We start from the raw sequence: 52,296 nt of genomic DNA, 5'->3' as shown, positions 1-52,296 counted from the left end.
TCGTTCTGGGACTCGATGGTCCACCCCTCGCCGTTGAATCGAGGGTCCCAGAAAGTGCCTTCAATCGTGGCCCCGGCAAACGAGACGTAAGCAAGCAGCATCGCGGCGATGAGTAATCTCATAGTGACACCTCCATCAGCTTCTTTGATTTTAGAAGATTATGGGCCGGGTACCACCTCCTCAGCTTCTTTGCCACAGAACACAAGGGTCGGATCTGCTGGAAGCCAGGGCCGAAAGCCAGGGGCCAGGAGCAAGTGCCAGGTTGAAAAACTCTGAGGAACACATCCACCTACCAAGGCCCTAATGTGTTAGCGATGTACTCGGAATGAGGTGTAACCATGTCTGTGGAATACACCAACGACCCCCGTCGACCGACCTGGCATCTGGTACTGACCCCAAAGATTCCAAACCGGATTCAGTAACTGCGCGTCAGTGCACTGATACGAAACAGCAGGTTGTCGTCATCTAAGAGCGTTCGGGGCCGTGAGTTGGGTTGCTGATTTGCCGAGTCACGCTGACTCGTTTGACGCGAGTCATTCGTGAAGAAATCCTTTGCAATCGCGCTCCGAAGCTCGGAAAAATCTGTGCACAATGCAGAGAATATCTGGCGTTCGAGCCTTGAAAGTTGACCCCAATAGCTTCCAGATATGGTGCAGGAGAAGTCGACCACGCACCGATAAGGTGCAATTTCAGAAAACAGCCATTCGAACGGAGCTACAAAAATGAAAATTCAACAACGTCTAACCGCTGCCGCAGCGATTCTGACATTCGCCATGCCAGCACTGGCGTCAGCCGAACAGGCCTCGTTGGATGGCACGAAAACCGAAGCCAGTGAGCGGCAGATACAAGTGGAGCTGGGCGGCAAGCCACCTCACAAAAGACGATTCGTGGACAGTGCTGACGGCGGCGAACCGATTCTGATTGTCGGCGATGACTCAGGAACACTTGGCCGAATCGGGCCGCCTTCCAGACCTGGCCGATCTACCCAACCACTGCGCTCTCTCGACCCAACGGAAACAGAAGCAGGCGAATTTGCGCGATTTGAGGAAGTGGGCAACACCGATCAGAAGAAGAGCCAGGCCGGCAACCCGGCCAGGCGCTACAAGGGGGCCCCTGGAAAGCATGCCAGAATCAGCGTTAGAGAACGCTGAGTACCGTGTAAAGTCCCGTGCCGAAAGCTATTGACAGCCTCGTGTCGTCAAAATCGGCGGCTGAATCGCAACGGTAAACGGCTGCAGTCGCGCCAGTCCGCTCATGCCCAGAATGTTGCGGCTGGCGCCCATGATCATGGCCACCTCCACGTCAGCCAGCTCGCATTCCGGCGACACCAACAGACGCTTGACCCGGTAGATGGGAACGCCGGCCTGGCGGCCATCAGCAAAGGCACCTCGAATGTGGCGCAGGTAGGTTACCTGCGTCGATTCGCGGATTTCTTTGAACATCGCCGCAGTGACAACAACGTAACTTGAGCCGGTATCCACCAGGAATCCTGATGAGTCGGACTGACTGGCACCGATATAAAGGGCCCCACCGCTGGTCGCTGTCAGCGGCAGGTCAATGGACCACGCATTGGCGGAAACTCCTGCGGCCAACAGAACGCCAACCAAACACCGCATGCGTTGCCTCCCTCAGGCGTACCTCAACTGCGCTGCTTGTTCGAAGCAAAAGTTGTGCCGGAAGCATGAGTATCGGGTGGTTCGCGATGTCGTTTGGCAGTTTCGCGAACGAGCCAGCCAATGAACCTGCCATTCAACAATGAGGGTAAAGGGGTCAGGTTAACTTTCTGGCAGAGTGCAGCGAGAAAAGGGGTCCCATCTGACTGAGTGCAGGATTACGGCCTGGGAAAAACCTGCCCCCTCATTTCGCACCGGGTTCCGTCCCGCAATATTTGTACCGTTGGCCAACATCCTCTTTTTATACGAAGTAGGGGGTAGAACCTCCGGTACAACCCCTACCCGTTCGACGTGGCACTTGGTCCTGCCCCCTAAGACTTCAGCCGAGCCGCCCATTTCAACGCCTTCGGGGCGGTCGGCGCCATCGCGAAGTGCGATTTCGCGCGCAGCGGCATTAGTGTAATCAGGTCCCACAGAATAACGTCAATGCGCCGCTTCAAACTGTTCCTGCTCTCCTGCTGCCTCGCCACGATTACGGCCCGTGCTGATGTTTACACGGCGCTGGCCTTCGACAATCAGGTCCGGGTGTTCGCGGACGATGCCGCCGAAAACGATCCGCCACTGCGCGTCATCGAGGGTCCGGCAACCCTGCTCAATGCCCCCGCGGGCGTGGCCATAGATCTCGCGGCTGACGAACTCTTCGTCAGCAACGTCGGCGACGATTCCGTGCTCGTATACCCGCTGGATGCCGATGGAGACACCGCGCCCTTGCGCGTCCTCGCAGGCTCGGAGACGGGGTTTCGATCACCGATTGGAATGATCGTCGACTCGATCAACGACGAGCTGTATGTGTTCGACCGACTGGGTCGGGACGTCAAGGTCTTTCCCCGTGACGCTTCGGGGAATGTGGGGCCGCTCAGGTCGATCGGCGGACCGAATCTCAACCTGATCTTTCCGCGCTTCGGCTTTCTCGATCTGACGGCGGATGAGCTCTATGTGCTGGATCAGGGCAGCGGCGTCGAGACGGTCTATGTCTTTCACCGTACGGCTTCTGGGGACGCTCGCCCGCTGCGTTCGATCACCGGGGACAACACGGAGATGAGCGAGCCAGCCGATTTATTCCTCAATCGAAACGCCGAGGAACTCTACGTATTGCAGAACGACAGCAGAGCCGTGACCGTCTACGAGGCCCGGGCCGAGGGCAACGTCGCGCCGCTCCGCACGATCGTCGGACCCGCAACGGGCCTGCTCAATCCCGCATCACTCCTCGTGACCGAGGACGACCAGCTGATCGTCACCAATCGAGACTTCGGCTACCGGATCTTTCCGGCCGGCGCCAGCGGCGACGTGTCGCCGATAGTCACCATCAACCAGGGAAAGGGATCGGCGATCGCCTCGACGCGAGCGCTCGAAGGCTCGGCGGGGTTTGCCGTCATCGAACAGCTGCTTTTCACCAGCAGCTTCGAGACGCTCGGCGATCGCTGATCCATGGAGAGTGGCGCGAGCTTGACGTGCGACCGCGGGGCCTGCGCTGCAGGAATCTCCCGGAATCTCCGGCCTGGAAAGGCGGGGACAGGTCTGGAGGAAGGCGCGGACAGGCAGGTAACGCAGGCCCGCCCTACAGGTTTGAGCTAGCATGATTGCCGACATATACTCGAACATCTGTTATCGCCCCTGCCTTTACCTGATGAATCAGTCCCTTGAGTCGACGGCAGCTCTGCTGCAGCGAGTGGCTGATGACGACGAAGCCGCACGCGAACAGCTGTATCGTCACTTTCTTCCCATCATCACGCGCTGGGCTCACGGCCGTTTGCCCCAGTATGCGCGTGACCTGTCGGATACCCACGATCTGGTTCAGGTGGCACTGATGCGCACGCTGGATCGCATCGACCAATTCGAGGCGCTGCGCGAAGGGGCTTTCCTGGCCTATCTTCGCAAGATCATGCTGAACAACATCCGGATGGAAATCCGCCGGGTGACGCGGCGAAACAAGCATGGCATCAACGATGCCGAGTATGAAGTGCAGGATCCTGAAGCTTCCATCATGGGCAAGATCATCGGTCAGGAGGTGCTTGAGCAATACGAGGCGGCGCTGATGACGTTGAGCAAGAAAGCCCGCGAAGCGGTGATTCTGCGCGTCGAGTTCGGCTACTCCTTCGAAGAGATCGCCCTAGCCACCGATTCACCTTCTGCCAACAGCGCCCGCATGATGGTCTCGCGCTCGTTGGTGCGGCTGGCGGAGGCCATGGATGAGTGATAGCGGTCTGAAGGCCGATGAACGGGCGCGCAGGATACTGCAGCGACTGACGGGGTCCTCTGACTCGCTGGAGGCATCAGAGAGTGCCGACACCAGCAACCGAGTGGCCGAGCGGCTGCACCAGATCGAGCAGTTGTTTCTGCTTCACGGCGGTCAGCGGAGCGACCTCGCGGCGGATGATGCCCTGTTCGAATGGGGACACCTTCAGGTGCTTGAATCCATCGGGCAAGGCAGCTTTGGCGAGGTTTATCGAGCCTACGATCGAGCGCTGGACAGACAGGTTGCGCTCAAGCTGCTAAAGACCGATGACCACCACCCTTTCAAGTCTCAGCTCTTTCTACATGAGGGTCGCCAGCTGGCCATGGTGCGGCACCGAAATGTGCTAGCCGTGCACGGGGCCGCGGTGCACGACGGGCGGCCGGGCCTCTGGACCGATCTGATCGATGGACAGACAGCGCAGCATGATGAGTATCAAGAACGTCTGTCCCGGCTAGAGCCCAGGCTAGAGTTCATCGAGTCGATCGCGCAAGCGCTTCAGGCCGTGCATGCATCGGGTCTGGTGCACGGCGATATCAAGCCCGGCAACGTGATGCGAGACGCCGCAGGCGAATGGATCCTGATGGACTTCGGTGCCAGCCTGGATTACCGAAGCACGGAACAGGCGCCACCGATCGCCTCTGGCACGCCTCTCTACATGGCCCCCGAGGTCGTGCTGGGCGCCGCGCCTAATACCAAGACCGACATCTACTCGATGGGCGCGTTTTTCTACCGGGTACTGGTCGGCGAACCGCCATTCGATGTCCAGCAATGGAGCGAACTCGAGGTGCTGCACGAGAGCGGTCAGGAGGCAACGCGTGCTCGCCTTGCAGAAGACCCACAGGGCCGCGTCGGTGCTTTGATCGACCGGATGCTCTCGATTGATCCCGATCAGCGCCCGGATCCCGCTCAGATCCTGGCCGAGATTCAGGGCATTCGCGAGGCCCCGCATCGTCGCTTCCGGCGCCTTGCCCTGGGCGCCATTGGCGGTGTGCTGATCGCAGGATTCGTCGCCTCGAGTCTTGGCTTCCTCCGGGCCGAGCATGCGCTCGAGCAGGCCAATGCTGAGCAGGCCAATGCTCAGGCGGTCAATCGGTTCCTGCAGCGCGTAATGCAAACGCCTTCATCCACCGGGCGAGTTCGCGACTTCACCGTCGAAGACATGCTCCGCTTCGCTGCCGTCGACGCTCAGGATGCACTGGCTGACCAGCCGCAGGCGCGGGTTCTGATGCGTCGGGTCCTTGCCGATTCCTTCAACGTCCTTGACCTGCCCGCGCTCGCGCTCGAGCAGATCGAGACAGCGCGCTCGACGCTGGCTAAAAATGGTCTGTCGATGCCGGTCGAATCACGCTTCCTGGACCTGATGGAAATCCGCGCCTTGGAGATTGAAGAGCGCCATGAGGATAGCCTTGCGCTGGCAGTCGCCTTCGTCGATCGACACCTGGAGAATCTCGGCGATGACGATCCGCAAATTCGATGGGCCCGGATCTATCAGGTCACGAACCTGTTGGGTCTGACCCGCTACGAGCAGGCGCTGCCTATCCTGGAAGCCTATTTCACTGACATCCCGACGCCAGACTCGGCGGAACGGGATTTTGGCTATGGGATCCTGCAGTCATGGGTGAACGTTCACAAGGGGCTGGGGCAGTTTGACGAAGCACTAGCGCGCGCCGAGGAAGCCGTGGAATGGCTGGATCGTCACCCTAGGGCGCGTCCCTTCCACACGGCCAGCGCCCTGGGCAATCTTGCGCTGGCGCTCAGCGACGTGAATCAGCAAGACCGCGCTCTCGATGTCTACAATGAAATGCTACCGCTGTACGAACGTGTTTTCGGTACAGGGTCGAGCGATCATATTGGTCTCTTAATCAACCGGGCCTCGGCTGAACGAGAGGCCGGTCGTCTACGTGAAGCCCAGGAGTCGATGGAACAGGCTCTGGGGCTGATGCGTCGCTTTCCCGAGTCGTCCAAGACGGAGATGGAGCTGATTGTTCAGATGAATCTCGCGAATCTCCTCAATGGCAATGGTAATGCCGATCAGGCAGAAGCGATGATGCGTCAGTCTCTGGTTCAGATGCGCGGGCATTGGGGGGAGACGCATCGCACGACGCTCGTTCAGGAGTACAACCTGGCCGAGCTGCTCAACCAGCAGCGTCGCTTCGATGAGGCGCGCGAGCTGGCCGAGCAAACGTTGGCGACCAAGCGGGAGATCCTTGACGATCTGCATCCGCTGACGCTGTTGAGCATGGACAACCTGGCCGTTGCGCTGAACGGTCTGGGACGGGGCGAGGAAGCCCTTGCCTTGCATGACCGAGCGCTGGCTGCGGCAACCGAGGGACTCGGCAGCGAGCATCCGTATACGTTGCTCATCGAGCGAAATCGCGTGCCAACCCTCCAGACTTTCGCACCTGAGCGCATCGGGGCGGGCGAGATCGAAGCACTGATTCACCGGCATGAAACAGCGCTGGGTGCCGATCACTTCGACACCGAGAAGGCGCGCGCGCTGCTGGATTGACCCCCCAGAAGTGCCCGAGGGTAAAAGAGGTCAGGTTAGCTTTCCGACCTCGCGTAGGAAATTGCCATAAGAAAATTAACCTGACCCCTTTCCTGCTCTTGATTATACCTCTGGAGGTCTATGAGATAACTCAATCCCCCAGCAAATTCCACGCTTAGTACCACGCTCGCTACCACGGTTCAGTGTCATATTACGAACCGTTTTGGTTCTGGAAACTAACCCATGAAAGGTACAGCCCAGCTCTCCTCTTTTGTCATGTTCGGTGCGATCCTCGCTGGTCTAAACCCTGCACACGCCTTGGTCATCGAGGACACCCTCGTCATCAATGCAACCACTGGCGACGATGTGATCGTTGTTGAGGATGCAGGGGCCGGCGCGACCACAATCACCGTGAACGGCACTGCCAGCACGATGGCCAACCCGCCAGAACTGCTGACGATCAATGGGCTTGCCGGGAACGACTCCATCACCATTGTCAGTCTCGCCGGCGACTTGCCGGGTTCTGGCTTCGGGGCCTCTTTTATCTTTGATGGCGGACCTGACGCGGATTCGGTGATTATCGGTGGGGATCTGATGATTTCCGACGACGATGAAAATACTGATGAGCTCTTTCGCCTGGAAGGCACGGAAACGGTGGACATCGGGCATGCCATCCTCGCTGGCTCGCAGATCGAGCTGGATGGTGACGTCACCGTTACCGGTGCTTCCGCGGTTCTTTCGGCCGAATTTGTAACGATCAACGGCTTGCTGGACGGGTCCACAGCGGCGGATTTTGAGGTCATCGGCAACCTGTCGTTAATAGGGAACGTGGGGTCGACCTCCCCCTTTAACTCTCTAACGGTCTCAGGAGAAACCGTCGCCGGCCAGGGCGTCGACCTCATCCGAACCCGGGGCAACCAGACCTTCGAGGATTCTATCCAACTGGCCACAAGCGCAGCACTTGTTAGCGCCGATGCTGCCGGCGCGTTACGCAACGGCCGCCTCCAGTTCAACGGTATTACGGCCACCGGCCACGACCTAGTGATGAGTTCCCGAGGCAGGATTCAGTTTATTGGAGGGACGCCAACGGTATCGATACTTTACGACATAGGATTCATAAGCGTAGATGCCGGTGAATTGATACTGAGCACCAACTTGTTGTTACGTCTGAACTCTACGGAAGACATCGAGATAAATGCGCCAACACGAATCGGGGCGCGTGCACGAACACGTATTGAACAACAGGGCAGCGGCGATATTGTGTTCCTCGACACGTTGGGAAGGACCAGCGGCGGTCCTCACAATATGGCGCTCCTTAACCAAAGCGGCGACGTGGTGTTTAACGGCGACGTTAGCACCGGCGAGCTGATAATCGAAGCAGGCGACGCTGACAATCAGGTAAGAATCAACGCATCGAGTATTCGAACCACCGGCGGAAATGGCAACAGCGGGCAGATGCTTATCGACACACCCATTACCTTGCTCAACAACACTACTCTGACGGCTACCAATGGCGAAATACAGATCAACGGCGATATCGACTCCGCTGGCTTTTTTACGGTTTTTGAAACGACCGATACGCGCAGCGCACTTAACGGACAGATCACCGGGGCGTTTTCCAAGGAGGGGCCAGGGGATCTTCGCGTTACCAGTAGCGGCAACCGCGTCGCTGGACTCAATTTTGTGGTCGACGGACGACTGTTGGTTGACGGCGAATTCTTGGCTGAACTGAACCCTTTACCGAATTTTGCCAAAAGCGTTCCAATTGAGCGAGGCTTCGAAGTTGGAAGTGGCGGGATTCTGGGCGGAGATGGTTTGCTGGACGTTTTAGTCGCCGTAATCGGCACCATCAACCCTGGCGACACCACCGGTACTTTGACCATATCGGCGGTGGAGTTTCTGGGGGGTACGCTGGCCATCGACATTAACGATTTCGGAGCGGGTACTGGCTTCGACCAGCTCGTCATTACCGAGAGCATTAGTCTTAGCGACACCACGCTGGCTATCCAGGGCGGTTTTCTCGCCAAGGGTCTGGGCCTGGAACTCATCATCGTTGATAACCGTTCAGGTAATCCTGTCAGCGGCACCTTCGTTGACCTGCCCGAGGGTACATTTATCGACGATGATCAGACGCTACGAATCACTTACGTTGGTGGCGACGGCAATGACATCGCCATTATCGACGACCGACCATCTTCCCAGGTGATTTTTGTCGACGGGTTTGAGGCATTCGACAACGTTAACGATGACTAGCCAGTCGCAACTCAGACGACGTAAGCAGCTGAAAAAATGGGAATTTTGGCGGCTATGGGTGGACTTGAACCACCGCCCCCCGCATTATGAGGCCGCTTTGAATTCTCGATAGAGCATAGCAATCAATAGATTAGCGGCGATCGCTCTACGATTCGCAACCTCGGAATACGGCTCGAATCTGGCTGAGTGGCCCAAAAGTGGACCAACTTATATCGAGGATCGAAAGGCCATAGTGCAGGTAACAACCATTTGGTGCCAATCGCACTACGTGCGGTGAGGCGCAAAGTGCTTCCAGGCGCTCTTAGACTCGCCCCAGGATCGGAGGACTTTCGCCGCTGTCGAGAACAAGACCAGGCGGCGCGTCCAGAGATCCCCGCCGCGACAACAACTCAGCAATTGACTGCCGAACAAAGCCTCGTACTTTCAGATCCGCAGACTGAAACTCCTCGACGATATTCGGTCGGCCATTCACCAATGCGACAATATCTTCCAGATCCTGATTTGCCAAGTAACGCGTGTACTGACCCACAAAGGACTGCGGCATAGGGCACGGCGGTTGGTTTTTTAATGCCGGGACATCCCGGGCCTTGCAGGCGCTCACTTCTGGCCATTGGCGGCGGGCAGTCGCAGCACCCTATGACCGGACTCATCGGCCCCAATGGATATCTGACCTCCGGACTGTTCCAGAAAATCCCGCACCATCGGTAGGCCCATCCCGGGCTGATCGGATCATTGAGGACTGCTGCAAAACGGCACGAATACCCGTTCAGCCAGTTCGGGTTCGATGCCGCGCTATCAGTGCTCTCGAAGGGCCACAAGCCAGGCAACGTTAGCGGTTTGGTTCACAAACGGCCGATCAAGCTGCCGGTATTGAACCGCTTCGCTGAGATGCATGCCGAGATGTCACGCCGGACACTGCGTCAGACTACTTGTACTTGTCGTTTAGGAGCAAGCCCGTCGGAATCATGCCTTTTTGGCCCATGATGGTACGTGCCGCATTCGGGTGTCAGACCCTTTGGTCTGACACGGCTTTTTGCGTCGGGCTACGTAGCAGCTTTCCGTTAAATCGCCAAGGTCATTGCTTCGAGGTCATCCGGTAGGGGTGTTAGGCTTACGGCGCCGCTATCGGTAATCAGGACGGTATCGGAGTGGCGAAATCCGCCTACGCCTTCGATATAAATGCCTGGTTCGATAGTAAACACCATGCCCGGCTCAATTTCGCGCTTGTAGCCCTCGGCAAAGAACGGCGCCTCGTGGCCCGTAACCCCGATCCCATGCCCTGTTCGGTGAAGAAGATGGTCGGCGTGTCCGGCCTTCCTGAAATGTGCATTACACGCTTCGTCTACCTCGTTCATCAACGTCCCTGGTTTGGCCATTTCGAACGCCAGCTCTCGCACTTGCATCATCGTATGGAAGGGCTGCCGGCATGAGTCCGGAACGTCTCCCAGGAAGAATGTTCGTTCAACTTCTGTTCCGTAGCCATTGAACGTTCCATTGATAATCGAAACATTGGGACCGTCGGTTTCCATGACCATGCTGACGTCAGTGAAATTGTGCGGATCGTGAGAAACGCTGGGCGGTTGGAACACGGATGTCGCGTTGGTTGCAAGCACGTTGGCGCTGGGATTGTCGGCCAGAGTCTTCATTAGCATGAACCCGCGACACTTGGTCTGGATTTCCATCATGCCCACCCCCGGCCTCGCCGATGCGATCAGCAGATTCATGGCCTCAGATGCGATGTTGCTGGAGTAGGCAATCCTGCCGATTTCATAGTCTGTTTTAACCATGCGCACATCTTCGACGATGTCGGATCGGACGCGCTCGCCCGGAACCGCTTCGTAGATTTGTAGTGGGCAGATGGACTCAACACCGACCCGTGCGTTCGCCGTGAACATCGTATGGAACTTGGAGTCCCAGGTTTCGCGTTCGGGGGCTGGGAACTCGAAATACTGCACGAGCTCGACTTTACCAACCGAGCGGGTCAGGACATGCGGAACCTCCAGTTTAGGAACCAGAAAGAGCAGTGGGCCGTCTAATCCGACAACCAACACAAACGGGCGCTCATGCACATAGTTGGCGAAGTTGGTGAGATAGAAGACGTTATTCGGGCAAGAGGCCACGTAGTGGGTCAGATTTTCGGCATCCATCATCGCTCGCACACGATCAATGCGAAGCGACATCTCGGCGCCATCGGGCACATCAAAACGAGGTTCAATCACCATCAACATGGTCCTTTGGTAGGGTGTTTGGCACGGTCACGACTTGTTGAACAAACCGCCGGGAGCCCAAGTACACATGCACCGCTGACCACGCGAACGCGGCCGTGGACACCGACAAGGCCGTGGCCAGCGCCAGGTCACCCAAGCTTCCGGCGAGCGTATCGCTGAGCACGCCGACCAAAACGGGGCCAAGCCCTTGTCCCAAAATGGCAGATATGAGAAGCACGAATGCGGCAGCCGTCGCCCGCATGCTTGGTTCGGCGAGCGACTGAACGGCAGAGAATGCGGGGCCGAGCCCCATCGCGACTGCGGCGCTGCCCACGGCCGTAAAAACAAGCGCCCAATCGGCGTTGCCGATCCAATAGATCAGCAGAAAACTCGGCATGGCGATTAGCGAGCCAATCCCAGGGAAAACGTACTCCCAACGAGGATTACGCTTGATGAGTGATGGCGCAACCAGAGCCCCGAACATCACGCCGACGATCAGCCCACCGCCGAAGGCCAGCCCATACCAAAAGCCGATTGCCGAAGCGTCCATGCCAAATGTGCGGGCGAAGAAATGGGGCAGCCACGCCAGTGCGGAATAGAAGGCGAGAATCGACAATGTGTAGGCAATGGTCAGGTGGACGAATGCCGAGCGGCGGCGCATCAAGCCGATAGCATCGCGAAGGCCCAGCGGCGTCGCCGCAGGCGACGGCGAAGCGCCTCTCAGTGGCTCGCGAACCGTCGCGAAGAAAAGCCCGGCGAACGCTACGCCCGGCAATCCTAGAATGAAAAACGCGGCGCGCCAGCCGACCGCGTCGGCCAGTAAGCCCGCTGCCATCAGCCCGACAAGAAACCCGACATTGCCTCCGGCATGAAACATGCCGATGGCAAAGGCGCGACGGTTAGCGGGGTAATAGTCTGAGATAATGGAATAGCTTGGCGGAAAACACCCCGCTTCTCCCGCGCCCACGCCAATTCTGGACAGCAGGAGCGTCAGAAAGCCAGTTGCCAACCCGCAAGCAGCCGTCGCCGCGCTCCACAACGCAAGACAGATCGATACCAGCCTGACCCTGTTGCTGCGGTCCGCGAGGCGAGCGAGGGGAACGCCTAAGCAGGCATAGAACAGCGCAAAGGCAAATCCCCCGAGCAACCCGATCTCAGTGTCCGACAGCGAGAGATCTTCCTTGATGGATACAGCGAGGACCGAGAAGACCGAACGATCAACGAAGTTAAAGAATGCGACGATGCCGAGCGATGTCAGGACATAAGATCGGTACGCCCGCGTCGGTCCTGCGCTATGAGCTGCTACCTCTGCGCTCACTCTCGGTCGACTCCATCAACAGCAATGTGCGTGATCTGGAGCGGCTCGGCCAACAGTTGGTCAGCAAAGGGGCCATCCTTGGATAAGCGCGGCCTTCTTATCAGAACACGCAGCAACGCCAACCCAGACGTGATGCGCCCGAAGACGGCGTATCCAAGGCCGTCGGGATGACCGGCCCCACCGACATCGAGAAGCGGATTGTCTTCGAGCGAAATAAAGAACTCCGACGTCGCCGTGCCGGGTCTTGTGCGTCCGAAAGCCAGTGCACCTTGAATATTGAAAAGGCCGGTTTCACTGGTCGGCTCATGAGGAACGGGCGGCAAAGGCGAGTCAGCAACGGCCTGTTGAATGTCCGACAGCGATCCGGTCATCTCCTGGCCCAGGCGACCGCCCTGAACAATCGTGATGCAGCACGCCCCATGCGATGTCGCCTGACGATCCGTCGCGCGATAGAAAGACCCTCCGTCGTAGAGGCCATTGCTGGCATAGCGGATGAAGTTGGCGACGCTTCGCGGCGCGGCGTCCGCATACAGCTCAAACGTCAACGCACCTGCGCTGGTTTCTATCCTACCAGTCGTCGGCAATTCGAGCGCTGGCATCGTGCGAAACGATCCGCATCCAACTGAGAAAACGGCTCCGACAGTGACGGTAACCGCAGCCAGGGATCGCCATATGGATCTCATGGTTGGGTCGTACGTGGTCACGAAATTCCGACGTCTAAACTCGATCAGTACTCGTACTTCAACTCCAAACCCCAGGTACGCGATGGTTCGAGGTAGGTAAAGAAGACAAAGCCGGGAATATCCGCGCCGGTCACACCATAGATTTCGTCGGTGAGGTTCTTTCCGAACAACGTCAAAGTTGTGCGGTCATTTGCAAATGCGTAACTCACGCTGGCGTTGAGCAATCCAAAGTCCGGGAGGAACGATGTATTGACCGTGTTGATTGGCGTTTCGTCCGTATACGAGTAGCTTGTGCGGAGCGTGAACAGGCCGCCATAACTCATTGGAATATCGTACAGAGCGCCAATCGTGTAGGTGAGCTCAGGCGCTCGCTCTAGTTGAAGACCCAACGCCAGATCAGGATCTGGAATACCGTCACCTGTCACATCCAGACCATTGAATTCGTCGAACTCCCCGTCGAGTACGCCGATCGCGCCCGTCAAGACCAGGTTGTCGAATGGGTTTAATGTGAGGTCCAGCTCCAATCCCTGGATCGTCGCACTCGCGGCGTTGGTGACGTTCTGCTCCGTACCGCTGACGAGGACCGTGCGCTGGATGTCTTCATATTCATTGCTGAACACCGCAAGATTGGCACGAACGCGGCCATCGGCGAACTCAGTTTTGAGGCCAAATTCGTACGCGGAGACGCTTTCATCATCATAGGGTCCCGGCGTTGCCGGCACTGTGTTACGAAAATTAAAGCCGCCACTTCGAAAGCCACGCGTGTAGCTTAAGTAGGCGGTGACGTCTTCCGTCGCTTCCCAACGCAGCCCCAATTTTGGCGAAAAGTCTTCGAACGTTTCGTCGTCCTGGAATCCGATCGCGCAATCGAACACCGCACTGCATTCGCCGAAGCTCGCGATGACCACCCGCTTCTCATCCGACGAGTAGCGCCCGCCAGCTAACAAGAACAGGTCGGGGAACAGTTCATACTCGAGTTGCCCGAACAGACCGAAGCTGTCCTGGTCCAATACGCTGCTCGTGGCGATCGGCGAAGCACCTAATGCCCCCAGGACCAGACGACTTTCCTGAAAGTCGAGATCCTGGCCGAGGTAGAAGCCGCCGACAACGAAATTGAGCCGATCATCTAACGCAGAGGCCGCATACCGAATTTCCTGGGAGAACTGGGACTGCTCGATCTTGTTCTGAAGGTTGAAGAGGTTCAGCGTGGTACCATCGTTGTCGCTCGCGATCGGGCCGTTAATGGATGGCTCTCCGATCGACAGTTCTGAGTCCCGATAACCGGTGATCGAAGTCAGTGTGCCCAAGCCGAGTTTCACGTTGATCTCAGAGGTGAGCTGCAGCCAGTTGGTGTTATTGTCGCCCTCTGGGTCGGAGAACAGCACATCGTCCGCACCGGGATCGAAACCGAAAACGTTGGGTAGGTCGCCCACGCGGTCGGTAAGCTGGACGATTGAGCCATCGCCGTCGATATCGGCGTACTCGGCGATCAGCGTAAGATTGAAATCGTCGCTCGGTTCCCAAAGCAATGTTGGTCGAACGAAAACGCTGCTTCGCTCACCGATCTCATCGCCTTCAATCGCGCCGTTTTCGAAAAACCCATCGCGATCCTCAACCATCACGGCGACTTTGCCGAACAACGTGTCTGCTGCCAAGGGACCTTCTACGGAGCCGGCCAGTGAGACGCGGTCTTGTGAGCCGATCGTGACTCGACCACGAAGGCCGAAGGTATCGCCGGGGCGGCGAGACCGAAGGTTGATGACGCCACCGGTCGCGTTACGACCGAAAAGCGTACCCTGCGGACCACGCAATACTTCGACGCTCTCTACATCAAAAGTGTCGAGGTAAGCACCATAGGTCGCCGCGAGCGGCACGCCATCGACGACCACGCCAACAGTCGGCTCATCGGATGGCACACTGGAGTTGAGACCGATTCCGCGGATTGAGAAATTCGCAACGCCGGGAACCGTGCCGACACTCTGCAGCCGGACATTAGGCTGGGTGTTGCCGATGTCGATAACACTGTCGAGCTGAAGCGCTTCGATGGCGTCTCCGGAAAGGACGTTGACCGCGATAGGCGCGTCTTGGGCACTACGTGCAACATCGCGCTTTTCGGCAGTTACAACGATCTCATCCAAGAAGGCTTGGGCAGCACTCGCGGGTTCTCGGGCAACGTCTTCCTGTTCCTGGGCCAGAGTCGGCATGGCCAATAGAATCGCTGCGAAGGCTGTTGTAGCGCGCCTCGCGATGCCTGCGTGTTGCTTGAACATTGAGCTACTCCTCCCAGTTTGTTTGATGCCGGGAAAGAGTCTTGCAGTCGCAAAAGTTTACTTCAATTGCGCAAGAACGCCATTACTTGCTGAGAACGCCAACACCACAAATGAGAAGCCGAAAGAATGCGATGGTCCGAACGAGAACTGACGGATCTCGTTTGGCAGGCGCAAGACTGAGGTGGTCAGTTCAGATGCGTACTGCGATACTGGTTTGGCGTCATACCGTGGTGTTCGCGAAAGGCGCGGAAGAATGCGGTAACGGCCTTGTAGCCGACGTTCGCCGCGATTTGTGTGGTCGACTTAGGCGTCATCGCGAGCAACCTCGCGGCCAGTTCCATACGTCGCTCCCGCTGGTAGGCCGAGAAAGTCTTTCCCGTCTGCGCTCTGAATAGTCGTGACAACGTGCGCTCTGACATATCCAGATAACGTGCGAAGTCACCGAGGACCAGCTCCTCCTCCGGCGTGCGTTTCAATTCCCGGCATACGAAGCTCACCGGCGATTTCTTCGACTTGGCACGCCGGATCACTTCCGCCTGTTGTACCGAATGCGTGGAGAGACTCAGGAGCTCAAGAGACTTGCCAACGAGATAGGCATCGAGTGCCTCGCCCTCAAAGGGATTCCTCAGCATCTGCAATATTATGTTGAGGGCTTCCTGCTCAACCGGAGTCGCTTTGGCGGCTACGCCCGATTCGCTCGGCGCGCTTTCGCGGGCAAATGCCGAGAGGGTCTTGATGACCGAGAATTCATCTTTGAGCGCTTCTTCAAAGCCGAAAACGCCGAAGAAGTAGGCTGGCGCACGACTTGAGATGGTTAGATGCGCTTCGCTACCGGCCGACAGTTTGGCCGATAACAAATGCGGGTGGTTTGGATCATCGCTCAATTCCTGGGCGACTTTAGATGACTGTATTCCGCTATTCGTGCCGATAAATGCGCCCGCGAGATCACTGGAGGCCCGAACCGGAAAGGACAGCGCCGTATTGGGCCTCGCTTCTCCATAAAACATGATGAGATGCGGTCTGACTTCGCGCCAGGACGACACGATACGACCAAGGCTTGGATCGTAAATGCTCCGATAGGCGCTAGGCCCCGTCGATATAAGCCACCGGTCATTCTGAAAGCTGCGAACTTTCTTTCCCCCGGCACCGGCTGCGAAGCGGTTTATCGCTCGAAAGTTGTCGACCGACACCTCATTCTTAACTTCCACTGGTCGTCCCCATAAACAGGCAAATTGATTGGCATGCGAGCTCCCTGATTACTATGCCAGGCTCTAGGCATGGTAGCGCAAATGACGGCGTTGGTTGGAGCATAGGAAGAATAAGGCCCGTGTCCAAATGGCAGCGACTGTGCCGCTATATCACCCGCCTGCCCATTGCGGACCAGCGGATTGCGCTGACGCCCGACGGTGACATTTGGAAACAGAAATTGTAGAGCGTAAGCGCTCAGAGACAAATTTTTGTGACCGGAACCAAGTGCCAAAACAGCCGAGCGCGACACTCTATCCGTCCCGGACTCTGAGATTCCAGCGCTTACATCGCCAGCGTAGCAACATATTGTTACCCGCAGACTCGTTCATTGTGTTTTTCTCTTACGACTGCGACTTGGGTTTCGAATCAGAGGCCCGCTTCGGTGCTCTAGACAAATAGCAGGAACTTTGAAATGGCCAAAATCCTAATGATCACCGGGGACTTCGTCGAAGACTACGAGAACATGGTCCCCTATCAAGCCTTGCTGGCCATGGGCCATCAGGTCGATGCCGTCAGTCCAGGGAAGAGCACCGGTGACCTAATTGCCACATCGATCCATGATTTCGAAGGCGAGCAAACATACAGCGAGAAGCGTGGTCACAATTTCGAGCTCAACGCGACCTTTGACCAGATCGAACCAGAGAACTACGACGCGTGCTACGTGCCGGGTGGTCGGGCTCCCGAGTTTTTGCGCCTGAATGGGCGCGTGGTTGAAATCGTCAGCCATTTCTTTGCAGCCGATAAACCGGTCGCGTCGATCTGCCATGGCGCTCAACTCTTTACCGGCGCAGGCGTCTTGAAAGGCCGGAAGGTCTCTGCGTACCCGGCTTGCGAACCTGAAGTCCGTGCCGCGGGCGCCGAATACGTGACGCTGGAAATGACAGAGGCCATCACGGATGGAAACCTGGTATCAGCCCCGGCTTGGCCCGCGCATCCCGAAATGCTTCGCCAGTTTCATGCACTATTAAGTTAGTTCATCGTGGCGCGTTGGGCGTTTCATCCATGCATCCGCAGGCCAGCCGGCGGCGGTTTCTGAACAACAGGTATCTAAGCATGTGCAAGCTCTTCATCCAGGCCGATGCCAAACTGTGGCGGTCGTCTACACGCTCGATTCGGATCGATGGGGTAGTGACGTCGATTCGCCTGGAAGCCTTCTTCTGGATGACGCTCGAAGAAATAGCCGACCGTGACAATCTATCCGTTGCTCAGCTCATCACAAGGCTCTACTTGGAGGCAATCGATGCTGAGCACGATCTTGGCAATTTTACCTCTTTTCTCCGAGTCTGTTGCTCGCGTTATCTGTCGCTCGTCGCGGACGGCCGATTGCAGCGCGATGTGCATGCACCATTGTCCGAGATCGATGCTGGCCAGGTGCTTGAAGTCGAAGCAAAGGACTCCGCGAAGCGCTTCGGAGTGATCGCCCTGCGCCGACAGTCCAGCGACACGGTCAACTAAGAGAGACCGACACCGCACTCATGCCGCAACGTGATTCGTCTGTCATCTCTGCCTTGCGGGCCGTCGTTGGCAGGAAACATGTTCTGGTAGGAAATCGAAAGACGTTTGCGTATCGCCGCGCTTACAGAGGCGGCGGTGGGCCGGCGATTGGCGTCGTGCGGCCTGGGTCACTCCTCGAGCTTTGGCGGATTCTGAAGGTGTGCATCGGTGCCGACTGTGTGCTGGTCATGCAGGCGGCCAATACTGGCCTGACCGGCGGATCGACTCCCATTGAGCTGCCCAATCGGCGTTCGGTCATCATCAATACCCGACGCTTGAATCAGATCCGATACCTCAGAGCTGCTCAACAGGTGCTGGCCTTGCCCGGCGCAACTTTGTTTGACGTTGAGCGTGATCTGCAGAAGCTGGGCCGATCGCCGCATTCCGTGATCGGGTCATCGTGTTTCGGGGCATCGGTCATTGGCGGAATCTGCAATAACTCCGGCGGGGCGCTTGTGCATCGGGGGCCGGCCTACACCGAGTTATCGCTTTTTGCTCGTCTCAACGAGGCAGGCGAGTTAGAACTTGTTAACCATCTCGACATCGACCTCGGCAAGACCCCGGAAGAGATTCTGAGCAAACTGGATTCTGGAGACTTCGATTTCGATCGAGTCACCGCCAGCGACCGCAATGGATCGGCGAGCGATTATGAGACCATAGTCAGGCGGATCGATCAGGACACCCCGGCCAGGCATAACGCGGACCCCAGCCGGTTGTACGAAGCGAGTGGCAGCGCGGGAAAAATCGCCGTGTTCGCGGTTCGGGTCGACACCTTCCCGGAACTTGCACGACAAACCGTTTATGTCGTTGGCACCACGAGCCCGGCCGCTTTTGCCAGCTGGCGGCGTGACGTTCTTACCAGTCCGTCTCCCTTACCCATTAGCGCTGAGTACATGCATAGGGATACTCTGAAGCTTGGCGTTAACTATGGGCGCGATACCGTTCGACTGATCCAGTGGCTTGGCACCGCGCGTCTGCCGGCCTTCTTCGACCTGAAACGCAAAGCCGACGCTATCTGTGAAAGCCTTGGCCTGCGGGCTGGCGCGGTCACCGACCGTTTGTTGCAAACACTAGGACAATTTACGCCGAACCCTGTTCCGAAAAAACTGCGGCGCTGGCTGGAGCAGTACGAGCATTTTCTGATCGTCACGGAGTCCACTGACGAGGCCATGCGGCAACCCCAGTTGGGGGTACACGCCGAAGCCAGCAAGTTGGGTGTCTATCATTGTAATGACGGCGAAGCTAAGCGTATGGCTTTGGTCAGATACGCGGCGGCCGCTGCGGCCGTTCGCTATGCGACCTTAAACGCTCGTGATGTCGAAGGCGTTATTGCACTCGACATCGCCTTGAAGAGAAACGACAAACGCTGGTTTGAACAGCTTCCCGACAGCATCGGTCGAGATTTGATCGGGGCCTATTACTACGGGCATTTTCTATGCCACGTCTTTCATCAAGACTATTTGGTGCGCAAAGGCGTGAATCTGGAAGATTTAAAATGCCGTTTACTTGATTTCATCAACGCACGTGGCGCGATTTACCCAGCCGAGCACAATGTTGGCCATGACTACGAGGCCGCTGGGCCTTTGCAGGCGCACTATCGCGAACTCGATCCGCTAAATGTGTTCAATGCGGGAATCGGTAAGATGTCGACCGGTAAGCGATACGAAGACGTTTGTTGCGATGATGACTAACGGCCTCGCCGGCGGGTCGCCCACCGTTGTGGCGCGTCTCGCTGGATTAGGATTCAAACCGAGCGGCGCTAGGCTTTGGCTCCCGATCCAGCGACCCGCACTCACCACAGCGAACGACCAGCCAGCCCAAATCTCGCGCATCAATTGCGGCGTCACGGTTTATTTTAAAGAGGTCGAAATGGTTCATACAAAGTGACGCGATATTGTCGGTTTGATTGCGGTTAGACGCCACCTGCTTCTGGTCCAACACTATCTCGCTTAGCCGTAACGCTCCGCGTACTTTTCCGCCATCGCTACCACCAGAGGATTGGTAGGGCATGAGGGGATGGTTGGAATCACCGACGCGTCGATTACGTCCAGTCCGACCACCCCGCGAACGTTGAGGTTCAGATTCACCGGGGCGTCACGGTCCAGCCCCATGCGGCAGGTACCGCAGTAGTGTCCGAACGGAGTTGCACCGTCGCTGAAGAACTGACGCAGCCCAGGAGCGGGGTTGTGACGGTCGCGGAAGTATCGCTGGTTAAGCTCCCGTCCACCCAAGCTGGCCAGCGCGGGGTCGGAAAGCAATGTGCGGCTGAGGGACAGCGCAGCCGTCATCCCGGCGAAATCGTCCGGATGGCCCAGGTAATTCACGTCGATCAGCGGCTGGGCCGCCGGGTCGGCGCTGGCCAGGGACAGTTGCCCCCGGCTTCGTGGTTTGGTGAAGCTGAAGGAGGTTTTGAAACCGTTGGTTGCCCCTTCCAGGGGAGGGATCACGTTGGCGCTCGTGGACACGTTCATCATCAGGTCCCGGTCAAAACGTGACTGTGCAGATCGGCCGTAAACCACCGCTACGGAGCCATGGACCTCCGATCGCTCAATGGGTGCCTCGGTGGCAAAACTGTTGCCGGACACCAACAGGTGGTCATGCAGGTTCGCGCCTACGGCCGGGCTATCGACCCTTACGCCAATACCCTGTCTGCGCAATATTTCCGCTGGTCCTATGCCGGACAACATCAACAGCTGAGGTGTTCTCAGCGCCCCGGCACAGAGCACCACCCTAGCGCTTTCCACGCGCTGTGGGGTCTCCTGATGATTGAATGCAACACCGCCACAACGGTCACCTTCCAGTAGCAGGGAGGTGACCTGGGCGCCCGTCACCACCGTCAGGTTGTTGCGCCCACGCGCCTTTTCCAGATAGGCGCGACCGGTGTGCTGCCGAAAACCATCAGCCCAGGCCAATTGATTGACGACGGCACCCACCTGCAACCTACCGTTGATATCTTCAGACGCGCCAAGGCCGTGGCGTTCGGCGGCCTCCATAACGGCATCGGCCAGCCGCGGCGGATCAGGCAGCGGCATCACGCCAATAGGGCCTGCTTTGCCACGCAACGCTGACGAGGGGCCAAGCCAGGTTTCTGAGCGGCGTAGCATGGGCTCAAGATTACGCCAGCCCCAGCCGTCCAGACCCCAGTCGTCAATGTCTTGCGGTGTGGGGCGGTGATGGATCATGGCGTTGATGGTGCTGGACCCGCCAATCACTTTGCCGTGCCCGGCAAACAACTCTTTGGCTCCAAGGCCCTGCTGTGGCAGGGTCATGTCCGGATAAACGAGCTCTGATCCCAGCATCCCAAACCACCGGAGCGGATTGTCCAGCAGCTCATGGGAGGCCTCGCCGCCGGCCTCCAACAGCAGCACTTTGCGATTGGGATCTTCGCTGAGCCGACTGGCCACCACCGAGCCGGCTGAGCCGCCCCCGACCACAATCACGTCATATGTCTTGCGGTGAGATGGCTTGCTCGTGGGTGAGGACGTACAGGCCGCAGTAGCCAATGCCGCTGCCGTCGTGATCGCTTTTCGCCGGGTCAATGCCGCCATTGGGTCAAATCCTATCTTTGTACCGACACATCTTACTACTGCTTAACCAGCGCTCCACGTTCGTCGGCGGGAAGCTGAACAGCACCCGCTGCAGGCGCTGTCAACGAGAATCGAGGGCCGATCGGGCTCATCTCAATGCGCTGAAGGATGCGCTTATCGTCTCAACCAATTGGTTAACTTTCCTGTTGAACAGGTCCGCACGCTTGGTGTCGAGTTCCAGCACGTCCATATCAACCACTAACTTCCCGCCCGGACGTTGTTTGACCGATACCTCGACGGGTACGAAAGCATAACTGCACACCAATCCGAATAACTTGGCCAACGTCGAGGGCTCGGCATCCAACACAAAGTGGAACGCAAATCGCCGACACACCGATACCTCGGCTGATCTATCGACATACACATCGTTCAAACCCTCAGCCATTTCGATAGCTTGATAAGCTCTGGCCGTGCTTTACGCGCCCCGGTAACGCATGGCCGACAATCTCTTCAGCCATACGCCCAACGGCCCCTAGCTGGTCAACATCGATGCCGGTGTCCACACCCAACTCTTCGCAGAGGAATGCAAAATCTTCTGTACACATGTTTCCCGCAGCGCCCTTGTGACCCGCGAACGGGCATCCGCCCAAGCCAGCCACCGCAGCATCAAAACAATCAACTCCCATCTGCAGCCCCACCATGGCATTGGCGATAGCGAGCCCTCGCGTATCATGCAAGTGCAGCGCGATTCTGTGGGTTGGCCAACGCTCACGAACGGCGCCAATAACTTGCCGCATGCTTGCAGGTGTCGCCCAAGCCATGGTGTCAGCGAGACAGAAGACTTGATTGTCGCCGTGTCCCTGGTCATGGCAAACTGCCAGTAGTTGATCTATCTTCGCGATCACGGTCGCCGCGGTTACTTCCCCTGAATAGTTACAGCCAAACGCCGCCATAACGGTTAGCTCCGAGACGCTGATGCCATTACCTGCAAGCGATGCTGCCATGGCGGTGGCACGCGCCAGTTCTATCTCAGGTGTCCAACCAGTATTGCGGTAAAGGAAGTCGGGCGAAGCCGTTGCATAAAGATTGCCGCGAATCGTCAGCATGTTTGCTGCGCGGGCTCTTTGAAGCCCTCGGTCGTTCATGTAAAAGGCCAAAAAGTGGACGTCAGGCTTTGTGTTGAGGGCATTCGCAACCGCTTCAGCATCAGACCATCCCGGAACGCGGGTGCGACTAACAAATGATGCCGCTTCGATTTGCGTCAACCCGGTCTCGGCCAGCGCGTTGAGCAACGCGACCTTTTTACGGGTTGGTGCGACATTGCTCTCAAACTGAAAGCCCTCTCTAACGCCAACTTCGCGGAGCAGCACTCGTCTTGGATAGGAAGCGCTCATTGCTCGCGCCCGTCGATAGTCAGGACACCAGTTGCCGCAAGAGCATCAATTTCGGTCTCGCGCAAACCGGCTTCGCGCAATCGATTGTGCGCGCCACTGCCAACGAGGGGTGGTTGTGCACGAAGTGGGAGCCGACGTTGACCCATCTCGATGGGAAGTGCCGGTAACCTGGCCGACAACCCGGGTGCAATGTCGATTGAATGCATGCCACCTTGGCACGCGAGATGCTCGTCCTCTGCCAGATCCTCGGGTGCGTTGACCGGGGCGCAAGGAACTTTTGCCTTGCGACAGCCTGCCAAAATGACTTCGGCGGGTAGCTTGGCAAACGCAAAGGAGATGCGGTTCATAAGAACATCACGTGCTGCCAGACGCCCGTCCTGCGACGAAAATTGTGCTTCGTGCGCCCATTCGCCAAAGCGGAATTGCTCGCGAAGTCGCTCCCAGTGTTTGTTACTGGTCACACCAACAAATACGGGCCGATCGGCCGTCTGAAAGATATCGTAAACAGCCCAGGCGATCTTCTTCTCGGGCATTGGCTGAAGTGGTTCGGCAGAAGTTGCGCTAACTGCCAGGTGCTGTGACATCAAGAACACGGCACTCTCGTACAAGGAGCTCCTCACCAACTGGCCAAGCCCTGTTGCCTCTCGCTCACGCAGTGCGGCGAGGATGGCAATGACACCGAACATGCCTCCCAGAATGTCAACGACAGAAGCGCCGGCCCGCAATGGACGCCCCGCCGGGCCGGTCATGAATGCAAGACCCGACTGCATTTGGACAACTTCATCGAGAGCGGGGAGCTCTTCATACGGCCCGGAGAGGTAGCCCTTCATGGAGCAATACACAAGCTTTGGGTTAAGCCGTCTGGCCATGGGCCAGTCGAGCCCAAGGCGTTGCATCGTCTTGGGTGCAAAGTTCTCTATGAGCACGTCGCTGTTTCGTATTAGCTGCTCAGCGACCCGACGTCCATCCGCCGTTTTGAGGTCGATGCCAATGCTGGATTTGTTGCGATTGAATGCGGCGAAGAAGCCCGCGCCAAAACCGCCCAGCCGGCGCGTTCTATCGCCCGCTATTGGCTCTATGCGAGTGACATCGGCACCTAGATCGGCGAGCACAAGCCCGCAGGATGGACCCATCACCGTATGCCCAAAGTCGAGTATTCTTAACCCAGTCAGGGGCAACGGGTCGTGAGCCCGATCTTGCATATCATCCTGATCTTTGTCCTCACCCATGAGAGGCGCGCTCAGGCCCAAGGGGATCTGTTCTCGGGCGTTGCTCCGATTTTGCGAAGGCTTGCTCTTCAGCCGATCCGAACAACAGCCAAACAACCGCGCCGATTGAGCATATGGCCGCCGCCAGGACAAATGTTCCGGTGTAAGACCCCGTCGTCTCGAGTAGAAAACCCGTGACCGTAATGCCGATAACGCCTGGGACCGACCCGGCGGTGTTGGTTACGCCGAGCAGAAACCCGGCATAACGTGGAGCAATATCGAGATGGTTCGGCGCAAACCCAGACCAGGTGAATGCAAGCATGCCGAGGGCACCACAAATGATGGCCACGGCTGCTGGAGCACTGGTGACAGTGGGCGCAGCCAGCAAGAACATTGCGGCACCAAGAAGACCGGTCAGCTGCATGCGCTTGCGCACAAGGGTTACCGACACCCCTCGCGATATCATGCCGTCGGCGATGCGCGCCGCGATGTTCGTCATGAGGAACATCGTTACCCACGGCGCCACGGACAGCAGCCCCGCGGCGGTCAGATTGACGTTCAGCGCGTCGCTGAAGTAGCTCGGCAGCCACGCCAGTAACACGTAAAATGTCCAGTTACTGCAAAAGTGATTGACAATCAGAGCCCAAACCGCGGAGTTAGAGAAAATCTGGCGCCAGGGAATCTCGGGCGCTTGCTCGGACCTGGTGATCGGGCCGATCTCCTCGCGCTCGCGCTGTTTGATGGTTGGATGGGTATCAGGTGTCTCGCTCACCAACGCGAACCATGCGATGGCGAAGACAAATCCGCTGGCTCCAAAAATGTAGAACACACTTGGCCAACCAAACGCCGTAACGATTGGTCCTGTCGCGGCAAGCGCGAATAACGTTCCCAAGGGCAGACCACTGAGCAGCGCCGCGATGGCGCGTGACCGTTCCTTTGGCGGCACCCATTGACCGAACAAACCATAGGCACCGGGAAAAGCCCCCGCTTCGCCCACACCCATCAAAATGCGGACCGCTATCAGGGCCGTAAACGAATAGGCGGCAGCCGGAGGTGTCAAAAGCGTCATGAGCGACCACACGACAATTGCACAACCGAGCAGGATACGACCACCGAATCGGTTGGTTAGCCAGCCACTTGGAATTTGAAAAAGCACGTAGCCGATAAAAAACGAGGAGAGGACAAAGCCTTTTGTCGTATCGGACCAGCCAAATGCTTCTTGCATTGGGATGATGGCCACCGAGATGTTGACCCGGTCGATGTAGCAGATGAAGGCGGCCAGAACGCATAACCCCACAACGATGGTTCTTTTTCGCATGTTTAGCGATACCGCGTTTGTTAGGGCCAAAGCCGTTCGGAGGCGATTGTCGCACCTTCGGCAAGGGACCGCAGTTTGGCCCAAACCACGGATGGAACGATGGCGTTGTCGGGCCCGGCAAAGGTCGCGAAGCCGCAGTCGGTCCCTGCGATAACCCTTTCGCGGCCGACCAGATCGGCATAACGCATGAGCCGGTGTTCGACGAGCCGCGGGTGCTCAACAAAGTTTGTCGTCGTATCAATGACGCCGGGAATGAGAATTTTGTCTTCGGGAATCTCCACGCTGGTAAGGTCTTCCCATTCATGGGCATGCCTTGGATTGGCCCCCTCAAATAGAATTGCGGCAGGTCGAGCTGCGAACACCAGATCGGTAATTTCTGAGAACGGGATATCGTGCGTGTGCGGGCCCTCATAGTTACCCCAGCACACATGCATGCGGATAGATTCCGCCGGAATACCGGCCGTTGCCGCATTGATGCCCTCGATGTTGCGTGCGGCGATGCGACGAAACTCCTTGTCGGTTAACGACTGATATTGGTTATGGCGTGCCGAAGCCAGATCGGGAGCATCGATCTGTAGCATAAAGCCTGCCGCGTGAATCGCCTGGTACTCCGTTCGCATGGCGTCGACCAGAGCGGAAAGATAGTCATCTTCGTCGCCATAGTGGCAATCGGGCACGAATTTTGTGAGCACACCCGGCGAAGCGGAGTTTACGAAGGCGCCAGCGACGTCTTGTTTGGAAACCGCCAAGGACAGGTTTTTGAGATCCGCTGTGAGCGCAGCCTGTCCCACATAGTCTATCGGTGCGATACAAACCGGCGGCGGCACCATTTCATACCAGTTTACCGCTTTGGTTTTTTGCGCAATTCGTTGCAGAAGCTCCGGGTGATCCAACAAGTCCCGATGGGCTGCTGTTTTCGGGCGCTCTGCGTCCACCTGGTCTGCCGTTCCCACACCCTGCAGCCTGTGTCGCACGTAAAATGTGTAGGAAAATTTGCTGACCTCGCCATCGCCCACATAGTCGATTCCGCAGTCGCGCTGCTGCTCGACAATGTCGAAAACAGCCTGCTTTACGCGCTTTGCAAAGCCAGCAGGTTCAACGGATGTCCTTTCCTTCTCCTCCAGAAGCTCGAACACATCGCTCGGGCGCGGCAGGCTGCCAACATGCGTGGTTGGTATGCGATCCATATACATATCCATGGGGTCGGCTGGCAATCGCTACCGCTTGTGCAGTAGCGAGCCAGCCGGGAGAGGAGGTTCGGTTAGTCGATGTTCCAAACGAGCTGCAGGCCGTACATTCGTGGTGGGCCACTCGTGCTCTGACCAGCGGTTCCGGGAATGTTCGAAACCCGATTGAAGTAGTTTTCATCGGTCAAGTTCTTGCCGAACACGCGGAGTTCATAGGTACCGTCCGCAGAAATCCAACCCACGTTAGCGTTGACAATGGTTCTGCTGGGCCGCAACTCTTCCAGGTTGTTGTCGACATCGTCAAAGACCTCGTCTCGTCCAGATACTTGCGGAACCAGGTAAAAGCGCGAACCGTCACCAAACTCGTGTTCGTAACGTAGCGAAAGCGCAAAGTCTGATTTTGGTGTGCGGATGACCTGGGAGTTAGTCAGGATGGTGCCGCCAAAGTTAAACGGGCCATAAAAGGCATCGAGGTATGTATAGCGAGCCTCAACGCTAAGGTTGGGAGTCAAAAAAGCAAGAAGATCGATTTCCACACCGTCTATGTCGGCGGTGGGAGCGTTGATCGAATCGTTGCCTCCGGCGGAGCTTACTGAGATGATCTGCAAGTTCTCAAAGTCCTGGGTAAACAGAGAGGCGTTGAGCCGAACTCGGTCGTTTGCCAGATCTGCCTTGATACCCACCTCAAAATTCTCTGCGGTCTCCGGAGCGAGAGGGGTAATAAACTGCCCCGGTACCGTGGCGATCAGTGGAAACGCACCACTTTTAAAGCCTGTCGAAGCGCTGAAATATGCGATTGCCGAGTCTGAAATTGTGTAGTCCAACGATACGCGCCAGGTGGTTTCGTCAAAGTCGACGTCGCTAATAGACTCTGTACGAACTTCAGCCGCACCGCCTAGGGCGAAGAAGCCTCCCGTAAAATCCTTCGTGTCCTGTGTGTAACGGGCGCCACCCGAGAGATTCCATCGATCCGACAGTGAGTAAATCATGTCTGCAAACAGTGCAACGGACTCTGTCTTACCCACACCTGTAAAAAACAAGTCAGTATCGAACGCCTCTGCCGTGTTTTCCGCCCCAGTGCCGTCGATTCGCAACGTTACTGTGCCGTCACCTTCTTCCTGCGAGTAGTACGTGCCAACGGTCCAATCGAGGCGTTCGTTGGAGCCGGCCAGACGAAACTCCGTTGAAAAAGAGTCCGCGTCGTCCGAGAAGCCCAGGTCAACATTAACAACGCCGGGGTTTTCTATCCGATTGAATCCGTCAATATCTTCAAGAAAACCCTCGGTGATCGTCCGGTACGCCGTGATGTTTGTTAGCGTGAAAGCATCCAGGTCGATCTCTGACGTAAGCGATACACCCCACGTGTCTCTTTCAGAAAAGCCGTCAATCTCTGCGCGATTGACAAAAGGCCCATCGGCATCTGAGCCTACGGGACGGTGAGTATTTCCCACCCTTCCATTGGCGTTGTCCTGGGTTGAGTCCGCCGTAAGAAGAAAGGACATCGTCTCTGCTGGTTCAAAGAGTACGTGGATCCGAGCGCTGCTGCGGTTTCTATCATCGAGCCGTTCTTCGGTAAACTCGTTGTTGCCGTAGCCTGAATTGTCTTTTGTGGCGAAGGCCGCACGAACCTTGACAGTGTCGGATACGGGCACATTGACGAAGCCTTCGGTTTCAACTGTATCGAACTGACCGACGGTAAGGCTTAGACGGGCATTCTGACGATCTGTTGGCTTGGCCGTTACGAAACTGACAGCGCCACCCACAACGTTGCGACCGAAAAGTGTTCCCTGCGGGCCTTTTAAGACCTCTACACGCTCGAGATCATAAGCATCGACTGCCTGCATACCCGACCTGCCAAGGTACACACCGTCCAAAAACACGCCTGTAGATGGATCGCCTCCGGGCCCGGTTTCGTCAGATCCAATGCCGCGAATGGTAGGCCGCGCCCGTGTTCCCCCTAAGAAGTCAAACGTAAAGCCCGGTGTGTTTTCTTCGATAGACTCGATATCGTTGATGCCGCGCTCACGCAGGTTGGCCCCACTAAACACATTAATGGTGATTGGTACATCCTGGGCCGATTCAGCGCGTTTGCGCGCGCTGACAACAACTTCTTCTAGCAACCCTTCGGCGCTTTCTGACTCTTGCGACATTGCTGTCGGTTGGGCGAATGCGAACGGTACAGCAAGAAACCAAATTGGTACCGCGAAACCACAAGGACAAATCCGAACATTTGTTTTCATTTTTACGCCCTCCAGCGCGAACAGGTCGCCGCCGTTTCTAACCAGTTGTGAATGAGTTGAAAAACCTTGTCGCTCCCAATATCCATCATGGGTAAATGGGAAAACCCTGGCCCAACCTCCAGGTTCAGATCGAGTCTTTTCGCGATGCCGCCGCCGGATTCGATTTCGCGGACTAGGTCGACATAACTTGCCGCGAGCACGCGCCACAACGGCAGGCAATCGAGGTAGTCTCCAGCCACAAGGAGTACCGGAATCTGGGGCTCAATCATTGCTTTACAGCTTTTAGGTACGGCGGATGGTTCGACTAACACCAACGCCTTGAATTGATCTGCATTTCGCTCAACCGCTTCGAAAACGCACTCGGTGCCCTGGCTATGAGCGACCACGATACTGGGGCCGATGCGCTCAAGCAGAGCCAGCAAGGCGGCGGCGCTTTCGGACTTGTGATCAAGCCATCGCGGTACAAAATGGACAGTCAGGTTGTCCAGGTCGGCGGTTGGAAACCGTTGGTTTTCAAACGCCACACGATCAGCGTAGCCGCTATTTTCGCCGAGACGGAACAGTTCCCATGCCTCTTCTTCGGTGCGCGTTATCGGCGGGCCCAGCGCGTCAAGGTCCGTCGCAGACCAGCCAGCCCTGCCGCGGCCGACATTGTCGATGACATAGGTGTTGAAACCGGCGGCAACGCTATGCTGCAGCCAACCCGGTCGCGCGTCTGGGGTCGATTCCCACATCGAGCCGGTAAACCCACCACCATGGACGAGAACTAGATTTTCGGCCTGGCCAACCAGAAAAGCCTGCACATAGGCCGGATTAAGATGGTAATGCCCGTTCTGATTATTCGTGTACGGTGGCGCTGACGCGGTAAACGACACTGGTTTAGACGGGCGACCCGACACCAGGGTTCGACAACCTCCGACAAAGAAGCTTTCAAATCGAAATGGTGCGTGGGAATTCATAAAGTTCCATATGGATCTATTCCATTCGGAACTTTATAACTTGTTCAGATTGAGTATGTCAATCAGGCTCGTTGTCAAATTGATTTGGTGTCGGTTCTTTTCGAGCGAGCAGCATCGCGGCAAAGACTGATACGATTGAGAGCGCAAATTGGCTACGGGCGTACTACACCACCGATGAAACTCCGTTCGATAACCTCTGACAACCCGATTCCCATCTACTTCAAGATCGCATTTCTAGCCAATCATTTTCGTGACCCGACGAATCGTGCAATAGAAAACGAATACGATCTGACGCGACCCGAGTTTTCTATCCTTTTTTGCCTTGCTCAGAGGGACAAAATAAGCGCAATCGACGTGGCTGACCTGACGCAGCAACCGAAAAACAGCCTCAGCCGAGGTGCCGCTTCCCTGCTGTCTAAACAATTGATCACTCGACAAGATGACGGAAACGACGGGCGGCGAAAACTCCTCTCTCTGACGACAAAGGGCAAAGCGCAATACCGCAAGATTTTGCACAAGCTAAAAGATGCAGATAAACGGTTGATCGCTTCGTTAACAGAAGTTGAGCTTCGCCAACTCGATAGGTTGCTATCCAAAATGTGTTCGGCAGTATATGACGACTAGGGCGAGCCGTATTCCAGTCTTACGAGATCTGGGAATGAAGAGCACAGTTCACACCTCTGACCCCTCCCTCCCGAAAGCGATCACACCACCATTGGAAACAGGAACATAGAAGCAAAAACAGTGTGTTACATTCCCGTTGTGTTCGGTTCAGTCTGGCTGTGAGGCCAAAACCGCACCATATTTGCTCCATGGAATTGGAAAATGCGCGTCCTGCTGTCCGGCGAAAGGATCCAGAAGCTCGAGTCCAAAGACAAGCCCTATGACGTTCACTGTGAGCGTAATCAAGGGTTCATGGTACGCGTGTACCCGACCGGCAAAGTTGTCTATTACTGCCATTGGAGCAGAGGGAAGCGGAAGAAGCTAGGCGAGGTTGGCGGCATCACGTTCGGCCATGCACGGCACCTCTGCGAGTCCGTCATGGGCTCCGTTGCCTACGCTAAGAAAGACGGCAAGAGTCCCGAGATTGAGCTGCGCCCTGATCGCAAATATACCCTGAAGGAATACGTTGATGAGCGTTATGGGCCGTCGATTACAGCTCAACGCAAGACCGGCCGGCAGCCTGTTGATCGGCTCAAAGCGTGTTTCGAGCGAGAGTCTTACCACCGGCAGCTAGCCGACATATCTTCGTGGGTATTCGAGAAATGGCGCACGAGGCTTCTGAAGGCTGGAATCTCGAAAGTCACTGTTAATCGGGACTTGGTGGCGCTTAAGGCAGCCCTGTCAAAGGCCGTCGAATGGAAGCTGAGTCTATCGGGGATAAGTAAAATTAGCGTCCTGTCCCAGCAGCGGCCCAATCCTGAAGCTCCTGTTTCACCCTTGTGTTCAGCTCTTTGGGCGGCCTGCGACCCGAATCGTTGGCCGTTTCTCGGCTGTTCTGCGCTCGCCGGGGGGATGATGACGCTCGGGTCCTCAATCGCTGCGATGACTCTCACCAGTCCGCCGACAGACCTCGCAGGTTTCTTTGTCAAAAAGGTGAATTGATGCGTAGCATCAAGAGAGGCCACCCTCGGGTGTGTTGAACACCCCCCCCCGCAGGCGCTGGGCCCAGGTCATGGACTGGCGTGGACGGGCAGGTTCGTGCTCCTGGTCTTCGGTCGGCTCGGTGCTGGGGCGCCCGCCCTTGCCGCGGCCTGCCGGAGTGATCTGCCCTCTCAGCCGGCTGGTCGGCGCAAAAACCCCGCGGTGGCGCGTCAGATTCACCCACGGGCTAGGCACCAGCGCCGCGAGGCGGGCCACAAAGTGAGATCGCGCAGCGATCGAGAGAGTGCCCTGGGGCATGAAATCCATGGGGTCGAGAATGACTTGGGTGGTGCCGTCCCGATACGGTGTTTGCGGTCAGCGTCAGGTGGGAGTTCATGTTCACCCGGCCCATATTCGCTACGGCGGTCCTCTCGGTGCAGCAGGCGCTGCTCAACCGCGTGGCGGCGCTGCTTGATGCGGGCAGCTACGGTCGATTGTCCAGCGTCAGGACGGCGCGCTAAACGCCAGCCGCCTGCAGGCCGGCCGCGAGTTTCACGCCAGCGGCACCGCCATCGGTAAAACGGTCCTCGACGGCCTAAGCGCCTGAAGACAGCCCGGGAAGGGTCAGACCCGGAGTCTTTCCAGCGTTCTTTCCCTCGTGGTCACTTGACTATTCCTAGTGTACTAGTATACATAGTACACCTATGTTGCCGTTTTCGGTTGTGTTCAAACCCGGTGTGCCGGCCCATACTCAGGTGGCCTACGCCGCCCGCAAGGCCATCGTGGCCGGGCAGCTCAAGCCCGGCGACCGATTTCCCTCGGTGCGGGTACTGAGCCAGGAGCTCAAAATCAATCCGAACACCGCGCACAAGGTTGTGGCCCGACTGGTGGAAGAGGGGTTGCTGGAAGTGCGCCCTGGTGTTGGAACCCTGGTTACCAGCAGCACGCAGGTCACCAAGGCGGATCGGCAGAAGGTGCTGGGAGATCCGCTGGAGCAGGTGGTGGTAGCGGCGCGGCAGATGAACCTGTCGCTGGATGAGGTACAGGCGGCGCTCACACGGCACTGGTCCCGGCTTGATCCGGACCCGAAAAGCGAAGGAGATTAACCATGGCAGATCTGGCCATCACAACCCAGGGACTGACCCGGCGTTTTGGACGCCTGACGGCGCTGGAAAATCTCGACCTCAACGTCGCGAGGGGCAACTTTTGCGCGCTGCTCGGTCCCAACGGTGCGGGCAAATCCACCACCTTTCGCCTACTGCTGGGCCTGCTGCCTCCCACGGCCGGCGAGGGCCAGGTTCTGGGCACCGACCTGACGGCGATCCGGTCAGAGCTGTTTCAGCAGGTGGCCTACCTCGCAGACCAGACGCAGCTCCCGGGACACGTCAGCGCGAGCGACTATCTGGCCTACCTGCGGCCGTTCTACCGCACCTGGGATAAGGAACTGGAACAGCGGCTTTGCGAGCGGCTGTTGGTGCCGGCGGACCGACGCCTGGCGACCCTGTCGCGAGGCAACAGGCAGAAGGTGGCGCTGATCTCCTGCCTTGCTTTCCGCCCCCGGCTCCTCCTGCTCGATGAGCCGTTCGCCGGAATTGATGTAGCGGTACGGGACCAGATTGTCGACAGCGTGTTGGCGAGCGCTGGTGATCAGCCCATGACCGTCGTGCTGGCCTCCCACGACCTGGACGAAATCGAGCGGCTGGTCGATCAGGTGGTCATGCTGCGGAAGGGCCGGTGCTATTTGCAGGAACCCACGGAATATCTGCTGAACCGATTTCGAAGGATCCGCGTTCGGCTCCGGGAGGCGCCGGGGGCCCCACCGGGCGATTCGTCGTTGACGGAAGACTGGATTCAGTGGCGCCAGGACGGCGCCCGGTTGGAGCTGGTGCACAGCCGTTTCGATCCAACCGGCACGGAGCAAGAGCTGCGGCAGCAGTTGCCCGGTCTTGAGGAACTGTCTACCGAGCCCATGTCGCTGCGGGATGTGGTGGCGGCAGTTTCCAGGCCTACCCGGAGAGCCGCGCCGTGTCTCTGATGGTGCATCAGCTTCGCTGGGACGTGCGCGCGATCTGGCCGGCAGCGGCGGTGATGCTCGCGCTGCTGCTGGCGAAGATCTGGGCGCTGACGTTGGCCGACGGAGTACGCCAATCCGAATGGCTCAGCATGGCCCAGGCGGATACCTACGCGATTGCCGCCGCCTGGCTTGTGATCTCGCTGTGGCAGCCCATGCGCCCCTTTGCCGGTCAGGAGCCGGACTGGCGCATCAGGCCGTTGCCCCGAGCAAAAATAGCGCTGGCCAAGCTACTGCTCCTGCTGGCGATCATTGTGCTGCCGGTCCACGTCGCGGAGCTGTGGCTGTTGCACCAGCAGGGATTTCGGGTGCCGCTGGCCGACTGGGCCTACGGCATGCTTGGCTCTCTGGGCCTGATCTGTGGTCTTTCTGCTGCGGCGCTGCTGGTGCGACAACCGGTTGATCTGATCGCTGCGCTAGTAACCGCCGGCCTGCTGATGGTCGCGGAAACGGCGCTGGCCAGCTATCTGGCCCGCCTCAGCGAGCCGATGCCGCCGGAGATCCGCGGGCTGCGCGCCCTCACATTGGTTACCACGGCGCTAGTTATCGGGTGCGGCCGGCTGAGCAACCGTTCCCAAACCTGGCTCTGGGTCGCGATGCTGACCGGCCTCGCGGTTTACGTCGGGCTGCGGCTGGTGCCGGCGGCGACGCCGAGCGCCAAAGTGGCGGCATCGGTGCAGGCCGGGACGCCGGTTGTGCAGCATCTCAACATCCAGCTGCCGCTGGATTTCCAGTTTCATCAGCCCGGGGCCTATCGGGTTAATACAACCGGGCAACCGCTCCGGCTCAACGGCGCGCAAGCCCAGCCCCTCGGACAAAGGAGCGAAACCCTGGGCGAAGTTGCCGCGTTGCTGCTGCCCGAGTATCGCTCGATTGGACCGGTGCGGGAGCAGCTTCGACTGGCATTCTCCGTGCCGCCAGGGGAGCTCCGGAGCGGCCCGGTGACCTTTCAGGGCACGCTGCAGATTACCCCCCAATCCCTGTCCGTTGCGGGACGGGTTCCCCTTGAGCAAGGCGCCAGACTGCGAGGCGAGGACGTGCAGCTTCAGGTCCAGAAAATTGGCCTGGCGCACGGGGTGCTGGAGCTGGTTGTTGGGATCGACAGCGTCCACAGTAGCCTCCAGTCGCCGAATTCCTGGCGCTTTGCGCTGGCGCACCCGGTGAGACGGGAAGTATGGCGGGGCCACAGCTATATCCGGGAATGGTCCAGCCGACTGCAGCTGACCCGCCGGCATTCCCGCTCAACTCAGGTGCTCCGGCTGGAGCGAGACCAACTGCCCATAGCGGCGGAGCGATGGCTTGAGGGCGCCGAGCTGTTGCTGGTAGCGGTGCGGGCGCAGCCGTCAGCCTCGGTACCGGTGGAGGTCGATGCCTATCTCGATGCGGCAAGCACACCATGACGTAAGTTTCTGGGGTCAGAGTTTTTGGGGTCAGAATTTTTGGGGTCAGGTTCAAGTACCAGGCTTGGCTGACACGTCAGACCGGGATTTATCCTCACCGGTTTGGGCAACCGGAGTTAATGGGGCTTTGCCAACGCGGGAGAAGATACAAAGCCCTGACTTAGTCACGTCAGAATGAGCAGTGTGTCCAGGCGCCATAGGTTTGCCCAAAAAAGGTATCCGAACACATCGTTCAGCGCGCCAACAACTGACAAGCGGTTTTCGCTGCCGAGAGCGACCGTTCCGGAAACAGGGTCAGAAAACTCATTAGAGGATTGGGGTGCACTAAAAAGTTGTCTGACCCCTTTTCCAGAGGATGTGGAAAGGGGGCTGGCCCGGACCTGATTGTCGATGGGGGGATACGCCGCGGGACACATGTCATCAAGGCTATCGCCGCAGGCGCTACCGCTTGTTCTTTTGGTCGCCCCTACCTATATGGCCTTGCCGCTGCCGGTGAGACCAGCGTGGATCGGGGCATGGAGCTAATGCGCGCGGAGCTGGAGCGAGATATGACGATGCTGGGCGTGAACCAAGCAACCAATCTTTGTGGCCGCCACGTCACCCGCCTGCCAGGTGTACCCGGGGGCTGAGCAAATCGAATGCCTGGAACTTCGCCGGCTGGTAATCTTCCACACCTGGACGTGTCGACGGCAATCATTTCACCCGCTTCTACCTGCGACATCAGGTTAATATTCCGAATCTCCATGGGGTTTTGGAGGCGCTCTCGCTTAATCGCGTACGTCGCTCCCCACAGTTTTTTGATGTTTCTGCATAATCTGCGGCCGTGCACAGTGACCTGGTCGCGCCCTGAAGCCGATTCGGCTCTGCGCGAGGTCTTAGGATGAAAGGTTCAGCGATCCATTGGTATCGACGGTTCAGATTGCCGGCGGATTTGAGTTCAGATGGTTGTTAAGGACGGGTGACGAATGACAACATGCCAAAAATCACCATGACTCGATTAGCCATTACCCTTGCGACTACCGGGCTGCTGATCTTCGCCGGTTTTTATCTCGCGGGAGATAGGGAGACCGGGACCCAGACACTACGAGTGGAGACTTCCTTGGTCGATCGGGGCGATATCCTGCGAACGGTGGCAGCGTCCGGCGCGGTCCGGCCGCTGGTGACGGTGGAGGTCGGGTCACAGCTTTCCGGACAGATTAAAGAGATCTTCGTCGACTTCAACACAGAAGTTCAGGAAGGGCAGCTACTGGCGCTGATCGATGCTCAGAGCTTTGAGTCCCGGGTTTTGCAAAGCCGAGCGGACCTGGACGTTGCCAATGCCAATATTGCTCTGCAGCGGGCCAGCGTGGATCGTGCTGACGCAAACCTGCGGCGCGCCCGCCGGGACCTGGAGCGAGCCCAGCCGCTGGCCGCCCAGGGAACGCTGTCCTCATCTGAGCTGGATTCCGCTGTCGCCAACCATGACGCGGCCCAGGCTGACCTCACGATGGCAAACGCGCAGTTGGAAAACGCACAGGCGGCGAAAAAACAGCGTGAGGCGTCGCTGGAATCCGCCGAGATCGACCTTGAGCGCACCCGAATTCGATCTCCGATCAATGGCATTGTGATCGAAAGGGCTGTGGATCAGGGCCAGACTGTCGCCGCGAGTCTGTCCTCCCCCGTATTGTTCTATATCGCTCAGGATCTGACCCAGATTCAGATCGAGGCCAATATTGACGAGGCTGACATCGGGAACGTCAGCAACGGAAACGACGTGTCGTTTTCTGTTGATGCATTTCCTGATCTTGAGTTTGGGGGTCGTGTCGACCAGGTCCGCCTGGCGCCGAACGAAACGAACAACGTTGTCACCTACACGGTGATCATCAACGCTGCGAATCCTGGTCGCCGTTTGTTGCCCGGCATGACTGCCATGGTGGAGATCATTACCGGTAAGAGCTCCAACGTCCTGAGAATCACCAATGATGCGGTGCGGTTCGGGCCAGCCCCGGGGTCTGCCCTGGCGAAGATGGCAACGGATGGCGCAGGCTCTGGGGGCCAGGACGCAGGGGCTTGGCGTCGCACTGGGCGTAACCCGGTTGATTCCATTTTGGAGCAGTTGGCTCTGAGCCCGCAGCAGGAGACCCGAATCCGTGATTCGTTACAGCAGATGCGAGAAGGCCGCGGCGGCGCAATCCGCGGTATTCAAGGGCAGCCTTCTCCGATGTCGGAAGATTCCAGCGATCCGCGGCGGCAAATGCGTCAACAGATGCAGCAGCGCGTCGCAAGTGTGTTGAAAGCAAATCTCGACGAAGCGCAGTATCAGCAGTACGAAGCACTTAGACGCCAGGCAGCGGACAGCCGTACCGCGCAAATCTGGGTCCAGAGCAACGACGGTCACATCGGCCCGATGCCGGTCCGTCTGGGAATCAGTGACGAGACTCATACCCAGGTTACCGGCCCGGAGGTTCAGGAGGGTCTGGTTGTGGTTACTCGAATTTTCGACTCGCCGCAATGAGCGCACCGCTGGTGCAGTGCCAGGGCATCTGCAAAGACTACCTCATGGGTTCGGAAACCGTGCACGCCTTGCGCGATGTAGACCTGGTTATCGGCCGCGGTGAATATCTCTCCATTATGGGTCCGTCCGGGTCAGGAAAATCGACCCTGATGAACCTGATTGGCGCACTGGATACCCCAACGTCAGGCGAGCTGATCGTGGACGGCGTGGATCTATCCGCAAGAACAGCCGACGAACTCGCCGACTACCGGAACCGCGCGGTTGGGTTTGTCTTTCAGCAATTTAACCTTCTGCCAAAGACCACAGCGCTTGAGAACGTCAAGTTGCCCCTGCTTTACTCTGATATTCAACGCTCAGATGAATCTAATGCTCGGGCGTTTCACTGTCTGAATCAGGTCGGTCTCTCAAACCGGGTGGATCATGAGCCAACCCAGCTGTCCGGCGGGCAGCAGCAGCGGGTAGCCATCGCGCGGGCGCTGGTGAATAACCCGACCATCATCCTTGCTGATGAGCCCACGGGCGCTCTTGATACCCAGACCTCCAGCGACATCCTGGAATTGTTCGCGGCGCTCAATGAGACCGGCATAACGATTATTGTCGTCACCCACGAGCCGGAGGTCGCGGGGGCCACCCGCCGGAGTTTGAGTTTCAGGGATGGTCGACTGGTGGGCGATTTGGCGGTGCCCGGCGGCGGGCGTTCATCAGCGTGAAGCTCTGGAAGATTCTGCTAGTCGCAATCGTCGCCTTGCGGGTGAATGCGCTGCGCAGTTTTCTGACCATGCTCGGCATTATCATCGGCGTTGCGTCAGTCATCGTGATGGTGTCGGCATCCAGCGGGTCCCGGGCCGAGATCGAGCGGACCATTTCTCAACTGGGCAGCAACATGCTCACAATCAGGCCAGGCGCAAACCGCTCGGGCGGGCGTCGTGAGGCTGCGGGCTCGGCCGCGCCGTTTACTGAGAAAGACATCAATCGACTGCGTGAAAGCGTCGATTTTGTCGACGGTATTTCGGGAAGTCTGGTGACTAACGCTCCGGTGATTTATGGCAACCAGAACTGGACCACCGCGGTGACAGGCATTCACGCCGACTATGTACCTGTGCGCCAATGGCGAATCGAAGCGGGCCGCAATTTCACCGAACGCGAAGTCAGTTCTGGCGGCAAAGTAGCGATTCTGGGTGCTGACGTGATCGAACAACTGTTTGCGGGCGCCTCGCCGATTGGCGCACGCATTCGGATCAGGAACGTCCCCTTTACAGTGATCGGAACGCTGGAAAGCAAGGGCGAGTCAACCTTCGGTCGCAGCCAGGATGACATTATATTCGTACCCATTTCCACCGCTCGAATGCGCGTGATCGGGAGAACGGACCGGTCGGTGTCTGACGAGGTTGGGAGCATTTACTTGACGGTGAACGATCACCAGGACATTCAGGCAGCACAAGCCGAACTGGACCGGGTTCTTCAGCAGATTCGCGGTATTCCTGCAGGCGGCCAGGCCGACTTTTCCGTGGCGAATTTTGCTGAGTTTGTCAGGGCCCGCAGTGAAACCTCCAGCACCCTGGGCCTGTTGCTGGCTGCAACGGCGTCGATTGCTCTTGTCGTCGGTGGAATCGGCATCATGAATATCATGCTCGTATCGGTAACCGAACGGACCCGGGAGATTGGCTTACGACTGGCCGTCGGGGCCCGCCAGCGCGATATTCTGCTGCAGTTTCTCGTCGAGGCGGTGACTCTCTGCGTGATCGGCAGCCTGCTGGGGGTGGCTATCGGCGTTGGCACCGGGCTGCTCCTGCAGTCCCTCAGTAATATTCCCGTGCTGCTCAACATCCCGATCATATTTCTTGCCATCGGCTCCGCAGCGTTCGTGGGCATCTTTTTCGGTTTCTATCCGGCGCGAAAGGCCTCGTTGCTCAATCCCATTGACGCACTGAGGTTCGAATAGAGTGATGACGGAAGAGACGTTAAATTGACCCTGTGAATCACCCCGGGTATTCCGAGACCGTTTAGTACGAGTCAGGCCACTGCGGCCAGCGCAACCGCTCGAAAGGCCTCAATTTGAGGCGCTTTTTTGTTTTACACGACCGGGGATGGCGCATACCCGGTTTCTCGTTACCGAGAACCCAGACGAGGAATGTGCGGACGCTTAGCGCCTCGCCAACGCGGACATTGACCCGGTGATGTAGTCGCGGTTTTCGCCAGCGGGATATTGTCTAGCAAAAGTGTTGCCGGCGTGCCCGGGGAATGTTGGTGGCTATGGGTGGACTTGAACCACCGCCCCCGCATTATGAGTCAGGCTTTTTGCCTGATAGGTTCTTTCAAATCAGTAACTTAGCGGCGTCCGCTCAACGAGTCGCTACTTGTTACGACCCAAAACACCGCCCCGCAACGCGGCGGGTGACATAGAAATGGCACAGAGACCCGAGCAAAGGGGTCGGGTTAACTTTTTGCCCAAATGCGGGAAAACTCAGTAGGAAAGTTAGCCTGTCCCACTGCTGTCCCAGAAACGATTTGAACGTTCGCATACCCCGGTATCTGAAGACCGTTCCCTGATGGGTAAGCTCTGCTCGGTTGGTGGCGTACCGCGAATTATCGTGAACAACATCTGGGATCAGTTAACGATGTGCTACTCGGTAGCGCTGTTGCAGCCTGTTTTGCCCTCATTCGTCGTCGGCCCGTAACACCAGACTGCCCTGCGCCTCAAAACTATCAGCAAAAACTGGGTCGACCAGCGGATCATCGTCGATAATTGTGATGAAAAACTGAGTGGTCAGCCCTAGGCTGGCGCCGCCCTGCACGTTGGTCAACGCCACCAGAAAGCTCTCGTCCGGCTCGTTTTCAGCATCATCCAGAATCTGGATGCTGACGGGCTGGTCGTTGTCGTCGGCATCGCCAAATATCAACACGCCGGACGCACCGACAAAATCTCTGCCGCCCAGGGCGCTGCCGTTCACCGCCGCGTAGTCGATGCTCACGCCGCCGCGGGCACCGTCCCGGCGTCGCACGGGCAGGTGCACAAACCCCACACCCTCATTCACCACCAGCTGGCCTAGATCAAACCCCAGCGTGCCGGGCTCGCCGCGAAGATCGGACAACACCACATCGTAGAACCCGTTGTGATCAGCCGGCGTCAACTGGTCGTCCGCGGCTGAAAACACCACGTAGTGGCCGCTCTGGTGAATGGCACCTCCGTGCAAAGGGGCCTGGCTGCCCTGGCCTGCGGAAGTGCTTGTCAACCGCAGCAGCTCGTTCTCCCGCGTGTCAAAGCGCCACAGGTTCTGCTGGCTGAGCAGCCCCAGCTGGCGGTTGGAGCTGAAGAACACATACCGGCCGTTGTCGCTGATGCGCACCAGTTCCGCGGTGATCTGCTCATCCACTGGCAAAACCAGGCTCATGTTTTCGCTACTCCCGGTAAATCGGTCCCAGCGCAGCACGTTCAACCCATCACGATTGGAGGGCGTGAGGTTCCTCGCCTCCGTCACGTACACCACGTAACGGCCGCCGGCGGCCACGTCCGCAGCAAGGCTGTCCGCGTCTCCGCCCAGGCCGAACTCGTCCTCACTCACTCGCTGGGTTGAGCCGTTTTCAATGTCTCTCAGGAAAACGTCCGCGGCCTCGTTTTGGTCAAGCGCAGCAAGGTTATCGGCGCTGGAAACAAACACGGCGTAGTTGCCGTCGCTGGACAGGCGGGGTGCACCACTCCCACCGTTGGCCTGGGTTTCGCTGGACGACACGCTGAGCCTGGAAAGGGAGGCATCCCGCTCCCACAGAAAGATATCAGGCTCTTGATTGCTGTCTCCGGCCACCAGATCATCGGCGTGACTGCGGAAAATCACCCTGCGTCCCGAGCCATCGATCTGGGCGAAGTCAGAGTCCCCGGCGTTAGCGACACCCCAGCTGATCAGCCGGAGTTCCAGGGTCAACCGATCCACCAGCATCACGTCGAGGTTGGGCTCGTTGTCGTCGTTCACCAGGTTGGTGGCGCGGGTCATGAAAGCTACATAGCGACCGTCTGCCGATATGGTTGGGCCTTGGGAATCGCCGTTACCGGGCACACCGGTGACGGTTTCCGGATACCGCTCGATTGCGGCGGTTTCCCGATCCAGAAAATAGATGTCGGAAAACCGGCTATCGTCCGCCAGGGCCTCGTCCAGTACGCTGGCGTCGGATTGGAACACCACGAAACGAGCGTCGTCGCTGATGTCGGGCTGCACGCTGTGCCCGTTGCTGTGACTGGGCTGGGGCGTGTCCGTGACGCTCGCCAGCGCCCAGGTGGCGGTTGGGCCATCCCAGACATACACGTCGCCGGTGTTGAGGAGCCGATCCTCAGCAACCAGTTCGCTGGGCGACTGAGCACAAACCACTGATCCATCTGAGCTGCTGGCCAGCTGGGTGGCCTCGGCAGCAGGAATTGTCAACAGCGGCGTGAGAACGCCCGTGGTGCGGTCGTACACAAAGGGCTGATTGGGACTAGGGACCTGGCCCGCCGTCAGGTTGGAGGCGCGACTTTGAAACACCACCGTCTGGCCGTCGCTGCTGATCGCCGGCGAGGTGCTCACCGCATCCGCCTCACCACCAGCATCCGGCACGCTGATCCGGGTAATGGGGGGCACCTGAATCAAGTCGTGCAAGAAGACGTCTGTTTTGAGAAAACGATCGCCATCCACCAGATTGCGTGCCGCCGACGCGAACACCACACTCTGGCCGTCGCCGCTGACGGACGGGCGGAAGCTGGGGCGGTCAGGATCGCCGCCGGCCGTGCTCACGGACAACCGCTCGACGCCGCCGGTCAACAGATCCTTACGAAACACGTCGCGATGGAAGTTGTTGTCGTCCGCCACCAGGTCGCTGGCATCTGACAGAAAAACCACGCTGGCACCGTCGTCCGCGATATCGGGATCATGGTGGCAGCTGTCCGCCTGCTGCCCCGTGCTGGTGGTCGACGCTCGTAGCAGGCCACCCGTCGCCACGCTATAGACAAAGATATCCGGGCAGTTATCCGTATCGCCCGTCACCAGATTGCTGGCAAACGACTGAAAGACCACCTGGCCGCCATCGCCGCTGATACGCGGCTGCATACTGGAGCCGTTCCCCACCGCAGCGGCCGTACGGGACACCATAGTGGTGGTGCCGAGCATGCGGTCGCGCAAATAAACGTGGACGATGCCGGTGCCCGTCGCCCCCGGCGCAAGGACGGCGGCCGATTCGAAAACCACCCATCGGCCGTCGTCGCTCACGTCCGGGCGGAGGCTGTCGCCGGGAGCTTCGTTGCCGGCATCGTCCACGCTGACCCGCTGCAGCACCCCCAGATCCAGATCTCTTAAAAAAACGTCTTCGCTGGCATTTTGATCCCCGGCGACCAGATTCTGCGCTCGGGAGCTGAACACCACAAAGCGGCTCCCCCCAATCCGGCAGTCCCGACTCGGGGCGTTGCCCTGCGCTCCCAGGATCATTGGATCCTCGGGACTGCTGAGCAGGAAAAGTTCCTGGGCACCCAGCCCCGGCGTCATCGCCAACGCGGCGACAACGCACACCGTGTATCTGATGCTCATGGCAGGGGCCGCGCTTCGAAGCCATCAGCAAAGGGCAGTCCCGAAGGCGGCTCAACGCCAATGGGTTCTCTATCGACACGATAAACGTCCAGGAAAAAGCCGTTAGTGTCCTCAGGGATCAAATTTGTGGATGTGTCGAACACCGCCCGGGTGCCATCGTTGTTGATGGCCAGCGCGTCGGGCACGTCAGGCCCGAAAAAGCCGTTCAGGGTCAGCATGGATTCCCACTCGACGCCGATCTTAAAGCGAATCAGGAACTGGTCCCCGCCGTCCGACATCTTGAACAACGCGTGCGTTCCGTCGTCCGAAATCACGGGCTCTTCTGCCGACTCGATACCGCTGCCGCTGGCCGGGCCAGTCAAGCTGATCTCCGTCGCCGTGAGGCGGTCGTATAGAGTCACCTGGCTCAGGACCAGGGACGACCCACTCACCACTTCACGTCGATCGAACACGACGTACCGACCATCCCCAGACAGTTGCGCCCGGGACGTTCCGCCTATCCTTGCACCCGCGATTCGTTGCGTCACATCGCTGTTAAGGTCGCGGACAAAGATCGCCTGTGCGAGAGGCAGCGGGTTGTCGACGAGGTCGGCCTCTTCTGACAGAAACACCAGATAGTTACCGTCCGACGACAGATGCGGTCGCTGGCTGGGCTCATCAGCGAGATCCCCCATTCGATCAATCGTGATCACTTCGACGGGATCAAACTCCGTGCCCGACCAATAGACAATCTGATCGGAGGGATTGGTCACGTTGGGCAGCAAATCAGGGTCGTCGGTCATGAACGCGACGGCACCGGTGTTGGACACCGTCAGCTGCTGTCCTTCAATGACGGCATCTGCGGCAGTGAGTGAGACCAGAACCACGGCAAGGTTGTCCACGTCGACCCGATAGACATAGTCTCCGGCCGGGAGCTGGCGCGGTTGCAGGTCGGTGGACGTTGAACGAAAGGCGACATACCGACCGTTAGCGCTGATCACAGGCTGGCGGCTGGAGCCATCCGACGGGCCGCCATTCACACTGCGGCTGAGTAGCACATTCTCGCCGGTGGACACCGTATGCAGATAGACCTGATTGCCTGCCGGCCGCCCGCCCACCACGTTGTAGCCCGATTGGCCGTCCATCCAGCGGGAGCTGGAAACGAAGACAATCCGGTCGCCCGTAGCGCTCATGGCCGGACTAAAGCTGCCAGCCTGATCGATCTCCAGCGGCACCGGCTCAGTCGCCACGCTGACTCGCTCCGGAACCTGGCCCGGTTCCACCACAAAGACGTCGTTCACGGCATTGGTGTCGGCGACCACCACGTCCACCGCGGTACTCTCAAGGCACACGGTGCTCGCGGTTTCGCTGAAGTCTGTCACCCGCAGATCGCCGCTGGCCTGGGCCAGGAGTGAGACCTCTCCGGAAATCAGGTTTTTGAAGTAAGGACTGAGCGATCCACTCACCGGGCCAACCAGCGTGCTCGCTGCGCTGGCGAACACCGCATTGGTGCCGGTCACGTCGACAAAGCCACACTCGGTCTGGGCATCGCTGAACTCGCCCATGGCGCCGGTGTTGACGAGCTGCGTGCTGGCACCGCTGGGACGATGAAGAAAGAGGTCAGGTAAGGCGTTGCTGTCTCCCGCAACCAGCGGATCACGGGTGAGAAATAACGCGGCCTCGCCGTCGCCGGACAGATCGCAGGCGGTGTCTGGCGAAAAGGCCCCCATGCCGATACTGTCCACCGACACCCGAAACACCGTGCCCGAGCCGATGGATTTGACGAACACATCATTTTGGCCGTTGCCGTCACCCGGCACCCAGTTTTCTGCGGTGGTGAGCAGAATCCGGTCACCGTTGTTAGACACTCCGCCGGCAAAGACCGGCAGGCTGGTGTTCATGCTGGCGCCGTCGGTGGACGTCAGCTCAAGCTGCTGGGTGACGGAATCGTAGCGAAATACGTCGCTGACACCGTCCGTATCATCCACCACGTACCCATCGCTGACGTCATCAAACACGACGTAGCGGCCGTCAGCGGAAACACTGACGCCCCGCATCGAAGACGACACGCTGTCCACGGTACCATCAGCCAACCGCGACACGACCTGATACTCGTTGTCGGCCCGGTCCATCCAGTACAGCGCGCGTCCTGGGTGTCTGCCCACCGCATTCAGGTTGTCGCCGGTCACGAAAAGGACCACCCGACCATCTGCGCTGATCACCACGTCACTGGATTCGGCGCCGATGATCGACTCCGACCCATCAGAGAAGCGGTTGAGCCGCTGCAGATCACCGGACATCCGGTCTTTGAGAAAAACGTCACGCACGGCGTTGTGATCGTTGGGGACGAGGTTGTGGGCCATCGACGAGAACGCCACGTACCGGCCCTGAGCGCTCAGCGAGCATCCCTCGGACGCGCCAGCGCCCTGGATCCCGAGCACCAAAGGATCGTCAGGCACCGAGACCAGCGTGATGTCCTGGGCCTGCAGGACCGCACTGTGTGTGAATAAAGCCAGGACAAGCCAACCGGCCACAACGCCGGTGTCGATTCGTTTCTGCATGAATCCGCCTCCGCCGAAAAGGTGACGGAACGATGGTGCAGAGGAGGGAAAGATGCTTGAGAATTGCTTGAGATTTCCGTGAAATTTCTCCCAAGCACTTGTCAGAACCCAGCTAGGCCATTGTTTCTAATAGACTTATCGACTGTCGCCCAGAACCACACGCGGTGCCAGCAGGTACCCAAGATCCAGTGCATTGACCTCTTCCTGCCATCGGCCAGCCCTCGATTCGGGGGTCATGACCATGCCCTCGGCCTCCAACGCCAGGCGCCGGAATCCGGCCGAATCGGCCCGGGAGATGACCCAGCCCAGCCGTTCTGTCTGGGAGTGCCCGGCGCCGTCCGCGCGGGCTCTGAGAAGTGCCGCTTCCAGCTCAAGACCAAACGACGGAACCACGGCCAGTAGACGCTGGACCGTGTCTAGCTCGGTTCGAGCCTTCGCCAGTTCGCCCTGGGCCAGCAGCGCCGCGGCCAGCACCAGGCGTGCGTCCCGCTCGGCGCCGGGGACGCCCTCCGACTGAGCCTCGGTGGCCAGCTGACGGGCAGTCTGCTCGGCCTGAACGGGCCGACCCTCATCGATGCTCAGGCGGGCCATGTTAAGCATTGCGTCCCTGATCAGGCCGCGCCCTGCCCGTTGATTCCTGACCTTGAGTGCCCGCTCGTACCACTGACGGGCTGCGCGGGCGTGGCCACGAAATCGCTCCACGTGGCCCCAGAGTGTGTAGATGTTGGAGATTTCGCCGTCGTCCAACACATCCAGGGGCGGCATCCGATCCAACACCCGTCGCGCGGCGTCGATATCACCGCGATGCAGCTCGGTATCAACCCGGGCCACCATGGCCGCGGCCATTCTTTTGGGGTTATTCAGCGCCCGGTAAACCTGCTCTGATTCGCTAGCGTAGGCCTGCGCCGCCGCGAGATCACCCTCAGCGTTGGCCACCACCGCCAGGTTGATGGCGGCCAACGCCACCATGGACCTGCGCCCCAGCTCCCGCGCCAGCTCCAGTGCCTGCAGCGCGTGTTCTTTCTGGCCGGCCTGATCGCCCCGGTGGCTGTAGGTGATGGCCAGGTTCATGAGGGCCACAGCCTGGGAGTTTCGACTGCCCAGCTCTCGAAAGCTGGCCAGCGCCTGCTCGCCGTACCGGATGGCCTCGTCGTAGCGCCCCTGATCGGTGTAGATGCCCGCCAGCGTGCCGAGAATCTGGCCTCGGGTTTCCTGACTGCCCGCCTCCGACGCCACCGCAAGTGCCCGGAGTAGGACTTCACGAGCGTCATCGACCCTGGAAAGTCGACGCAGCGGCCCGCCGTGAGACATCAGCGTTGAGGCCAGCTCGTCCAGGTTTTGCTGCTGTTCAAATTCACTGGCCGCAGCAGCCAGGTAGCCCAGCGCCTCTTCGTCCCGGCCCCGGCGCCGGGCGATGTGGCCGCGCATGCGGGTGAGATTGGCCTTTAGGTAGGGGTCGTCCAGAGCGCCAAGGCGTTGCTCTAAATCGTCAACACCGGCTTCGGCGAGGTTCAGGTCACCGGATCGCATCGCCACGGTGATCTGCCACTGCCGCGCCCGCATCGCCGGCCGCAGCAGGCCGAAGGACTCCAGCTCCGTCGCGGCTTCTGCGAAACTGACCGACGCATCCTCAACCTGTCCCAGCGATCGCTGGCCCAACCCAAGCTGGTGCCGGGCGAGAGCGGCCAGCTCGGGGCAGTCCATCTCGCAGGTTAATATCAGCGCGTTGGCCTGGCTCACCCGGTCTGCAAACTGGCGACTGCGGCCGGCCTGCTTAGCGGAAAGCAGAAGACGCCTGGCCGACGGCACTGAGGTCATCCGGCCCAGCCGATCATAGACGGGCTCCGAGCCGGCATCCATTACATCAAAAAGCGCCAGCGCGAAGTCCACGTCCTGGGGCGTCATCTCATTCAGCACCCGATAGCGATCCACCGCCAGATGGTGATTGCCAGCCAGCTCATGCTCTACGGCCTGAAAATAGATCTGATCGCGGCGGTGAAGCGTGGGTAACCGGGCGCGCATTTGCGCCAGCGCCAAGGATGCGGACTCACGCTCACCTCGAAGCGTGTGCAGCCTGGCCTGGGTGAGCGTCACCCGGGGTGAGATGTCCTGCGGGTCAAGCTGACCCAGGAGCGTCAGCGCGGTGGGCAGATCAAACCGCCAGGCGGCATCCAGCGCCGTGTCGACTAGCTGGCGCGCGCTTGCTTGAGTGGGCCAGCCATCGCTGGCTGCAGCCGGCGGCGAGGACAGCGGCTTCAGAACCACCACCAACGTTATCGCGATCAGCGCACCCGCGCCGAAGGCCCAGCCCAGCCGCCGCCAGGGAAACGGCTGGTCGCCCGATGGCGAGGCAAAATCCGGGGTGATGTCTGGATCCACAACAGCCACCGGTAAAACCACCTGGTAGCCCCGGCGATGTCGCGTCGCAATGATCTGAGATTTCTCGGCCGAGTCCCCCAGCCCCGACCGGATCTCCTTGATCACCTGGGCCAACGAGCTCTCTGAGATGGAGCGATGCCCCCAAACCCGGTCCAGCAAGGCCTCTTTGGTCACGAGATCGGGCGCCGAACTCAGAAGCAGATGCAGCACCTCAAACGCCTGAGGGCGAAGCGCAATCGGACCCTCAGGACCCAACAGCTCCTGCGAAGGTAGGTCGAGCACGAAATCGGCAAATCGATACTGCATGAGCGCCTCGCCGGCGGCCGCTACCGAACAAGCATAGCGCGAAATTCTCGGGTCGCCGAGACGGCGGGCACGCAGGGCCCAAAGGCATATCGCAGCCGAAGCCAGGGGCCGAAAGCCAGGGTTCGGGACCAAGTGCCAGAGCAGATCCTCAGCCTGCTGGCCTGCCACCCCGAGCGCAGAAGAGCGCTAGTTTCCGGAAAATCCGAAAATTTCAGGAACAGTTCAGGTCCCCGGGAGCTGACCCCGCTAAGAATTAAGGAGTCAATCCAAGATAGGAAAACTCATGTTCCCAAGAGCCCTCTCTCTCAGTCTGGTTCTGCTGATCGCGGTGCTGGAAACGTCGGCCGCCGCCACGCTGACGGTGGATCGCACCGACCACGCGCCTCAGGCCTCGGCATGCACACCAGCGCCGCTCGACTGTTCGCTAACCGGGGCCATTGAGCTAGCGAACACCATGGCTGGACAGGACACCGTGGTGCTCACCGCGGACAATTTTCGTCTGGCGCAGACCGGCGCGGGACCGGTTATTCGAAGCGAGATTTTGATTCTCGGCTCGGGCATGGGGCAAACGGTGATCGAGGCCGATTTCACCTATCTCAACGCTGCTTTTGAAGTGCGGGCCGGTGGTCAGCTCACGCTTCAGGACCTGGCCATTTCGAGTTTTACCAACATCGACGGGGGCGCAGTTGTGGTCACGGGAGAATCATCAGCCAGCGCAGAGCTGGAACGCGTGACTGTCACCAATTCCCGGGGAAACTCTATGGGGGGTGGGGTCACCGTACGGCCGCCGCTGTCGGGAGTGGTCGAACCGGATTTTCGGCTGCGGATTGTTGATTCGGTCATCCGCAACAATCTGGCGGAGGGCCAGGACGGCGGGCTGAACTGCGCCGGTGCCGGCCTGGGGCTCCACAACGGACCGGTGCGAATTGAAAACTCAGAGATTCGCGACAACCGGGCCGAGGTGCTGGCTCGCGGTGGTGGTATTTGTATTGGACCGGGCGTGGACGTAACGCTGGAAGATTCGCTGCTGGTCGGCAACTACTCGGTAGGGCTCGGCGGCGCCATATTTTCCGGCGGCCGGCTAGAAGTCGCGAGATCAACATTTGATAGGAATGCCGGGTCGGGTGCTGGCATTTTTGCTCTCACGGGCGAAGTTGATGTGATCGGCTCAATGTTTCTGAACAACGAGAGCGCGTCTCCTTCCTCGGCGACTGCTATCAGCGCTGACGCGCTCAATCGCTTCCGGATGCTCGACTCCAGCATCCTTGATGGCAGCGCACCGGGCGTCGCCGTTCGGATTATCGACTCGGAGGTTGCTGATATCGCGGGATTGGACGTGTCGGGGCAACGCACGAGCCTCCAACTGACCGCGGTCCAGGCAAGCGTTGTTGAAAACGTGTTCATTGACCGCTCACTAAGCGGCCTCAGCGCTCTGACGATTACCCAAAGCCCAAATGTAGTCCTGCGCTCTCTCACCGTCTTTGGAGGCGGTGATCAGCTCACCGGCAACGGTGGGGCGCTTCGGATCGATTCGGCCTTCGTAGAGGTCGAAGACTGTCTGTTGTTCCAAAACCGTGCCACAGAGAGCGGCATTCCAAACTCGGGTGACGGCGGTGCGATCTGGGTAAGCGACAGCACGCTTGTGCTTAAGCGGTGCGCCATCGACAGCAACGTGGCTGACGGCCTGGGAGCCGGTATCTACGCGCGAGATACCGCTGTGGTTTTCACCCAGAGCAGCGTCACTCGCAATTTCGCGCAAGATACGGGTGGCGGTATTGCGTTGGTCAGCGGCAGCACACTTGTGGCCACCAACAACACGATCGGCGGCAACGGATCACAGAACGGTGTCTCCGCTTTGTTTGCCGCGGGCGGCACCCGTGCGACGCTTGAGCACGTTACGGTGACGGGCCCAGAGGTGTTTCTCGGCAGCCCACCTCCGAGCATCGAACTGATCGGCGCCACCGCGCTATTTACCAACACAGCGATCGCTGGCAGCTGTTCGCTGTTTTTTTCCGGCAGCGTGCCGGAGTCGGGCGGCGGCAACGTGGTAGACGACGCGTCTTGTTTGACGCCCAATTCCGACGATCGAATGGTGTCTGATCTGGGCATTCTGCCACTCGCTCGCGTCGGCACTGAGCGCCTGGTTCATCTGCCCCGGCTCGACAGTCCCTTAATTGACGAAGCGATGGACTGCGCTTCGGTCGATCAGCGGGGCAACACCAGAGGTACTCCTTGTGACACGGGCGCGGTCGAACGCATACCGGCTGACAGCCTCGTTTTCTCGGACAGTTTCGAGCTGAGTGGCGTTGCCCCAGCGGCGGCGGAACTCACCATCCCGTAGCGATCACCTTCATGCGCCAGATGCGGGTCAGATCTCGAAATGCCACATTTTGCATGTGGGCCGGCCGAAGGGCCTACTGCGTTCCCGTGACTCGAACGTGGCAATTCAAGGTCTGAGCCCGAGTTCACGTGACCCCGAAAGCAAGGGGCCATTGCCAACTGCCAGGTCGAAGAACTCTAGGTACCGCGGCCACGCACCAAGGCCTTAACGTGTTAGCCATGAACTCGGAATAAGGTGTAAACCATGTCTCCGGAATACACCCTGAGCAATTTGGTGGCTATGGGTGGACTTGAACCACCGACCCCCGCATTATGAGGCTGCTTTGAATTCTCGATAGAGCATATAAATCAACAGGTTAGCGGCGATCGCTCTACGATACGCAACCTCGCACTACTGCTCGAAACTGGCTGAGTGGCCCAAAAGTGGTCCAACTTTCTCCAAGGACGAATGGATAGAGGGTACAACAGCATTCTTTGCTGGTCCCTCTGAAACGCCTTGCTTTCTAATCATCGATTGGCCCAACAGAATGAGCGAGCGCAGCAAACCACCAGGCTACGTCGTGGACGCGTTACTCAAAGCGCACGTCCCAGCAAAAATCCATGTCAATATTTGGAGTCTCCAGGAAACCCGGAGTGGTTCAGGTGACTGTGCTGCTCAAGGATTCCGAGCCGTCGACCGCATTTGCCAACAGCTCGCTCCTTCATGTCATGTCTTTGCACAGCGGGTGCCTATTGATGCGCCTTCCCTCACTGTGTTTTATCCAATAGCTTAATTTGGTGCCTTACCAAGGCTGAATCCATTAGACGATAGGTCTCACTCGGAGCGTGCCATTTTGGCGATAGGAATGGCCCGATTGCACCAAATCAGAGGCAATTTCATGACCCGCAACAGGCTCATTGTAACGACGACGTTGTTGATTTTGGTTAGTCTTTACCTACCAAAGAACTCCACAGCTCAAGGTCCACCCCGGGGCGGCCCACCGCCGAGTCCGCCCGTGACAGCCCACCCTCAAGCTGGCGGAGCGGAGGGTTTTCGCGCGCTGCCCCCCGGGCACCACCGAATCGCCCATCAGGGAATCAACTATTTTTTCGATGAAGGTCGATTTTTCGTGCAGGCTGACGGATCTTTTCGCGACGCGGTTCCGCCACTCGGATTGGCGGTTCCGTCACTTCCGAGGAGCGCGAGGCAAGTGAATATTCGGGGCAAGAGGTTTTTTGAGCTCGATAACATTCGCTATGAAAAAAGTGGCAGGGGATATCGCGTGGTTGCGATCTTGTAAGAACTGCGTAGCCTGGACAAGCCGGCATCTCGAGCTGAGCTTTCTCGATTAACTTCGGATGGAGTGAAATATGCTAGCAAGAACATCTCTAACGCTGTCGTACCTTTTCCTATTGATAAGCATCACGGCGTGTTCCGATGAGCAAAATGCAGAAGCGACCGAAACAGTAGCCGTTGAAGCATCCGCACCGAGCAGTGGGTCAACCCAACCGGATATCCCTAGCTCACCAACCGTACTGGAGTTTGCCAATGCTGAGACGCTGTTTGTGGCCGACTCTGCACGAGGCACCATAGTTGCCTATACGCTACCCGAATCCAGCCAGAGCACAGCCCAACCTGCAGCGTGGAACCTCTTAGATTTGGATGCCCTATTGATCGACGAACTTGGCGCAGCGCCTAGAGGGATCAAATATCACGACTTGGCGGTTCACCCAAAGACCCAGGAGGCTTATATCTCTTTATCTGCCAGCGTCGGCGGGCAAGCGCAATCGATGGTGGTAGCAGTAACACGTGAGGGAGCGGCAACGCAGGTGGACCTCGAATCGCTGCCGAGCCAACAATTCATTCTTCAGAATCCGGCAGACGATGGTGTTTCATTCTGGCGCGATATTCCGGCAGCCTCATTCACCGTAACCGATCTCGACTACAAAG

Annotated in this window: 36 protein-coding genes and 1 pseudogene; 19 read left to right on the top strand and 18 right to left on the bottom strand. The window is 58.5% G+C overall.

The genetic code is table 11. The features are described from left to right. The first annotated feature begins 722 nt into the window (after positions 1–722). A complete protein-coding gene (locus AAF358_24475; GenBank protein ID MEM7708735.1) occupies positions 723–1,151 on the top strand; it encodes a hypothetical protein in 429 nt (142 codons plus the stop codon). A gap of 27 nt (positions 1,152–1,178) precedes the next feature. Here AAF358_24475 and AAF358_24470 read toward each other — a convergent pair whose 3' ends face one another. Beyond that, positions 1,179–1,616 (bottom strand): retroviral-like aspartic protease family protein, encoded by a 438-nt coding sequence (locus AAF358_24470; GenBank protein MEM7708734.1) that lies wholly within the window; start codon positions 1,614–1,616, stop codon positions 1,179–1,181. 483 nt (positions 1,617–2,099) lie between these two features. On the opposite strand from AAF358_24470, the gene AAF358_24465 reads away from it, so the two are divergent. The 4 genes from AAF358_24465 (at position 2,100) to AAF358_24450 (ending at position 8,650) form a co-directional block, all read left to right on the top strand. Further along, positions 2,100–3,098 carry a hypothetical protein gene (locus AAF358_24465; protein MEM7708733.1) on the top strand — a complete coding sequence of 333 codons (999 nt, stop codon included), beginning with the start codon at positions 2,100–2,102 and terminating at the stop codon, positions 3,096–3,098. 151 nt (positions 3,099–3,249) lie between these two features. Continuing rightward, on the top strand, positions 3,250–3,870 hold the full coding sequence (locus tag AAF358_24460; protein ID MEM7708732.1) for an RNA polymerase sigma factor: 621 nt from the start codon (positions 3,250–3,252) through the stop codon (positions 3,868–3,870). Further along, positions 3,863–6,418, top strand: a complete 2,556-nt coding sequence (locus AAF358_24455) for a serine/threonine-protein kinase (protein MEM7708731.1) — start codon at positions 3,863–3,865, stop codon at positions 6,416–6,418. Before AAF358_24460 ends, AAF358_24455 begins: the two co-directional genes overlap by 8 nt. A 222-nt stretch (positions 6,419–6,640) precedes the next feature. Beyond that, positions 6,641–8,650 (top strand): hypothetical protein, encoded by a 2,010-nt coding sequence (locus tag AAF358_24450; GenBank protein MEM7708730.1) that lies wholly within the window; start codon positions 6,641–6,643, stop codon positions 8,648–8,650. A gap of 1,061 nt (positions 8,651–9,711) precedes the next feature. On the opposite strand, the gene AAF358_24445 is transcribed toward AAF358_24450, so the two are convergent. From AAF358_24445 to AAF358_24425, 5 genes are all read right to left on the bottom strand, one after another. Continuing rightward, complete coding sequence (locus AAF358_24445) at positions 9,712–10,872, bottom strand: Xaa-Pro peptidase family protein (protein MEM7708729.1); 1,161 nt, start codon at positions 10,870–10,872, stop codon at positions 9,712–9,714. Further along, positions 10,862–12,175: an MFS transporter gene (locus AAF358_24440; GenBank protein ID MEM7708728.1), complete on the bottom strand. Its 1,314-nt coding sequence runs from the start codon at positions 12,173–12,175 to the stop codon at positions 10,862–10,864. The genes AAF358_24445 and AAF358_24440 overlap by 11 nt, the downstream gene beginning before the upstream one ends. Beyond that, positions 12,172–12,774 carry a peptidylprolyl isomerase gene (locus AAF358_24435; protein ID MEM7708727.1) on the bottom strand — a complete coding sequence of 201 codons (603 nt, stop codon included), beginning with the start codon at positions 12,772–12,774 and terminating at the stop codon, positions 12,172–12,174. The genes AAF358_24440 and AAF358_24435 overlap by 4 nt, the downstream gene beginning before the upstream one ends. A 128-nt stretch (positions 12,775–12,902) precedes the next feature. Next, positions 12,903–15,128: a TonB-dependent receptor gene (locus AAF358_24430; protein ID MEM7708726.1), complete on the bottom strand. Its 2,226-nt coding sequence runs from the start codon at positions 15,126–15,128 to the stop codon at positions 12,903–12,905. A gap of 185 nt (positions 15,129–15,313) precedes the next feature. Then, positions 15,314–16,336, bottom strand: coding sequence for a helix-turn-helix transcriptional regulator (locus AAF358_24425; protein ID MEM7708725.1), 1,023 nt, complete (start codon positions 16,334–16,336; stop codon positions 15,314–15,316). Positions 16,337–16,788: 452 nt separating this feature from the next. Between AAF358_24425 and AAF358_24420 the strand changes: the two genes are divergently transcribed. From AAF358_24420 to dld, 3 genes are all read left to right on the top strand, one after another. Beyond that, complete coding sequence (locus AAF358_24420) at positions 16,789–17,349, top strand: DJ-1/PfpI family protein (GenBank protein ID MEM7708724.1); 561 nt, start codon at positions 16,789–16,791, stop codon at positions 17,347–17,349. A gap of 80 nt (positions 17,350–17,429) precedes the next feature. Beyond that, a complete protein-coding gene (locus tag AAF358_24415; GenBank protein MEM7708723.1) occupies positions 17,430–17,831 on the top strand; it encodes a ribbon-helix-helix domain-containing protein in 402 nt (133 codons plus the stop codon). Between the two features lie 20 nt (positions 17,832–17,851). After that, positions 17,852–19,561: a D-lactate dehydrogenase gene (gene dld / locus AAF358_24410; protein MEM7708722.1), complete on the top strand. Its 1,710-nt coding sequence runs from the start codon at positions 17,852–17,854 to the stop codon at positions 19,559–19,561. 258 nt (positions 19,562–19,819) lie between these two features. Here dld and AAF358_24405 read toward each other — a convergent pair whose 3' ends face one another. The 8 genes from AAF358_24405 to AAF358_24370 all read right to left on the bottom strand — a co-directional run bounded on the left by AAF358_24405 (position 19,820) and on the right by AAF358_24370 (position 29,703). Then, positions 19,820–21,418 carry a GMC family oxidoreductase N-terminal domain-containing protein gene (locus AAF358_24405; protein MEM7708721.1) on the bottom strand — a complete coding sequence of 533 codons (1,599 nt, stop codon included), beginning with the start codon at positions 21,416–21,418 and terminating at the stop codon, positions 19,820–19,822. A gap of 127 nt (positions 21,419–21,545) precedes the next feature. Next, positions 21,546–21,842 carry a hypothetical protein gene (locus AAF358_24400; GenBank protein MEM7708720.1) on the bottom strand — a complete coding sequence of 99 codons (297 nt, stop codon included), beginning with the start codon at positions 21,840–21,842 and terminating at the stop codon, positions 21,546–21,548. Beyond that, the gene (locus AAF358_24395; protein MEM7708719.1) at positions 21,835–22,791 is read right to left on the bottom strand and encodes a hydroxymethylglutaryl-CoA lyase; all 957 of its coding nucleotides are present in this window, start codon (positions 22,789–22,791) and stop codon (positions 21,835–21,837) included. The genes AAF358_24400 and AAF358_24395 overlap by 8 nt, the downstream gene beginning before the upstream one ends. Then, complete coding sequence (locus tag AAF358_24390; GenBank protein MEM7708718.1) at positions 22,788–24,020, bottom strand: CoA transferase; 1,233 nt, start codon at positions 24,018–24,020, stop codon at positions 22,788–22,790. Before AAF358_24390 ends, AAF358_24395 begins: the two co-directional genes overlap by 4 nt. Continuing rightward, positions 24,013–25,317 (bottom strand): ACS family MFS transporter, encoded by a 1,305-nt coding sequence (locus AAF358_24385; protein ID MEM7708717.1) that lies wholly within the window; start codon positions 25,315–25,317, stop codon positions 24,013–24,015. Before AAF358_24385 ends, AAF358_24390 begins: the two co-directional genes overlap by 8 nt. Positions 25,318–25,337: 20 nt before the next feature. Further along, positions 25,338–26,504 (bottom strand): cobalamin-independent methionine synthase II family protein, encoded by a 1,167-nt coding sequence (locus AAF358_24380; GenBank protein ID MEM7708716.1) that lies wholly within the window; start codon positions 26,502–26,504, stop codon positions 25,338–25,340. Between the two features lie 74 nt (positions 26,505–26,578). Further along, the gene (locus AAF358_24375) at positions 26,579–28,744 is read right to left on the bottom strand and encodes a TonB-dependent receptor (GenBank protein MEM7708715.1); all 2,166 of its coding nucleotides are present in this window, start codon (positions 28,742–28,744) and stop codon (positions 26,579–26,581) included. A gap of 2 nt (positions 28,745–28,746) precedes the next feature. After that, positions 28,747–29,703, bottom strand: coding sequence for an alpha/beta fold hydrolase (locus AAF358_24370; GenBank protein ID MEM7708714.1), 957 nt, complete (start codon positions 29,701–29,703; stop codon positions 28,747–28,749). Positions 29,704–29,838: 135 nt separating this feature from the next. Here AAF358_24370 and AAF358_24365 point away from each other — a divergent pair, with 135 nt between their 5' ends. Beyond that, the gene (locus AAF358_24365) at positions 29,839–30,327 is read left to right on the top strand and encodes a MarR family winged helix-turn-helix transcriptional regulator (GenBank protein MEM7708713.1); all 489 of its coding nucleotides are present in this window, start codon (positions 29,839–29,841) and stop codon (positions 30,325–30,327) included. Between the two features lie 917 nt (positions 30,328–31,244). Here the strand turns inward: AAF358_24365 and AAF358_24360 are convergent. Further along, positions 31,245–31,659: pseudogene (locus tag AAF358_24360) on the bottom strand (hypothetical protein). A gap of 23 nt (positions 31,660–31,682) precedes the next feature. On the opposite strand from AAF358_24360, the gene AAF358_24355 reads away from it, so the two are divergent. The 8 genes from AAF358_24355 (at position 31,683) to AAF358_24320 (ending at position 39,194) form a co-directional block, all read left to right on the top strand. Next, the gene (locus AAF358_24355) at positions 31,683–31,808 is read left to right on the top strand and encodes a hypothetical protein (protein MEM7708712.1); all 126 of its coding nucleotides are present in this window, start codon (positions 31,683–31,685) and stop codon (positions 31,806–31,808) included. Between the two features lie 183 nt (positions 31,809–31,991). Then, a complete protein-coding gene (locus AAF358_24350; GenBank protein ID MEM7708711.1) occupies positions 31,992–32,393 on the top strand; it encodes a GntR family transcriptional regulator in 402 nt (133 codons plus the stop codon). Between the two features lie 2 nt (positions 32,394–32,395). Beyond that, positions 32,396–33,322, top strand: coding sequence for an ABC transporter ATP-binding protein (locus AAF358_24345; GenBank protein ID MEM7708710.1), 927 nt, complete (start codon positions 32,396–32,398; stop codon positions 33,320–33,322). Beyond that, the gene (locus AAF358_24340) at positions 33,313–34,758 is read left to right on the top strand and encodes a hypothetical protein (protein MEM7708709.1); all 1,446 of its coding nucleotides are present in this window, start codon (positions 33,313–33,315) and stop codon (positions 34,756–34,758) included. The genes AAF358_24345 and AAF358_24340 overlap by 10 nt, the downstream gene beginning before the upstream one ends. A gap of 314 nt (positions 34,759–35,072) precedes the next feature. Continuing rightward, positions 35,073–35,387, top strand: a complete 315-nt coding sequence (locus AAF358_24335) for an alpha-hydroxy-acid oxidizing protein (GenBank protein MEM7708708.1) — start codon at positions 35,073–35,075, stop codon at positions 35,385–35,387. A gap of 359 nt (positions 35,388–35,746) precedes the next feature. Then, entirely contained in the window at positions 35,747–37,252 is a 1,506-nt protein-coding gene (locus tag AAF358_24330; GenBank protein MEM7708707.1) for an efflux RND transporter periplasmic adaptor subunit, read from the top strand. Then, positions 37,249–37,962 (top strand): ABC transporter ATP-binding protein, encoded by a 714-nt coding sequence (locus AAF358_24325; GenBank protein ID MEM7708706.1) that lies wholly within the window; start codon positions 37,249–37,251, stop codon positions 37,960–37,962. The genes AAF358_24330 and AAF358_24325 overlap by 4 nt, the downstream gene beginning before the upstream one ends. Next, positions 37,959–39,194, top strand: a complete 1,236-nt coding sequence (locus tag AAF358_24320) for an ABC transporter permease (GenBank protein ID MEM7708705.1) — start codon at positions 37,959–37,961, stop codon at positions 39,192–39,194. Before AAF358_24325 ends, AAF358_24320 begins: the two co-directional genes overlap by 4 nt. Before the next feature lie 715 nt (positions 39,195–39,909). Here the strand turns inward: AAF358_24320 and AAF358_24315 are convergent. The 3 genes from AAF358_24315 to AAF358_24305 form a co-directional block, all read right to left on the bottom strand. After that, the gene (locus AAF358_24315) at positions 39,910–42,801 is read right to left on the bottom strand and encodes a Calx-beta domain-containing protein (GenBank protein MEM7708704.1); all 2,892 of its coding nucleotides are present in this window, start codon (positions 42,799–42,801) and stop codon (positions 39,910–39,912) included. Next, positions 42,798–45,341 (bottom strand): hypothetical protein, encoded by a 2,544-nt coding sequence (locus tag AAF358_24310; protein MEM7708703.1) that lies wholly within the window; start codon positions 45,339–45,341, stop codon positions 42,798–42,800. Before AAF358_24310 ends, AAF358_24315 begins: the two co-directional genes overlap by 4 nt. Before the next feature lie 135 nt (positions 45,342–45,476). Beyond that, the gene (locus tag AAF358_24305) at positions 45,477–48,026 is read right to left on the bottom strand and encodes a tetratricopeptide repeat protein (protein MEM7708702.1); all 2,550 of its coding nucleotides are present in this window, start codon (positions 48,024–48,026) and stop codon (positions 45,477–45,479) included. Between the two features lie 283 nt (positions 48,027–48,309). Between AAF358_24305 and AAF358_24300 the strand changes: the two genes are divergently transcribed. Together AAF358_24300 and AAF358_24295 are read left to right on the top strand one after the other, a co-directional pair. Then, a complete protein-coding gene (locus AAF358_24300) occupies positions 48,310–50,367 on the top strand; it encodes a right-handed parallel beta-helix repeat-containing protein (protein MEM7708701.1) in 2,058 nt (685 codons plus the stop codon). Positions 50,368–51,716: 1,349 nt separating this feature from the next. Next, positions 51,717–52,296: hypothetical protein (locus tag AAF358_24295; protein MEM7708700.1), on the top strand; the 580-nt coding region annotated here is incomplete at its 3' end.

The sequence above is a fragment of the Pseudomonadota bacterium genome (genome assembly GCA_039033415.1).
Taxonomy (GTDB): domain Bacteria; phylum Pseudomonadota; class Gammaproteobacteria; order Xanthomonadales; family SZUA-38; genus JANQOZ01.
The sequence above is the reverse complement of the archived record's forward strand: the minus strand, read 5'-3'. Positions and strand labels throughout refer to the sequence as shown.

Excerpts from the sequence above, each read along its gene's own strand:
- AAF358_24355 (MEM7708712.1), top strand. The coding sequence starts at position 31,683 with ATGTTCACCCGGCCCATATTCGCTACGGCGGTCCTCTCGGTGCAGCAG.
- AAF358_24385 (MEM7708717.1), bottom strand. The coding sequence starts at position 25,317 with ATGCGAAAAAGAACCATCGTTGTGGGGTTATGCGTTCTGGCCGCCTTC.
- AAF358_24415 (MEM7708723.1), top strand. The coding sequence starts at position 17,430 with ATGTGCAAGCTCTTCATCCAGGCCGATGCCAAACTGTGGCGGTCGTCT.
- AAF358_24310 (MEM7708703.1), bottom strand. The coding sequence starts at position 45,341 with ATGCAGAAACGAATCGACACCGGCGTTGTGGCCGGTTGGCTTGTCCTG.
- AAF358_24330 (MEM7708707.1), top strand. The coding sequence starts at position 35,747 with ATGACTCGATTAGCCATTACCCTTGCGACTACCGGGCTGCTGATCTTC.
- AAF358_24400 (MEM7708720.1), bottom strand. The coding sequence starts at position 21,842 with ATGGCTGAGGGTTTGAACGATGTGTATGTCGATAGATCAGCCGAGGTA.
- AAF358_24345 (MEM7708710.1), top strand. The coding sequence starts at position 32,396 with ATGGCAGATCTGGCCATCACAACCCAGGGACTGACCCGGCGTTTTGGA.
- AAF358_24350 (MEM7708711.1), top strand. The coding sequence starts at position 31,992 with ATGTTGCCGTTTTCGGTTGTGTTCAAACCCGGTGTGCCGGCCCATACT.
- AAF358_24375 (MEM7708715.1), bottom strand. The coding sequence starts at position 28,744 with ATGAAAACAAATGTTCGGATTTGTCCTTGTGGTTTCGCGGTACCAATT.
- AAF358_24325 (MEM7708706.1), top strand. The coding sequence starts at position 37,249 with ATGAGCGCACCGCTGGTGCAGTGCCAGGGCATCTGCAAAGACTACCTC.
- AAF358_24470 (MEM7708734.1), bottom strand. The coding sequence starts at position 1,616 with ATGCGGTGTTTGGTTGGCGTTCTGTTGGCCGCAGGAGTTTCCGCCAAT.
- AAF358_24435 (MEM7708727.1), bottom strand. The coding sequence starts at position 12,774 with ATGCCAGCGCTCGAATTGCCGACGACTGGTAGGATAGAAACCAGCGCA.
- AAF358_24420 (MEM7708724.1), top strand. The coding sequence starts at position 16,789 with ATGGCCAAAATCCTAATGATCACCGGGGACTTCGTCGAAGACTACGAG.
- AAF358_24305 (MEM7708702.1), bottom strand. The coding sequence starts at position 48,026 with ATGCAGTATCGATTTGCCGATTTCGTGCTCGACCTACCTTCGCAGGAG.
- AAF358_24460 (MEM7708732.1), top strand. The coding sequence starts at position 3,250 with ATGATTGCCGACATATACTCGAACATCTGTTATCGCCCCTGCCTTTAC.
- AAF358_24450 (MEM7708730.1), top strand. The coding sequence starts at position 6,641 with ATGAAAGGTACAGCCCAGCTCTCCTCTTTTGTCATGTTCGGTGCGATC.
- AAF358_24455 (MEM7708731.1), top strand. The coding sequence starts at position 3,863 with ATGAGTGATAGCGGTCTGAAGGCCGATGAACGGGCGCGCAGGATACTG.
- AAF358_24475 (MEM7708735.1), top strand. The coding sequence starts at position 723 with ATGAAAATTCAACAACGTCTAACCGCTGCCGCAGCGATTCTGACATTC.
- AAF358_24315 (MEM7708704.1), bottom strand. The coding sequence starts at position 42,801 with ATGAGCATCAGATACACGGTGTGCGTTGTCGCCGCGTTGGCGATGACG.
- AAF358_24465 (MEM7708733.1), top strand. The coding sequence starts at position 2,100 with ATGCGCCGCTTCAAACTGTTCCTGCTCTCCTGCTGCCTCGCCACGATT.
- AAF358_24395 (MEM7708719.1), bottom strand. The coding sequence starts at position 22,791 with ATGAGCGCTTCCTATCCAAGACGAGTGCTGCTCCGCGAAGTTGGCGTT.
- AAF358_24370 (MEM7708714.1), bottom strand. The coding sequence starts at position 29,703 with ATGAATTCCCACGCACCATTTCGATTTGAAAGCTTCTTTGTCGGAGGT.
- AAF358_24430 (MEM7708726.1), bottom strand. The coding sequence starts at position 15,128 with ATGTTCAAGCAACACGCAGGCATCGCGAGGCGCGCTACAACAGCCTTC.
- AAF358_24380 (MEM7708716.1), bottom strand. The coding sequence starts at position 26,504 with ATGGATCGCATACCAACCACGCATGTTGGCAGCCTGCCGCGCCCGAGC.
- dld (MEM7708722.1), top strand. The coding sequence starts at position 17,852 with ATGCCGCAACGTGATTCGTCTGTCATCTCTGCCTTGCGGGCCGTCGTT.
- AAF358_24405 (MEM7708721.1), bottom strand. The coding sequence starts at position 21,418 with ATGGCGGCATTGACCCGGCGAAAAGCGATCACGACGGCAGCGGCATTG.
- AAF358_24445 (MEM7708729.1), bottom strand. The coding sequence starts at position 10,872 with ATGGTGATTGAACCTCGTTTTGATGTGCCCGATGGCGCCGAGATGTCG.
- AAF358_24300 (MEM7708701.1), top strand. The coding sequence starts at position 48,310 with ATGTTCCCAAGAGCCCTCTCTCTCAGTCTGGTTCTGCTGATCGCGGTG.
- AAF358_24390 (MEM7708718.1), bottom strand. The coding sequence starts at position 24,020 with ATGGGTGAGGACAAAGATCAGGATGATATGCAAGATCGGGCTCACGAC.